49 protein-coding genes and 2 pseudogenes (1 of these 51 cut by a window edge) are annotated in these 56,668 nt (G+C 64.2%); 30 read left to right on the top strand and 21 right to left on the bottom strand.

Annotation, left to right across the window (positions count from 1 at the left end; genetic code table 11):
• A protein-coding gene (locus tag BLV07_RS35940) for a hypothetical protein (RefSeq protein WP_244551312.1) crosses the window boundary here: on the top strand, nt 1–472 show its final stretch. It extends 572 nt beyond the left edge of the window; only the last 472 of its 1,044 coding nucleotides appear in the window; its start codon lies off the left edge, out of view; it ends in the stop codon at nt 470–472.
• Nucleotides 473–948: 476 nt separating this feature from the next.
• Here the strand turns inward: BLV07_RS35940 and BLV07_RS47955 are convergent, their stop codons facing one another.
• Nucleotides 949–1,452: a hypothetical protein gene (locus BLV07_RS47955; protein WP_176945977.1), complete on the bottom strand. Its 504-nt coding sequence runs from the start codon at nt 1,450–1,452 to the stop codon at nt 949–951.
• A gap of 425 nt (nt 1,453–1,877) precedes the next feature.
• Nucleotides 1,878–2,069, bottom strand: coding sequence for a hypothetical protein (locus BLV07_RS35930; RefSeq protein ID WP_091895353.1), 192 nt, complete (start codon nt 2,067–2,069; stop codon nt 1,878–1,880).
• A 311-nt stretch (nt 2,070–2,380) separates the two neighbouring features.
• Here BLV07_RS35930 and BLV07_RS35925 point away from each other — a divergent pair, with 311 nt between their 5' ends.
• Both BLV07_RS35925 and BLV07_RS35920 read left to right on the top strand, forming a co-directional pair.
• Nucleotides 2,381–2,635 (top strand): hypothetical protein, encoded by a 255-nt coding sequence (locus BLV07_RS35925; RefSeq protein ID WP_091895350.1) that lies wholly within the window; start codon nt 2,381–2,383, stop codon nt 2,633–2,635.
• Between the two features lie 315 nt (nt 2,636–2,950).
• Nucleotides 2,951–3,595 (top strand): TetR/AcrR family transcriptional regulator, encoded by a 645-nt coding sequence (locus tag BLV07_RS35920; RefSeq protein ID WP_091895347.1) that lies wholly within the window; start codon nt 2,951–2,953, stop codon nt 3,593–3,595.
• On the opposite strand, the gene BLV07_RS35915 is transcribed toward BLV07_RS35920, so the two are convergent.
• The 4 genes from BLV07_RS35915 to BLV07_RS35900 form a co-directional block, all read right to left on the bottom strand.
• The gene (locus tag BLV07_RS35915; protein ID WP_091895344.1) at nt 3,592–4,230 is read right to left on the bottom strand and encodes an aspartate/glutamate racemase family protein; all 639 of its coding nucleotides are present in this window, start codon (nt 4,228–4,230) and stop codon (nt 3,592–3,594) included. The genes BLV07_RS35920 and BLV07_RS35915 overlap by 4 nt on opposite strands.
• A gap of 156 nt (nt 4,231–4,386) precedes the next feature.
• Nucleotides 4,387–5,400, bottom strand: coding sequence for an amino acid ABC transporter substrate-binding protein (locus BLV07_RS35910; protein ID WP_091895341.1), 1,014 nt, complete (start codon nt 5,398–5,400; stop codon nt 4,387–4,389).
• 12 nt (nt 5,401–5,412) lie between these two features.
• Nucleotides 5,413–6,762 (bottom strand): aspartate aminotransferase family protein, encoded by a 1,350-nt coding sequence (locus tag BLV07_RS35905; protein WP_091895338.1) that lies wholly within the window; start codon nt 6,760–6,762, stop codon nt 5,413–5,415.
• 3 nt (nt 6,763–6,765) lie between these two features.
• Entirely contained in the window at nt 6,766–7,638 is an 873-nt protein-coding gene (locus BLV07_RS35900; RefSeq protein WP_091895336.1) for a MurR/RpiR family transcriptional regulator, read from the bottom strand.
• Between the two features lie 88 nt (nt 7,639–7,726).
• Here BLV07_RS35900 and BLV07_RS35895 point away from each other — a divergent pair, with 88 nt between their 5' ends.
• Together BLV07_RS35895 and BLV07_RS35890 are read left to right on the top strand one after the other, a co-directional pair.
• Complete coding sequence (locus tag BLV07_RS35895; RefSeq protein ID WP_091895419.1) at nt 7,727–8,914, top strand: amino acid ABC transporter permease; 1,188 nt, start codon at nt 7,727–7,729, stop codon at nt 8,912–8,914.
• A gap of 2 nt (nt 8,915–8,916) precedes the next feature.
• On the top strand, nt 8,917–10,023 hold the full coding sequence (locus tag BLV07_RS35890; protein ID WP_091895333.1) for an amino acid ABC transporter permease: 1,107 nt from the start codon (nt 8,917–8,919) through the stop codon (nt 10,021–10,023).
• 150 nt (nt 10,024–10,173) lie between these two features.
• Here the strand turns inward: BLV07_RS35890 and BLV07_RS35885 are convergent, their stop codons facing one another.
• Nucleotides 10,174–11,592 (bottom strand): amidase, encoded by a 1,419-nt coding sequence (locus BLV07_RS35885; RefSeq protein ID WP_091895330.1) that lies wholly within the window; start codon nt 11,590–11,592, stop codon nt 10,174–10,176.
• A gap of 147 nt (nt 11,593–11,739) precedes the next feature.
• A complete protein-coding gene (locus tag BLV07_RS35880; RefSeq protein WP_091895327.1) occupies nt 11,740–12,516 on the bottom strand; it encodes an SDR family oxidoreductase in 777 nt (258 codons plus the stop codon).
• A 155-nt stretch (nt 12,517–12,671) separates the two neighbouring features.
• Between BLV07_RS35880 and BLV07_RS35875 the strand changes: the two genes are divergently transcribed.
• A complete protein-coding gene (locus tag BLV07_RS35875; protein ID WP_091895324.1) occupies nt 12,672–13,745 on the top strand; it encodes a tartrate dehydrogenase in 1,074 nt (357 codons plus the stop codon).
• A 188-nt stretch (nt 13,746–13,933) separates the two neighbouring features.
• On the opposite strand, the gene BLV07_RS35870 is transcribed toward BLV07_RS35875, so the two are convergent.
• The 4 genes from BLV07_RS35870 to BLV07_RS35855 are packed head-to-tail and all read right to left on the bottom strand — an operon-like array spanning nt 13,934 to nt 18,143.
• Complete coding sequence (locus BLV07_RS35870; RefSeq protein ID WP_091895322.1) at nt 13,934–15,007, bottom strand: malate/lactate/ureidoglycolate dehydrogenase; 1,074 nt, start codon at nt 15,005–15,007, stop codon at nt 13,934–13,936.
• A gap of 11 nt (nt 15,008–15,018) precedes the next feature.
• Complete coding sequence (locus BLV07_RS35865) at nt 15,019–15,930, bottom strand: NAD(P)-dependent oxidoreductase (RefSeq protein ID WP_091895319.1); 912 nt, start codon at nt 15,928–15,930, stop codon at nt 15,019–15,021.
• Nucleotides 15,931–15,942: 12 nt separating this feature from the next.
• Nucleotides 15,943–17,193, bottom strand: a complete 1,251-nt coding sequence (locus tag BLV07_RS35860) for a Zn-dependent hydrolase (RefSeq protein ID WP_091895316.1) — start codon at nt 17,191–17,193, stop codon at nt 15,943–15,945.
• 32 nt (nt 17,194–17,225) lie between these two features.
• Complete coding sequence (locus BLV07_RS35855; RefSeq protein WP_091895313.1) at nt 17,226–18,143, bottom strand: LysR family transcriptional regulator; 918 nt, start codon at nt 18,141–18,143, stop codon at nt 17,226–17,228.
• 120 nt (nt 18,144–18,263) lie between these two features.
• On the opposite strand from BLV07_RS35855, the gene BLV07_RS35850 reads away from it, so the two are divergent.
• The 6 genes from BLV07_RS35850 (at nt 18,264) to BLV07_RS35825 (ending at nt 23,900) form a co-directional block, all read left to right on the top strand.
• The gene (locus tag BLV07_RS35850) at nt 18,264–19,079 is read left to right on the top strand and encodes a putative hydro-lyase (protein WP_091895310.1); all 816 of its coding nucleotides are present in this window, start codon (nt 18,264–18,266) and stop codon (nt 19,077–19,079) included.
• Between the two features lie 89 nt (nt 19,080–19,168).
• Nucleotides 19,169–20,413 (top strand): ABC transporter substrate-binding protein, encoded by a 1,245-nt coding sequence (locus BLV07_RS35845; protein ID WP_091895307.1) that lies wholly within the window; start codon nt 19,169–19,171, stop codon nt 20,411–20,413.
• Nucleotides 20,414–20,622: 209 nt separating this feature from the next.
• Nucleotides 20,623–21,501: a branched-chain amino acid ABC transporter permease gene (locus BLV07_RS35840; protein WP_091895304.1), complete on the top strand. Its 879-nt coding sequence runs from the start codon at nt 20,623–20,625 to the stop codon at nt 21,499–21,501.
• Complete coding sequence (locus BLV07_RS35835; protein WP_091895301.1) at nt 21,501–22,484, top strand: branched-chain amino acid ABC transporter permease; 984 nt, start codon at nt 21,501–21,503, stop codon at nt 22,482–22,484. The genes BLV07_RS35840 and BLV07_RS35835 overlap by 1 nt, the downstream gene beginning before the upstream one ends.
• The gene (locus BLV07_RS35830; protein WP_091895298.1) at nt 22,481–23,212 is read left to right on the top strand and encodes an ABC transporter ATP-binding protein; all 732 of its coding nucleotides are present in this window, start codon (nt 22,481–22,483) and stop codon (nt 23,210–23,212) included. Before BLV07_RS35835 ends, BLV07_RS35830 begins: the two co-directional genes overlap by 4 nt.
• Nucleotides 23,196–23,900 carry an ABC transporter ATP-binding protein gene (locus BLV07_RS35825; protein ID WP_091895295.1) on the top strand — a complete coding sequence of 235 codons (705 nt, stop codon included), beginning with the start codon at nt 23,196–23,198 and terminating at the stop codon, nt 23,898–23,900. Before BLV07_RS35830 ends, BLV07_RS35825 begins: the two co-directional genes overlap by 17 nt.
• 178 nt (nt 23,901–24,078) lie before the next feature.
• Here the strand turns inward: BLV07_RS35825 and otnC are convergent, their stop codons facing one another.
• Entirely contained in the window at nt 24,079–24,753 is a 675-nt protein-coding gene (gene otnC, locus BLV07_RS35820) for a 3-oxo-tetronate 4-phosphate decarboxylase (RefSeq protein ID WP_176945976.1), read from the bottom strand.
• A gap of 105 nt (nt 24,754–24,858) precedes the next feature.
• On the opposite strand from otnC, the gene ltnD reads away from it, so the two are divergent.
• From ltnD to BLV07_RS35785, 7 genes and pseudogenes are all read left to right on the top strand, one after another.
• Entirely contained in the window at nt 24,859–25,776 is a 918-nt protein-coding gene (gene ltnD, locus BLV07_RS35815) for an L-threonate dehydrogenase (RefSeq protein ID WP_091895289.1), read from the top strand.
• A 16-nt stretch (nt 25,777–25,792) separates the two neighbouring features.
• Nucleotides 25,793–26,575, top strand: a complete 783-nt coding sequence (otnI, locus tag BLV07_RS35810; protein ID WP_091895286.1) for a 2-oxo-tetronate isomerase — start codon at nt 25,793–25,795, stop codon at nt 26,573–26,575.
• Entirely contained in the window at nt 26,572–27,849 is a 1,278-nt protein-coding gene (otnK, locus tag BLV07_RS35805; RefSeq protein ID WP_091895284.1) for a 3-oxo-tetronate kinase, read from the top strand. Before otnI ends, otnK begins: the two co-directional genes overlap by 4 nt.
• 167 nt (nt 27,850–28,016) lie before the next feature.
• Nucleotides 28,017–29,708, top strand: a complete 1,692-nt coding sequence (locus tag BLV07_RS35800; RefSeq protein ID WP_091895281.1) for a methyl-accepting chemotaxis protein — start codon at nt 28,017–28,019, stop codon at nt 29,706–29,708.
• A gap of 236 nt (nt 29,709–29,944) precedes the next feature.
• Nucleotides 29,945–31,640, top strand: a pseudogene (locus BLV07_RS35795) (methyl-accepting chemotaxis protein).
• A gap of 171 nt (nt 31,641–31,811) precedes the next feature.
• The gene (locus tag BLV07_RS35790; RefSeq protein WP_091895279.1) at nt 31,812–34,991 is read left to right on the top strand and encodes an efflux RND transporter permease subunit; all 3,180 of its coding nucleotides are present in this window, start codon (nt 31,812–31,814) and stop codon (nt 34,989–34,991) included.
• The gene (locus BLV07_RS35785; protein WP_091895276.1) at nt 34,978–36,174 is read left to right on the top strand and encodes an efflux RND transporter periplasmic adaptor subunit; all 1,197 of its coding nucleotides are present in this window, start codon (nt 34,978–34,980) and stop codon (nt 36,172–36,174) included. The genes BLV07_RS35790 and BLV07_RS35785 overlap by 14 nt, the downstream gene beginning before the upstream one ends.
• A gap of 105 nt (nt 36,175–36,279) precedes the next feature.
• Here BLV07_RS35785 and BLV07_RS35780 read toward each other — a convergent pair whose 3' ends face one another.
• Together BLV07_RS35780 and BLV07_RS35775 are read right to left on the bottom strand one after the other, a co-directional pair.
• Entirely contained in the window at nt 36,280–37,797 is a 1,518-nt protein-coding gene (locus tag BLV07_RS35780) for an acetyl-CoA acetyltransferase (RefSeq protein WP_091895273.1), read from the bottom strand.
• Between the two features lie 114 nt (nt 37,798–37,911).
• The gene (locus tag BLV07_RS35775; RefSeq protein ID WP_091895269.1) at nt 37,912–39,045 is read right to left on the bottom strand and encodes a nitronate monooxygenase; all 1,134 of its coding nucleotides are present in this window, start codon (nt 39,043–39,045) and stop codon (nt 37,912–37,914) included.
• A gap of 269 nt (nt 39,046–39,314) precedes the next feature.
• Between BLV07_RS35775 and yghU the strand changes: the two genes are divergently transcribed.
• On the top strand, nt 39,315–40,187 hold the full coding sequence (gene yghU, locus BLV07_RS35770; protein WP_091895266.1) for a glutathione-dependent disulfide-bond oxidoreductase: 873 nt from the start codon (nt 39,315–39,317) through the stop codon (nt 40,185–40,187).
• Nucleotides 40,188–40,299: 112 nt separating this feature from the next.
• Here the strand turns inward: yghU and BLV07_RS35765 are convergent, their stop codons facing one another.
• The 3 genes from BLV07_RS35765 to BLV07_RS35755 all read right to left on the bottom strand — a co-directional run bounded on the left by BLV07_RS35765 (nt 40,300) and on the right by BLV07_RS35755 (nt 43,149).
• Nucleotides 40,300–41,577 (bottom strand): acyl-CoA dehydrogenase family protein, encoded by a 1,278-nt coding sequence (locus BLV07_RS35765; protein ID WP_176945975.1) that lies wholly within the window; start codon nt 41,575–41,577, stop codon nt 40,300–40,302.
• 298 nt (nt 41,578–41,875) lie between these two features.
• Nucleotides 41,876–42,256: a VOC family protein gene (locus BLV07_RS35760; protein ID WP_091895255.1), complete on the bottom strand. Its 381-nt coding sequence runs from the start codon at nt 42,254–42,256 to the stop codon at nt 41,876–41,878.
• A 113-nt stretch (nt 42,257–42,369) separates the two neighbouring features.
• Nucleotides 42,370–43,149, bottom strand: a complete 780-nt coding sequence (locus BLV07_RS35755) for an SDR family NAD(P)-dependent oxidoreductase (protein WP_091895253.1) — start codon at nt 43,147–43,149, stop codon at nt 42,370–42,372.
• Here BLV07_RS35755 and BLV07_RS47950 point away from each other — a divergent pair.
• Genes BLV07_RS47950 through BLV07_RS35740 form a run of 4 tightly spaced genes read left to right on the top strand, consistent with a single transcriptional unit; the run spans nt 43,148 to nt 45,468 of the window.
• The gene (locus BLV07_RS47950) at nt 43,148–43,306 is read left to right on the top strand and encodes a hypothetical protein (RefSeq protein WP_176945974.1); all 159 of its coding nucleotides are present in this window, start codon (nt 43,148–43,150) and stop codon (nt 43,304–43,306) included. The two genes, BLV07_RS35755 and BLV07_RS47950, sit on opposite strands and share 2 nt — an antisense overlap.
• 10 nt (nt 43,307–43,316) lie before the next feature.
• Nucleotides 43,317–44,105, top strand: coding sequence for an enoyl-CoA hydratase/isomerase (locus tag BLV07_RS35750; RefSeq protein ID WP_091895251.1), 789 nt, complete (start codon nt 43,317–43,319; stop codon nt 44,103–44,105).
• The gene (locus BLV07_RS35745; RefSeq protein WP_091895249.1) at nt 44,102–45,088 is read left to right on the top strand and encodes a phosphotransferase family protein; all 987 of its coding nucleotides are present in this window, start codon (nt 44,102–44,104) and stop codon (nt 45,086–45,088) included. The genes BLV07_RS35750 and BLV07_RS35745 overlap by 4 nt, the downstream gene beginning before the upstream one ends.
• Before the next feature lie 2 nt (nt 45,089–45,090).
• On the top strand, nt 45,091–45,468 hold the full coding sequence (locus BLV07_RS35740) for a DUF6285 domain-containing protein (protein ID WP_091895247.1): 378 nt from the start codon (nt 45,091–45,093) through the stop codon (nt 45,466–45,468).
• Nucleotides 45,469–45,802: 334 nt separating this feature from the next.
• Here the strand turns inward: BLV07_RS35740 and BLV07_RS35735 are convergent, their stop codons facing one another.
• Nucleotides 45,803–46,582: an enoyl-CoA hydratase-related protein gene (locus BLV07_RS35735; RefSeq protein WP_091895244.1), complete on the bottom strand. Its 780-nt coding sequence runs from the start codon at nt 46,580–46,582 to the stop codon at nt 45,803–45,805.
• 211 nt (nt 46,583–46,793) lie between these two features.
• Between BLV07_RS35735 and BLV07_RS35730 the strand changes: the two genes are divergently transcribed.
• On the top strand, nt 46,794–48,068 hold the full coding sequence (locus tag BLV07_RS35730) for an acyl-CoA dehydrogenase family protein (RefSeq protein WP_091895240.1): 1,275 nt from the start codon (nt 46,794–46,796) through the stop codon (nt 48,066–48,068).
• A gap of 162 nt (nt 48,069–48,230) precedes the next feature.
• On the opposite strand, the gene BLV07_RS35725 is transcribed toward BLV07_RS35730, so the two are convergent.
• Nucleotides 48,231–49,808, bottom strand: coding sequence for a fatty acid--CoA ligase (locus BLV07_RS35725; protein WP_091895239.1), 1,578 nt, complete (start codon nt 49,806–49,808; stop codon nt 48,231–48,233).
• Nucleotides 49,809–50,067: 259 nt separating this feature from the next.
• Nucleotides 50,068–50,940 (bottom strand): SDR family oxidoreductase, encoded by an 873-nt coding sequence (locus BLV07_RS35720; protein WP_091895238.1) that lies wholly within the window; start codon nt 50,938–50,940, stop codon nt 50,068–50,070.
• 105 nt (nt 50,941–51,045) lie between these two features.
• Between BLV07_RS35720 and BLV07_RS35715 the strand changes: the two genes are divergently transcribed.
• The 5 genes and pseudogenes from BLV07_RS35715 to BLV07_RS35695 form a co-directional block, all read left to right on the top strand.
• Nucleotides 51,046–51,855 carry a crotonase/enoyl-CoA hydratase family protein gene (locus BLV07_RS35715; protein ID WP_091895237.1) on the top strand — a complete coding sequence of 270 codons (810 nt, stop codon included), beginning with the start codon at nt 51,046–51,048 and terminating at the stop codon, nt 51,853–51,855.
• A gap of 128 nt (nt 51,856–51,983) precedes the next feature.
• On the top strand, nt 51,984–53,528 hold the full coding sequence (locus BLV07_RS35710) for an acyl-CoA synthetase (RefSeq protein WP_091895236.1): 1,545 nt from the start codon (nt 51,984–51,986) through the stop codon (nt 53,526–53,528).
• A gap of 236 nt (nt 53,529–53,764) precedes the next feature.
• Complete coding sequence (locus BLV07_RS35705; protein WP_091895233.1) at nt 53,765–54,169, top strand: YccF domain-containing protein; 405 nt, start codon at nt 53,765–53,767, stop codon at nt 54,167–54,169.
• Nucleotides 54,170–55,019: 850 nt separating this feature from the next.
• A complete protein-coding gene (locus BLV07_RS35700) occupies nt 55,020–55,379 on the top strand; it encodes a hypothetical protein (RefSeq protein ID WP_091895416.1) in 360 nt (119 codons plus the stop codon).
• Nucleotides 55,380–56,434: 1,055 nt separating this feature from the next.
• A pseudogene (locus BLV07_RS35695) lies at nt 56,435–56,668 on the top strand (IS110 family transposase); the annotation flags it as partial.

Below are 56,668 nucleotides of genomic sequence, written 5' to 3'. Positions count from 1 at the left end.
CGAATTGGTCATGGACAGCGGCGATGGCGACGGGAACCTCGATTGCAGCTACTTCCGCTTTTCGATCGAAGGCCAGCAAGATCCGGACGATGCCAGCCAATACGTGATCGTGCGTCGCCTCGAGTTGCGCGAGGGCTGGGAAGACCGCGAGAAGGAGATTGATGACTTGTTCGGCTCGATCTTCGACAGTCTGGTGGTGGAGATCGACTCCAGGAGCCTGAAATTCGATGCGCTCGTCGAATTGTTCGAGCGTATTGAAAGCACGCATGGCGGCAACCTCGACGAGGACCGCAGGTCGAAACGCATCGAATACGCCGCTGCGGACGGAGCGCGCATCACTATCGATGTCGGCGAGGGCCGTCTTGCCTTGTCCAAGCGCAACACCAGCAGTTGTTCCGAGTTGGTCGACATCGCGCGGCAATATCGTTTCACGCTCGATGGACCTTCACGACTTCTACTGGCATCGACCTGACCGGCCGCAGCGGAATTGCATCCGGCGATGCAAATCCTGTCGCCGGCGGATCCTTCGGCACTTGTCACCAGCTACCCCGCTTGCGGTGTACCGCGGCCGGATGGGGCCGCGGAGGATTAGTTGGCTGTCTCCTCTGTGGTCCTCGGCGAGTTGGTCTCCTGGCCGCAACCGACCAAGCGGGCGCTGCGGTATTCGCGCCTTGCATTATTTCGCTCGATCGAAGTTGCGGTTTCAGCCAAATCAGGCTGCAAAACGTGACACACTTATGGGGTATTTGACGCGTTTATGGGGTGCGCGACAGGTCTTCACCGCATGCGTACGATCAGCTCCGTATCCCAGTAGAGATAATCCAGCCAGCTGAGGTAGTTCGGCGGGAACATCCAAACACTGCAAACGGGAGCGCGGCCCTGCAAGGCGCCGGTGATCAAGGCATTGCTGGGGCGATCGGCGTGCTGACCGTCGCCGATCGCCCCACCTCATATCGCCGATCGACGGGGGCGCGCTGGCTCCTCCGAAACGGCCTGTTCGGCCCAATTATGCAGGGACGCATCGGCCTTCCGGAAAAGTGCCGCGCGGACCGGATCATGTAGCATAATCTGCTTCAGCGTCTGGCCGGCAATCGAATCTTTGAAAGCGACCTGACGACCGAAGGACTCTACGCTGTGCAGGCCGAATTCGTGCCTTAGGAGCCGTACATCGTCGCTGTGGAGTTGACCGAGAAACATTTGGGGCTCTCGCGCGGTGTCGTGGCAAACCGCCCAGCCCGGCGGGCCAGAGGGCATTCCGCGGCGCTGCCATCCTTTCTCGCAATAGCAAAGACATGGGAGGGCGAATACCTCTCCAATGAGGTCCACGCTGGACTCGCGGCCACTCGAATTCACCATGTGAAGAATGACGCGCCCGGACTCCACCATCGCACGAAACGTGATGTCGGCGACTTCCTGCTCATGGAATACCAGATTCACGGGTGACTTCTTCATAGCTTGTTCCTCGATAGGTCTTTGAGTGGATCCGGGATTTGCAAGTCGCGGAAGAAGCTGAATTGACCCCCCTCGCTTTTTTCGAGCTCCAGAATCGGCGAAAAAATCGAGGCGAAATTCGGAAGTTCTTTCAGGAGGATCTGAGATCGAGTCGTTCTCAAAACGAAATCGAGTCGTTCTTAAAGCGGAAACCGAGTCGTTCTCAAAGTGTCCGCACAGAAGAACCGCCTTCCGCTGGCCGTGCGGCACTCGAACCCACATCCATACGCTTATGAGCGGGCCGCTCTGACCATTAAACTTCAGTGCTGAGAGAAAGGTTTCACCCGCATCCGGAGCCAGACCGGTCGGCAACAACGTTGCAGAGCCTGCTCAAAGCTGGTCGGGCAACTAGCGCATTCGTACAATGAACTACCGGCCATTTCATCTCATCTTTTCTTTCGCCGCTCCAACCACTCCCGAGCTGCCTCCTCCATAACAGACCAGGCCGCGCGATCTTCTGCTATGGCGGCCATTTTAATTGCCCTGATGATCTCCGGGTCCATCATGGTGAGGAATTGACGGCGATCTCCTAAGGGCGATCTACGTCCTCGCTTCGCCGATTTCTTCTTCTCGATCATCCGAGGTTCGCGTTTGCCAGTTTAAGCGTAGGAAGGTCCCACGCCTAACACATCGCCACAAGTCCACGCCGCTGCTCCGACAACTGCCGAAGGCTTGTGCGTGAAACTATAAAATTACACGGGCTGTAATCCTTTGAATTCATTGCCATATTTCTTTTTCTTGCAGAGAGTTATATAATTATATAAGTATATAAGAAGTAGGTCGTTGGGAGACTGCAGATGGGGGATTGGCGAATCGCTCTAATCGAGGCTTATCCAAAAGTTTTCCATGCGGTATTCGACGCACCCTTCCAGTGCATTCGAGAACAAACATGCTCGACAACAAAACTGCAAGCGCGCCCGAGCAATTTACCTCGGCCAAGACGACTGCGGCGATTCCGATTTCGCATCCTGCAATACGGGACGCCCTAATCCAGTTTTCGCTCGACGCCGCAGTTCGCTCAATCGACTACATAGGAGGTGCTATCGTTGGCTCGGAACATGTGGATATCGGCGCCGTTTTCAGATGCGAGAAAGACGACCTTTTTGAAGCGGGGCTGCACACATTCTGTGTTAGGCTGTGTTAGGTCGTCCGCTAGGCGCAGTGCTCATGCCCTCAGCTAAGCCTCGAAGCGCGCGTCATCCCACCGCGGTTCAGTCAGCCTATAAGATCGAGATTGGAGCGGCCCACCGGTGGTGCCTTTCTGGAACCCGAATCACCGGGAAAGCGCTTGTTGTAAGATGAGAATCCATTCGCAATTTTGCTGGAAAGGGCTCGCCAGTTTCGCAGCTATTGGCTTACAAGGTTCGCAAGCTGGATTTGACGAGGTGACGCAAGTGGCTGATTTTCTTGGCCTCAGATTCTCGACAATTGCCCGACAGTCCAATAGGCTCGCCCCGACATGCGCTCACAACTCGCCCGCAAGCCCGAGAAGACCTACCACCATGGCGATCTTCGCGATGCCTTGATCAAGGCCGCGCTGCGCGAAGCGGAACGCGGTGGCGCCGAGGCGATCAGCATCAAGGCGCTGGCCAAGCAGCTCGGCGTCTCGCAGCCGGCGCCATACCGGCATTTTGCCGACCGCGAGGCCTTGCTTGCGGCGGTGACGGCAGAGGCGTTCCGGCAGCTCAGTGCAACCTTTCGGGCGGCGATGGCGAAACCGTCAGACCAGTCGAAGCTGTCGCGGCTGGCGCAGGCAATGCTCGACTTCGGATTGCGCCGCAACGGCATCTATCGCCTGATGTTCGCGTCCCGCACAGTGTCCTGCGCCGCCATGGGCAGCGAGCTGCATGAGGCCACGCGCGAGACGTTTGCGCTTGTGATCGAGGCCCTGGAGGTACCTGCCGTCGGCTATTTGCGCGAACGGCAGGCCCTCAAGATCTGGGCGGCGCTGCACGGCGTGGTGATGCTGGCCGAGCAGGGCCTGTTCACCGGCGAGGCCGCTCATGCCACGCGCGAGGATCTCGTCCAGGATTTCGTGAGCGAAACGAAGGCCGCGCTCGCGGTCGCGATCAAGGATGCCCGGCGAAAAAAGAACGGCGCTTAAGCCTTCGCCTTCAGCAGGCTCATCAGCTTCTCGACGGCGCTGTCCGGTGTGGTGACGACAGGGCGGCCGGTGGCTTCCGCAACCAGCGGCGCCGTTGCCGCGATGCTGAACTGGGCCAACGCGATAACATCGCAATCGCGCAAATCGCGCGATGCCTCCGCAATCAGCCGGTCGTGCGTGGCACGGTCGCCGCGATCGAGCGCAGCCAGCGCGCCCTCGGCAAGTTTCGGCACGATTTGGACGGAAGCAGGAAATTCCGGCGGCATCGAGACTAGGGTCGGCGGGAAGGTCGAGAGCAGGCCGATGCGCTTACCCATGGTCGCCGCACGCTCGATCATCGCCTCATTCGGCTTCAGCACCGGCATCGGCGCATGCGCCCGCGCGACCGCCTCGATGCAGGGACCGAAGGCGGAACAGGTGAACAAGATCCCGTCCGCCCCCGTCGCTACGGCGTAATCGCCGAGCGCCAGGAAGCGCTCGGTCATGGTGTCGGTGAGCGCACCGTCGCGCGCCAGATCCGCCGACAGGCTGTCGTCGAGCAGGTTCATCAGCCGCGCCTCTGGCCACGCCTGCGCGAACGCCGCCTCGATCGGGGCGATGGAGTACTTGAGTGCGTGGATGAGGGCGATGCGCATGGGATGTCTCGTCTCCCTCGCCCCGCTTGCGGGGAGAGGGTGGGGTGAGGGGGAGTCTCCGCGGGGACGGTGAGAGTTGGACTCGCGGAAGCTCCCCCTCACCCGACCGCTGCGCGGTCGACCGATCCCCGCAGGCGGGGAGAGGTGAAGCACCGTCTACTTGAACGGCAGCGCGTACATCAAGCCGCCCTTGCTCCAGAGGCCGTTGAGGCCGCGATCGAGCTTAAGCGTGCTGGCCTTGCCGACATTGCGCTCATAGATCTCGCCATAATTGCCGGTGGCCTTGATCGCCGTGACCAGCCATTTGTTGTCGAGCCCAAGCCGCGAGCCGAGGTCGCCGGAGGCACCGAGGAGCCGCTGGATCGCAGGCGTCTGCGACTTCGCCATCTCGTCGACATTGGCTTGGGTGACGCCGAGTTCTTCGGCCTCGATCAGACCGTAATGCAGCCAGGTGATGATGTCGCTCCAGACCTCGTCGCCGTTGCGGGTGAAGGGGCCGAGTGGCTCCTTGCTGATGGTCTGCGACAGCACGACGTAGTCGGCCGGGTTCGGCGCCGCGGTCGTCACGGCACCCGCGAGCGCAGAGGCGTCCTGGGTCATGGCATCGCAGCGGCCGCCGAAGAAGGTCTGGTACATGGTGTCGATGCGGTCGAACACCAGCGGCTTCCAGTCGATACCGTTGGCACGGCCGTAGTCGCCCAGCGTGACCTCATGTGTGGTGCCTTGAGCCACGCAGACGGTGGCGCCCTTGAGGTCCTTCAGCTCCTTCACGCCGAGGTCTTTCTTCACGACAAAGCCCTGGCCGTCGTAGAAGTTGATCGGCCCCTGCCGCAGGCCCAGCGTCACGCCGCGCAAGTATGTCTGGGTCGAGTTGCGGTAGAGCACGTCGATCTCGCCCGATTGCAGCGCGGTGAAGCGGTTCTGCGCGGTCAGCGAGACGTAACGCACCTTGTTGGGATCACCGAGCACGCCGGCCGCGAGGGCGCGGCAATAGTCGACGTCGAGACCCTTGTAGTTGCCTTGCGAATCCGGCGCGGAGAAGCCGGCAAAGCCGGCGCTGACGCCGCACACCAGCGTGCCGCGGCTCTTCACCGTGTCGAGCGTCGCGGCCGACGCGACGACCGTCGATGCCGCGAGCACGCCCGCTGCGATAACCACTTTCCTCATCATGCTAGTCTCCCCTCAGTGATTGACACTACGCAACACGTTGTCGACGGCCGTGCCGAGCCTGTCGACGATCAGGTCGATCTCGTCTGCGGAAGCGATATAGGGCGGCGCCAGCAGCACGTGGTCGCCGCGCACCCCGTCCACGGTGCCGCCGCCGGGATAGCAGCCGAGCCCGTTGGCGAGCGCCTCCGCCTTGATTTTCTGGTGCAGCTTGAGCGCCGGGTCGAACGAGGTGCGGCTGGCGCGATCGGCGACGAGCTCGATCGCCCAGAACAGCCCGCGGCCCCTGATGTCGCCGACGTGGCGATGATTGCCGAAGCGTTCGGTCAGCCGTTGCTCGAGTTGTCGTCCGCGCTCCCTGACCTGATCGAGCAGGCGCTCCTCGCGGATCACGTTTTGCACCGCGAGCGCGGCCGCGCAGGCGAGGGGATGCGCCAGATAGGTGTGACCGTGCTGGAACGCGCCGGAGCCGGCGCGGATCGTGTCGACGATCTTGCCGCTCGCGAGCATCGCGCCGATCGGCTGATAGCCGCCGCCGAGACCCTTCGCGATGGCCTGGATGTCGGGCGCGACACCTTCCTGCTCCCAGGCGTGCGTTGTGCCGGTGCGGCCCATGCCGCACATGACCTCGTCGAGGATGAGCAGCGCGCCGTGCCGGTCGCAGATCTCGCGCATGGCCTTAAAGTAGCCGTCGGGTGCAGTCACGGCGCCGGCGGTGGCGCCGACGACGGGCTCGGCGAGGAACGCCGCCACGCTGTCGGGGCCAAGCCGCTGAAACTCGGCCTCGAGCTCGGCGGCGAGGCGCGCGACGAACTGCGCATCCGACTCGTCCTCGCGCTTCTCGTGATAGGCGAAGGCCGGCGTCACGTGGCTGAATGCCGCCGAGAGTAGCGGTGCATAGGGTGCGCGCCGCCAGGCATTGCCGCCGGCGGCCAGCGCGCCGAGCGTGTTGCCGTGATAGCTCTGCCGCCGGGCGATGAAGTGTTGCCGCTGCGGCTCGCCGCGCTCGATGAAATATTGCCGGGCGAGCTTGATGCTGGCCTCGATCGCCTCCGATCCGCCGCTGACGAAATAGGCGTAGGCGAGACCGCCGGGCTCATGCCCGACCAGCGCTTCAGCCAGCGCCTCGGCCGGCTCGGAGGAGAAGAACGCCGTATGAGCATAGGCAAGCGTCGCGGCCTGCTTCGCCATCGCCGCGATCACGCGCGGGTGCTGGTGCCCGAGGCAGGAGACCGCCGCGCCGCCGGAGGCGTCGATGATGCGCCGGCCGTCCTCGGCAAAGAGATAGACGCCTTCACCGCCGATCGCCTTGGGCGGCGCTTCGCGCAACGAGCGGTGCAGCACGCGGCTGGTGCGAGCGGCCATGGGTCAACCTTTCTCTGGGACGTAAGTGGAGGTCGCAGCGAGTCGCGCCTCGGTACTTTCCAGACGCTTCTTCGCGGCAACGCCGCCGAGCGAGAACGTGACCGCCGCGAGCGACTGCGCGATCGCAATCGCGCCGGTGAGGCTCGGAAAGAAGCCCGGAGAGGACGCCGCCTCGAACAGCAGCACGTGGTCGGCGCCCTCGGCCATTGGTGCCGAGAGACTATCCGCGATGGCGATCAGTGTCGCGCCGGCGCGATAGGCTGCCTGTGCGACGCGGACGCTTGCATGCGTGTAGGGCAGGAAGCCGACGACGATAACGGCTTCCCCGGGCCGGAACGCGCCGAGATCGAGGTCGTCGGGCCCGGAAGCGCCGACGAGCTGGACCTGCTCGGGCCGAAACAGTCGCAGCTCGTAGTTCAGCAATTCCGCGACGCTGCGGCAGCTGCGATAGCCGGCGATCCAGATCCGCTTGGCATCGTGCAGCGCGCAGGCAGCTTCCGCGATCGGGTGTGCCGGGATCCGCGGAAGGCCGGCGGCCTCGGCCGCAAGCTTGTTGGTGACGAGCGCGACATCGGCGTTCGGCCCGTGGCGACGGCCTCTTGCGCGGCCGGAGAAGGGCGCGGTCTGCGACGGCCGCCGCGCCTCGGTCAGCGCCGCGCGCAACTCCTCCCAGCCCGAATAGCCGATCGCCTTCGCAAGCCGCGTGAACGCGGCAGGATCGGCGCCGGCTTCCGCCGCGAGATCGCGCATCGAACGGGTGGTGGCGTCGTAATCGTTGGCGGCGACGAAGCGTCCGACCTCCTGCAAGCGCATCGGGAGCGATGGCAATGCAATACGCAGCTCGCTCAACGGCGAGGATTTCGCGGGCTCGGCCATGAAACATTTGTTGCATGAATCGAAGTTTGGTGCAACAGTTGACGTGCGCTGCCGGAAATCGCTGCCCCTTGAGAAGGATTTTTGTGCCGTGACCTCAGATGCGCCGAGACCGCCGCCGCGCCGCCGCTTCTTCGGCGCCTTCGGGCGCCGCGAGCTGAAGGGCCTGTTCTGGCAGGTCCTGGTCGTCGGCATCGCGGTTGCGGTCGTCGCCTTCCTCTGGTCCAACACCGTCACCAACCTCTCGGCCCGCCGCATCACCACCGGTTTTGCCTTCCTCGGCCGCGAGGCCGGCATGCCCATCGCCGACAGTCTGCTCGCCTATAGTCCGAGAGACACTTACCTCTGGGCCTTCGTCGTCGGCGTCGCCAACACCTTGCGCGTTGCCGTGATCGGGATCGTGCTCGCGACGATTTTGGGCACGCTAATCGGCATCTCGCGATTGTCGGCGAACTGGCTGCTGTCACGGCTCGCCGCGGTCTATGTCGAGACGCTTCGCGATATCCCGCTGCTGCTTCAGCTCCTGTTCTGGTACGTGTTGATGCAGGCGCTGCCGGCTGCACGCGCCGCGTGGCGACCTGTCGAGGGTGTGTTCCTCTCCAATCGCGGCTTGATCCTGCCGGCGATCCCGTTCGGCCCGCCGCACCTCGCGGTCCTCGGCGCCGCGGTGCTGGGTTGCGCGGTGTTCTATGTCGTCCGGCGATGGCAGATCGCGCAGCAGATGCGCGATGGCAAGCCGCGGCCAGCTTGGCCCTTTGCGGTTGCGCTGGTGATTGCGTTGCCGGCGCTGGTGTCCGTGCTGCTCGGCGTATCCTGGCGGATCGAATGGCCCCAGCTGCGCGGCTTCAACTTCGTCGGCGGGCTGACGCTGGCGCCCGAATATTTCGCGCTGCTGATCGCACTCGTCACCTACACCTCGGCCTTCATCGCCGAGATCGTGCGCAGCGGCATCCAGTCGGTGCCGCGGGGACAGTGGGATGCCGCCAACGCGCTCGGTCTGCGCCGCAGCTTCATGCTGCGGCAGATCATCCTGCCGCAGGCCCTACGTGTCATCGTGCCGCCGATGACGAGCCAGTACCTCAATCTGACAAAAAACTCCTCGCTTGCGGTCGCGATCGGCTACCAGGATGTCGTCTCGATCGCGAACACCACGCTGAACCAGACAGGTCAGGCGATCGAGGCGATCGCGTTGATCATGGCGGTATTCCTGACCATCAGTCTCGGCATCAGCTTCTTCATGAACTGGTACAACGCGCGCATCGCGCTGGTGGAGCGCTGAGGATGACGGCGATCAGCGATATGCCGGATGTGCCGCGTGCCGCTCGCCGCCCGCAAGTTGGCAATCCGATGCTGCGTTGGCTGCGCAGCAACTTGTTCTCGTCGATCCCGAACAGCATCCTCACGATCGTGCTGCTGGCGGTGCTCGCGAAGGGTGTGTTCAGCTTCGTGCAATGGGGCGTTGCCAGTGCGGTCTGGCTTACGCCGGTGAATGATTCCAGCGCTTGCCGCGCGGTGCGCGGCATCGGCGCCTGCTGGGCGGTCATTCCTGAAAAGTACCGCTTCATCCTGTTCGGCACCTATCCGTTCCACGAGCAGTGGCGGCCGGCGCTGTCGGTCGTGCTGTTCATCGCGCTGTTCTATCTCTCGACCCGCCGCGCCCTGTGGCGGCGCGAGCTCGTTTTCATCTGGATCGGTGCGCTCGCGCTAATCAGCGTGCTGATGTGGGGCGGGGTGCTGGGACTCTCTTTCGTCTCGCAGGATCGCTGGGGCGGATTGCCGGTCACGCTGATCCTGGCGACGTTTGGACTCGCGTTCGGCTTTCCACTCGGCATCCTTGTCGCGCTCGGCAGGCGTTCAAAGCTTCCAGCGATCCGTTCGCTCAGTGTGCTCTATGTCGAGCTGATCCGCGGCGTGCCGCTGGTGAGCCTCTTGTTCATGGCCAGCGTGATGTTTCCGCTGTTCATGCCCAGTGGTTTCAACATCGACAAGCTCCTGCGGGCACAGATCGCGATCATCCTGTTCGCGGGCGCCTACCTTGCCGAAGTCATCCGCGGTGGCCTTCAGGCCGTGCCGCGTGGTCAATATGAGGCTGCCGACGCGCTCGGGCTGTCCTACTGGCGCAAGAACCGGCTGATCATCCTGCCGCAGGCGATCCGCCACGTCATCCCGCCGCTGGTCAACACCTTCATCGCCTTCTTCAAGGACACCAGTCTCGTGCTGATCATCGGCATCTTCGACCTGCTGACGACGGCGAAGACCGCGATCATCGATCCCGCCTGGCAGCAGTTTTCCGTCGAGGTCTATATCTTCGTCGCCGCAATCTATTTTGTCTTTTGCTTTGCGATGTCGCGCTACAGCCGGAGTCTGGAGGCGACGAGCGGGAGGTGAGGTCTCGTGTCCCGGACAAGGTGCAGCGCGTCAGCGCTGCGCCGCGGAGCCGGGACCCAGGAGATGCACAAGAGGTCTCGGCGAGGTGGGCCCCGGCTCTGCAGCGCACCGCCGAAGAGGCGCTGCGCTGCGTCCGGGGCATGAGAGAGGCTACTTCTTTACCTTCGGATCGATCGGGGTCGTGCCGCGCAGGCCCAATATATCCTCCAGCACCTTCGCGCCTGCGATCACTTGCGCATCCGCACGCGGTGCGCCGACCACCTGCACGCCGACCGGCAGGCCCGACGCCGTGAAGCCGCAGGGCAGCGACAGTGATGGGCAGCAAGCGAGCGTGATGGCATAGACGATGCCGAGCCATTCGACGTAATTGTCAAATCGCTTACCCGCGCATTCGGCGACATAGCGATTTTCGACCGGGAAGGGCGGCACGATCGTGGTCGGCACCAGCAGGAGATCGTAGGTGCTAAAGAACTCGACCGCGCGCGCGGTCATGCCGACGCGGTGGGCCTCGGCACGTTCGAGCTGCTCGACGGTGAGCTTGAGGCCTTCCTCGATGTTCCAGATCACCTCTGGCTTGAGCAGGTCACGCTTGGTGCGGAGAAGTTGCGCCTTGCTGATCGCGAAGTCGAAAGCGCGCAGCACGTGGAAGCATTCATGCGCCTCGCGCCAGTCCGGATGCGCCTCCTCGACGGTGACGCCGGCCTCGGCGAAGCGTTCAGCCGCCTTGCGTGTGATCGCCTTGACCTCGGGATCGACCGGCGTAATGCCGAGATCGGGCGAATAGGCGATACGCCTCGGCTTCTTGCCGGACTGCGCAGCCGACAGGAACGACGTCAGAGGCGCCGGCAGCGACAGCGGATCGGCGGCATAGTCGCCGCTCATGGCATCCAGCAGCAGCGCGAGATCCTCGACGTTGCGGGCCATCGGGCCCTGCACGCCGAGATTGCGGTCGATGCCCGCCTTCGGCGTATGCGCGACGCGGCCGATGCTCGGCCGCATGCCGACGATGCCGCAGAAACTTGCCGGACTGCGTAGGCTGCCGCCCATGTCGGAGCCCTGCGCGAGCCAGGCCATGCCAGTGGCCAGCGCCACTGCCGCGCCGCCGGAGGAGCCGGCGGCAGATTTCGAAGTATCCCAGGGATTGAGGGTCGCACCGAACACCTCGTTGAAGGTGTTGGCGCCAGCGCCGAATTCCGGCGTGTTGGATTTGGCGTAGACCACCGCGCCATTGGCCTCGAGGTTCTCGACCATGAGGTCGGATTTCGCGGGGATGTTGTCCTTGAAGATCGGCGAGCCCTGGGTGTTCAGCACGCCCGCAACGTCGGTCAGATCCTTGATCGGCACCGGCAGGCCCGCGAGCAGCCCGCGCGCGCCGGCCGGCTTCTGCATCAGCGCCTTGGCGTTATCCCGGGCGCGATCGAAGCACAGCGTCGGCAGCGCGTTGACCTTGCCATCGACTTCACTGATGCGCTTTTCCAATACGTCCAGCAGTTCGAGCGGCGAGACGTCGCCAGACCGCAATTTGTCGACGACGGTGCACGCGGTTTCGCGGATCAGCTCTTGAGACAACTATTTTACTCCTATGCCCGTTCTTGGTGTCGTCATTGCGAGCGCAGCGAAGCAATCCAGGAATGCAACCGCAGCGGCGGTCCGGATTGCTTCGCTGCGCTCGACGGTGTGTGCGGCGCGCAGCGTGGTCATAACCAGCGCCGAATTCTAACCCCACCCGGCGCTGATGCCGCCATCGACGGTATAGATCACCCCGGACGTGTAGCCCGAGCGGTCCGACGCCAGGAACGCCATGAGGTCGCCGATCTCGCGCGCATGCGCAGGGCGCCCGAGCGGCAGGCTCTTCTGGAATTCCTTGTAGCGGCTCTCGTCGCCGAATTGGTGCTTTGCCCGCGTCTTGAGCAGGGTGACGTGGCGGTCGGTGCCGACAGGGCCGGGATTGATGCCCACCACGCGGATGTTGTCGGCGAGACTTTTTCCCCCGAGCACACGGGTGAAGGCCATCAGCGCGGCATTGCCGGCGCTGCCGCAGATGTAATTGGCATCGAACTTCTCGCCGGCCGCGCCGATGTCGTTAACGATCACGCCGCCGCCCTTGGCCTTCATCTGCGCATAGATCTGCCGCGTGAGGTTGATGTAGCCGAACACTTTCAATTCCCAGGCGTGCCGCCAGGTCGCCTCGTCGATCTTGTCGATGGACCCGCCAGGGATGTCGCCGGCGTTGTTGACGAGGATGTCGATGTCCGCAGCTTCCTTGGCGAGCCGCGCGATGTCCTCGGCTTTGCGTAGATCGACGATACTCGTCGCGGCATCGACCTGGTGCGCGGAGCGCAACCGCTCGGCCAGCGCCTTGAGCTGCTCGCCGCTGCGGGCAGCGAGCAGCAGATGCGCGCCTTCCTCGGCAAACGCCTCGGCGGCGGCCGCGCCGATGCCCTTGGATGCGCCCGTGATCAGGACGCGCTTGCCACGCAGATGCAGATCCATGAAGGGGACTCGCAGGACAGGAACAGGATCAAATCAGTAGGCGCTCGGTCGCGCCATGGTCAACATTGCAGTGCAGCGTTGCACTGCCGCCGCGTTTGGTCCATTGCAGTGCGATCAAAAGGCGGCGGCTGCCGAACCAACCAGGGACATTCTCGATGAGTAAGAAACAATACCGGATCGCGGTCATTCCCGGCGACGGCATCGGCAAGGAAGTGATGCCTGAGGGCCAGCGCGTTCTGGAGGCGGCGGCGAAGAAGCACGGGGTGTCCCTGCAATTCGACCATTCCGACTTCTCGTCCTGGGACTATTACGAGAAGCACGGCCAGATGATGCCGGATGACTGGAAGGAAAAGATCGGTAAGCACGATGCGATCTATTTCGGTGCGGTCGGTTGGCCGGCCAAGATTCCGGACCACGTCTCGCTGTGGGGCTCGTTGATCAAGTTTCGTCGCGAGTTCGACCAGTATGTGAACCTGCGCCCGGTTCGGCTGATGCCCGGCGTGCCGTCCCCGCTGGCGAACCGCAAGCCCGGCGACATCGATTTCTGGGTGGTGCGCGAGAACACCGAAGGCGAATATTCCTCCGTCGGCGGCCGCATGTTCCCGGACACCGACCGTGAGTTCGTGACACAGCAGACGGTGATGACCCGCACCGGCGTGGATCGCATTTTGAAGTTCGCCTTCGAGCTCGCGCAGTCGCGGCCGAAGAAGCACCTGACGTCGGCGACGAAATCGAACGGCATCTCCATCACGATGCCCTATTGGGACGAACGCGTGGAGGCGATGGCCAAGAAGTTCCCGGGCGTGAAGTGGGACAAGTACCACATCGACATTCTTACCGCGAACTTCGTGCTGCATCCGGACTGGTTCGATGTCGTGGTCGGCTCCAATCTATTCGGCGACATCCTCTCCGATCTCGGCCCGGCCTGCACCGGCACCATCGGCATTGCGCCGTCAGGCAACATCAATCCCGAGGGCGATTTCCCCTCGGTGTTCGAGCCGGTGCACGGCTCGGCGCCTGACATCGCGGGGCAGGGCATCGCCAACCCGATCGGCATGATCTGGTCGGGCGCGATGATGTTGGAACATCTCGGCGAGAAGGAAGCCGGCAAGTCGATCGTCGACGCGATCGAGCGCACGCTCGCCGAACGCACGCTCCGGACCAAGGACCTCGGCGGTAACGCCGACACGACGGCCTGCGGCAAGGCGGTGGCAGAGATGGTGGATTAGGGCACGCTAACAACTGCGGGGGTCGTCCCGGCGAAGGCCGGGACCCATCACCACAGGAAGTGGTTGCGACGTGAGCTGCTAACCCCGAGTCTTCGCCAAACCACTTCCTGTGGTTATGGATCCCGGATCCGCGCTCCGCTACGCTGCGCTCGTCCGGGACGACATCGGTTGAGATTACTTCGTCCCAATCAGCCCACGATCTTCTCGATCGCGGCCTGATCCAGCCCGAACCGCTTCCCGGCATCCAGAATTTCCTGCCAGGTGTTCGGATCGATCGGAATGCCTTCGGCCAGCCGCTTCTTCTTGGTCTCGCGTTCAGGCTCGCCGGCGATCTTCACCTTGTCGACGCCGGAGGCGGGCGGGGAGCCGGTGTGCCAGGCGACGAAGCTCTCGACTTCGCGTGCGAGGTTTTCGGCGGTGCCGAGCTTGTTGGGATCGATGACGATCGAGAGCATGCCGTTGAGGACGTTGTACTTGCCGTCGGACGGGCTCTTGACCACCTGCCCGCCGGAGAGGGCGCCGCCGAGGATTTCGCAGACCAACGCGAGGCCCGACCCCTTGTGCTCGCCGAACGGTAGGATGGCGCCGTACGGTGGGATCACGGTGTAGCGCGGGTCGACCGTTGGCTTGCCTTCATTGTCGATGATGGTGCCGGGCTCCAGCTCGACGCCCTTGTTGTGGGCCACGCGGGTCTTGCCCTGCGCGATCCTGCTGGTGGCGAAGTCGAGCACGATCGGCTCCTTGCCCCTGCGCGGGATGCCGACGCAGAACGGGTTGGTGCCGTGGCGCGCATCGCTGCCGCCCCAGGGCGCCACGATCGGGCGCGAGATCACGTTGACGAAGTGGATCGAGACCAGCCCGTGATCGATGCACTGCTCGGCCCAGTGGCCGATGCGGCCGATGTGGTGCGAGTTGGAGAGGCCGACGAGACACACGCCGTTGCGCTTGGCGCGCTCGGCCGCCAGCTCCATCGCTTCTTGGCCGATCACCTGGCCGTAGCCGGTGAGGCCGTCGAGGGTGAGGAGCGGACCAGTGTCGAGCACGATCTTGACGTGCTGGTTCACGGCGAGGCCGCCGTTGGTGACGCTCTGGACATAGCGCGGGATCATGCCGACGCCGTGAGAGTCATGTCCCCTAAGATTGGCCTCGACGAGATTGGTGGACACGAGCTCCGCTTCGCGGTCGGTAGACCCACCCGCCTTGACGATGGCGTGGATGGCATTGGTGAGCGGCTCTGCCTTGATGGTGCGGTAATCGGCCATTGTTGTTGTTCTTATCCCTTCACGATCCGGCGGCAGTGCTCCCACGCCGCGCCAATCAGGTTCTCGCTCGCTTCCGGCGTGCGGAAGGCGGAATGCGCCGACAGCGTCACGTTCGGCAGTTTCGTCAGCGGATGATCGCCGGGCAGCGGCTCGATGTTGAATACGTCGAGACCGGCATGGCGGATGTGGCCCGACTTCAGCGCGTCGATCATCGCAGCCTCGTCGACGATCGCGGCGCGGGCGGTGTTGATGAGGACGACGCCACGCTTCATCGCAAGGATCTTCTCGCGCGTGATCATGCCGCGCGTCTCGTCGTTGAGCAGCAGATGCAGCGATACGACGTCGCTCCTTGCCAGCACGGTGTCGAGATCGGTGAATTCCACGCCAGGACAGCTCTTCGGCGAGCGGTTCCAGGCGATCACCTTCATGCCGCTGCCGGACGCAATGCGCGCAACTTCCGCGGCGATGCCGCCGAAGCCGATCAGCCCGAGTGTCTTGCCGGTGAGCTGCATGCCGTCCTCGCGCAGCCAGTTGCCGCCGCGCATCTCGCGATCCATCATCGCGATGACGCGGGCGGAGGCCCACATCAGCGCGATCGCGGATTCCGCCACCGCCGTATCGCCGTAGCCCTTGATCAGATGCACGGAGATGCCGAGTTCGGCCAGTTCCTCCGGATTCATGTAGCTGCGCGCACCGGTGCCGAGGAATACGACGTGCTTCAGCCCTGCGCACTTCTTCGCGACGTCGGTCGGCAGCGCGGTGTGATCGACGATGGCGATCTCGGCGCCGTCGAGGATCTCGGGGTATTGCTCGGGCTTGATGTCGGGATTCCGGTGGATCCGCACCTTGGGATCGCCCGGCTTCTCCAGCCGCTCCATGATCAGGGCAAGCGTTTCATTGGCGTCGACGAAAACTCCGCACATGGCTCCCTCCGGTCAGGACGCGACGCCGGCGATCGCCAGCACGGTGTGCATGAGAACGTTGGTGCCCGCGGCGCAGTCGGGCTGCGTGGCGTCCTCCAGCTCGTTGTGGCTGACGCCGTCCTTGCAGGGCACGAACACCATTGCCGCCGGTATGACGGTGTTGAGGTTGCAGGCGTCGTGGCCAGCTCCGGAGGTGATGCGGCGAGACGAATAGCCGAGCGTCTTCGCCGCGTTCTCGACCGCCGCAATCAGCTTGGGATCGAAATGCGTCGGCGGCTTGCGCCAGACCAGGTCGATCTTGACCTCGACCTTGCGGCGCGCGGCGATCTCGGCAATCGCGGCGCGCAATTCGCGATCGAGCGCGTCCATGATAGCACCATCCGCGCTGCGGCAATCCATGGTGAAGGCGATCTCGCCGGGAATGACGTTGCGCGAAGGGTTTGCGATCACGGCCTCGCCGATGGTGCCGACCGCGTTCGGCCCGTGCTTTTTCGCGATCGCCTCCATCGCCAGCACGATCTCCGACAGTGTCGCCAGCGCATCACGCCGCAGCGGCATCGGCGTCGATCCCGCATGGCTCTCAAAGCCGGAAATCTTGCCGTCGTACCACAGCACGCCCTGACCGGAATCGACCACGCCGATGGTCTTGCCTTCGGCCTCCAGGATCGGGCCCTGCTCGATGTGCAGTTCGACGAAGCAGCCGAGCTTCTGGAAGCCGACCGGCTTGTCGCCGCGATAGCCGATGCCGTCGAGCGCCTGGCCGACGGTCGTACCCTCGGCGTCCTTGCGCGACAAAATGTCATCGGTGGTGAAGTCGCCGACGTAAGCCGCGGAGGCCATCATCGCCGGTGCGAAGCGCGAGCCTTCCTCGTTGGTCCAATTGACGACGCAGATCGGCGCTTCGGTTTCGATGCCGGCATCGTTCAGCGTGCGGATCACTTCGAGTGCGCCGAGCGTACCCAGAATGCCGTCATACTTGCCGCCGGTCGGCTGGGTGTCGAGATGCGAGCCGATGCCGACGGGCGGCTTCGACATGTCGCGTCCCTTGCGCAGGCCGAACATCGAGCCGAGCGCATCGACATGCACCTCCAGGCCCGCGTCTTCGCAGGCCTTGCGGAACCAGTCGCGGACCTGCTTGTCCTCGGAGCTCAGCGTTAGCCGCCGCACGCCACCCTTGGTCGTCGCGCCGAACTGCGCGGTCTCGTGGATGGAGCCCCAGAGGCGGGCGGAATCGATCTGCAGGTTGGTGGCGGCTCGGCTCATGCGGTCAGTCTCTCAATTGTCCGGCGCCTTTTTCAATGACGCGCCAGCGCGGGCGCGTCAACCGCGAGGCTGCTCTGCGCAATTTGCCGTGCCAGCTCGGCGACGCGCTCGACTGCCACGACGTCGGGCGAGGCGAGCCAGCTCGCGGTGAAGGTCAGCGGCGCGATCGCGAGATCGGTGTCGAGCAGTTGCAGCCGCCCGTCGGCAAGCTCGTTCTCGACGATGGCGTCGGGGATCACGGCGATGCCGAGTCCTTCTACCGCCATGTGGATGACGGTGGCCAGCGAGGCGGAGGCGTGCAGCCGGATCGGCGGCAGCTCAGGCCGGTCGAACACTTCGCGCACGACCTCGTAAGGCTTGGTCTTGCGCGGAAAGGTGATGATTGGAAATCGCGCGAGCTCCGCCGGCGTCACCGGACCCTGGCCGAGGCCGAGCGAGGGGCTTGCGAGGAATCCGATCGGATAATCGGCGAGCACGCGATTGTGCACGCCGGAAGCGGACAGCGGTCCCACCACAAACGCAAGCTCGATCTCCTGCGCGAGCAGGCGCGCGGTGAGGTTCGGCGTGATGTCGACCTCGATCTCCAGCGACAGGTTCGGATAGACCTCGTTCACGCTCTTCACCAGGCGCGGCAGCCACGTGTGCACGATGGTCTCGGCGACACCGAGGCGCATGACGCCGCGCATCGCCGAGCGGTCGCCGATCTCCGCCATCATCGCGGCCCGCAGGCCGATCAGCTTCTCCGCATAGACCATCATCTGCCGGCCGCTCGGTGTCGGCGAGGCCACGCGATGATCGCGATTGAGGAGCTTCACGCCCATCTCGCGCTCGAGCTGGGCGATACGCTGGGAGATCGCCGGCTGGGTGGTATTGAGCCGTTGTGCGGCGCCCCGAAAGCTGCCGAGCTTCACAACCCAGAGGAATGTCTCGATCGACCTGAAGTCCAGCATTGGAAGGATTTTCCCAGTCGATAAATCAGATTTATCGAGATTGATTAGAAACGACGATTAGACTTTATAGCACGCTTGGTGTTGGCTTGTCTTTGTCGAGTTTATAGGCAGGTCGATCACATGACTGTTTTGGTGGCAGCGCAGCAAACTGAAACGCCCGACATGCTCCCGAGCCGCAAGGCCCGGCTCGCCTACCGCAACGGGCTGGTCGCCTCCACCGCCGGCGTCGCCCCAGGATTCGTTCAGGGCAATCTGGCGATCCTGCCGGCGGAATGTGCCGGCGCCTTTCACCGCTTCTGCCAGCTCAATCCGAAGCCGTGCCCGATCATTGGGATGTCCGATGTCGGCAGCCCTTACATCCCTTCGCTCGGTGCCGATCTCGACATCCGCACCGACGTGCCCCGCTATCGCGTCTGGCGCGACGGCGAGGTCGTCGACGAGCCGACCGACGTGACGAAGCATTGGCGCGACGATCTCGTCACCTTCGTGCTCGGCTGCTCCTTCTCGTTCGAAGAGGCCCTGCTTGAGGAGGGAATGCCGATCCGCCACATCGAGAAGAACGTGCGCGTGCCGATGTATCGCACCAACATCGCCTGCGGCGCGGCCGGACCGTTTGCCGGCCCGATGGTGGTGTCGATGCGTCCGTTCAAGCCGGCGGATGCGATCCGCGCGGTGCAGATCACCTCGCGCTATCCGGCCGTGCACGGCGCGCCCGTGCATCTCGGCCATCCGCATCTGATCGGCATCAAGGACATTGCCAAGCCCGACTACGGCGATCCCGTGCCGGTCGCCGATGATGAGATTCCGGTGTTCTGGGCCTGTGGCGTCACGCCGCAATCCGTCATCAACGCCGCGAAGCTGCCGTTCGCGATCACGCATTCGCCCGGGCTGATGCTGGTGACGGATCTCAAGAACAGGACCATGGCCGTGATTTAGCAGGCAGCGTTTGCTGCTTGTTCGGGCTTTACCGCAGCCATCAATCACTTCATTCGATCAGCCGAAATTCAGTAACAGGGGACTTTGTCATGACGATCTCTCGCCGCGACGTGTTGTTGGGAGCTACCGCTACAGCCGCGCTGGTGCCGCTGGCCGCGCGCGCACAGACTTCGGAAGTCGTGATCGGCGTGATCTATCCGTTCTCCGGCGGCAGCGCGCAGCAGGGCGTCGATGCCCAGAAAGCCTATGAGACCGCGCTCGAAGTCATCAACAAGGACACCGATTTCGACCTGCCGCTGGCGAAAGGTGAGGGCCTGCCGGGCCTCGGCGGCGCCAAGGTGCGCCTCGTGTTCGCCGACCACCAGGCCGATCCGCAGAAGGGCCGCGCCGAGGCCGAGCGCCTGATCACGCAGGAGAAGGTCGCCGCCATCATCGGCACCTATCAGAGCGCGGTCGCCGTCACCGTCAGCCAGATCTGCGAGCGCTACCAGATCCCGTTCGTCTCCGCCGACAATTCCTCGCCGAGCCTGCATCGCCGCGGCCTCAAATATTACTTCCGCGCCGCCCCGCATGACGAGATGTACTCGGCCGCGATGTTCGATTTCTTCGATGCCATGAAGAAGAAGGGCACCAAGATCGAGACGCTGTCGCTGTTCCACGAGGACACCATCTTCGGCACCGACTCCGGCAACGCCCAGGCCAAGATCGCCGGCGAGCGCGGCTACAAGATCGTCACCGACATCAAGTATCGCGCCAACTCGCCGTCATTGTCGGCCGAGGTGCAGCAGCTCAAGACCGCCAATGCCGACGTGCTGATGCCCTCGAGCTACACCACCGACGGCATCCTGCTGGTCAAGACCATGGCCGAGCTCGGTTACAAGCCGAACGCGATCGTGGCGCAGGACGCCGGCTTCTCGGAGAAGGCGCTCTATGATGCCGTCGGTGACAAGCTCGAAGGCGTGATCTCGCGCGGCACCTTCTCGCTCGACCTCGCGCAGAAGCGTCCGATGGTCGGCAAGATCAACGCGATGTTCAAGGCGCGGTCCGGCAAGGACTTCAACGACCTCACCTCGCGCCAGTTCATGGGCCTGATCATCCTCGCCGATGCCATCAGCCGCGCCAAGTCGACCGATGGCGAGAAGATCCGCGACGCGCTGGCCGCGACCGACATCCCCGGCGAGCAGACCATCATGCCCTGGAAGCGCGTCAAGTTCGACGAAGCGGGCCAGAATAACGACGCCGACCCGGTGCTGCTGCAATATGTCGGCGGTAAGTTCGTCACCATCTTCCCGCCGCAGGCCGCGATCGCCGAGGCAAGCTGGCCGATGAAGTAAGCGGCGGGAGCAGGATAGAAAATCGAGCTGCTTCACCGCGCCGTCATTGCGAGCGAAGCGAAGCAATCCAGAAATGTATCCACGGAGACAGTCTGGATTGCTTCGTCGCATCAGCGCAAAATTGCTTCGCAATTTTGTCGCGAGCTCCTCGCAATGACGGAGGAGGTAGCTTCCGCGCTTATCCTGAGCGCATTTGTGGGGGACGACTTTTGACAGCCCAAGCCATTATCCAGAGTCTCGCGAGCGGCCTGCTCATGGGCCTGCTCTACGGACTGATTGCGGTCGGCCTCGCGCTGATCTTCGGCCTGATGGACGTCGTGAACTTCGCCCATGGCGAGTTCCTGATGATCGCGATGTATGCGAGCTTCTTTCTGTTCGCGTTCTTTGCCATCGATCCCCTGTTGTCGGCACCGCTGGTCGCCGCGGCGCTGTTCGTGTTCGGAGCTGTCGTCTACTTACTGATTGTGCGCTTCGCCATGCGAGCCAAGGCCAATGCCGGCATGGTGCAGATCTTCTCAACCTTCGGCCTTGCCATCGTGATGCGCGGCCTGGCGCAGTTCTTCTTCACGCCTGATTATCGCAGCATTCCGCAGTCATGGCTCGGCGGGAAGACGATATCGGTCGCCGGCATCTTCCTGCCGGAGCCGCAGCTGATCGGCGCGCTGGTTTCGATTCTCGCCTTTGCCGGCCTCTATTTCTTCATCCATCGCACCGATTTCGGCCGTGCGCTGGAAGCGACGCGTGAGGATCCCGGCGCGGTGGCCCTCGTCGGCATCGACAAGAACCGCGTGTTCGCGCTGGGCTGGGGCCTTGGCGCAGCGCTGGTCGGTCTGGCCGGCGCCATCATGGCGGTGTTCTTCTACATCTATCCCGATGTCGGCGCGTCCTTTGCGCTGATCGCCTATGTCACGGTGGCGCTCGGCGGATTCGGCAGCGTGTTCGGCGCCTTCGCTGGTGGCATCATCGTCGGTCTCGTCGAAGCGGTCACCGCACTGGTGCTGCCGCCGTCGCTGAAATCGGTCGGCATCTACGCCGTCTATCTGCTCGTCGTCTTCATCCGGCCGCGTGGCCTGTTCGGGTCGATGTGATGGACAAGAATTTTGCCGCGCGGCGCCGCCGCGACCTCATCATCGCCGCGGTGCTGGCCGGGCTCGCAGCGCTCGCGCCGCTGTTCATCAAGGATGTCTACGTCCAGAACATCCTCGTCCTGACCTTGATGTATGCGGCGCTGTCGCAGAGCTGGAACATCCTCTCCGGCTATTGCGGACAGATCTCGCTGGGCCATGCGCTCTATTTCGGCATCGGCGCCTACACCACCGAGCTCTTGTTCACCAAGTTCGGTGTGCTGCCCTGGTTCGGCATGCTCGGCGGCGGCGTGATTGCCGCCCTGATCGCGATGGGCCTCGGCTATCCCTTCTTCCGCCTGCGCGGCCATTACTTCGTGATCGCGACCATCGTCATCGCCGAAATCGGTCTGCTGCTGTTCCAGAACTGGGAGTGGGCGGGAGCTGCGATGGGCATCACCATTCCGATCCGCGGCGACAGCTGGCTGAAATTCCAGTTCCTGCGCACCAAGCTGCCGTACTTCTATTTCGCGCTGGCGCTCTGCTGCCTCGCCTGGTTCGTCACCTGGTGGCTGGAAGACTCCAAATGGGGCTTTTGGTGGCGTGCGGTGAAGGACAATCCGGAGGCGGCCGAAAGCCTCGGCGTCGTCGTGTTCAACTCCAAGATGGGCGCGGCAGCCGTTTCCGCCTTCCTCGTCGCCATTGGCGGCGCCTTCTATGCGCAGTTTCTCGCCTATATCGATCCAGAGAGCGTGATGGGCTTCCAGTTCTCGCTGCTGATGGCGTTGCCGGCCGTGCTCGGCGGCATCGGCACCCTCTGGGGGCCGGTGTTAGGGGCTGCCATCCTGATCCCGATGACCGAGCTGACGCGCTCCTATATCGGCGGCTCCGGGCGCGGCGTCGACCTCATCGTCTACGGCGCCCTGATCGTGCTGATCTCGCTCGCGTTGCCGCAGGGTCTGGTGAGCCTTTTCTCACGCGCAAAAGCTAAGGGGGCCACACGATGACCGCGCTCCTCGAAACCCGTGGCGTCTGGCAGCGTTTTGGTGGCCTCGTCGCCAACAGCGACGTCTCGATCTCGGTCGGCCGCGGCGAGATCGTCGGCCTGATCGGCCCGAACGGCGCCGGCAAGTCGACGCTGTTCAACCTCATCGCTGGCGTGCTGCCGCCGACGCAAGGCTCGATCTGGTTCGACGGCGAGGACGTCACTCATATGCCGGCGGCCGAGCGCTGCCAGCGCGGCATCGGCCGCACCTTCCAGGTGGTGAAGAGCTTTGAGACCATGACGGTTATCGACAACGTCATTGTCGGTGCTTTGGTTCGTAACACCGTGATGCGCGAGGCGCGCCGCAAGGCGCATGAGGTGCTGGAGTTCACCGGCCTTGCCGCGCGCGCCGACGTGCTCGCAAGCGACCTCGTGCCAGCCGAGAAGCGCCGCCTCGAAGTCGCCCGTGCGCTCGCGACCGAACCGAAGCTGCTGCTGCTCGACGAGGTCCTCACCGGCCTGACGCCGACGGAGGCGCAGATCGGCGTGGCGCTGGTGCGCAAGGTGCGCGATGCCGGCATTACCGTGCTGATGGTCGAGCATGTCATGGAGATCGTGATGCCGCTGGTCGATCGCGCCATCGTGCTCGACCTCGGCAAGGTGCTGGTCGAGGGCAAGCCCACCGAGGTCGTCCGCGATCCCAAGGTGATCAGCGCATATCTGGGAGATCGTCATGCTGTCGGTGCGTGAAGTCACGACGGCCTATCAGGGCCTGGTCGCGATCTCCGCGGTCTCGATCGAGGTTCAGAAGGGCGAGATCGTCTGCGTCGCCGGCGCCAACGGCGCGGGCAAGTCGACGCTGCTCAAATCCATCGCCGGCGCCGAGCGCCCGCGTTCGGGCTCCGTGACGTTCGACGGCAAGCGCCTCGACGGCATGGCGCAGCACCACATCACCGCCACCGGCATCGCCTATGTGCCGGAGAACCGCCGGCTGTTTCCGCGCCTGTCAGTGCGCGACAATCTTCGTCTCGGCAGCTATCTCTATCGCGGCGAGGCAAACCGCGAGGAGCCGCTGGATCTCGTCTTCAATCTGTTCCCGCGCCTGTCCGAACGGCTCGAGCAGCGCGCCGAGACGCTAAGCGGCGGCGAGCAGCAGATGCTCGCGATCGGCCGTGCGCTGATGACGCGCCCGCGGCTGTTGATGCTGGACGAGCCCTCGCAGGGCATCATGCCGAAGCTTGTCGACGAGATTTTTCAGGCGGTGAAGCGGATCCGCGACGCCGGCATGACCGTGCTGATCGTCGAGCAGCGCATGGCCGAGTGTCTGGAGATCGCCGACCGCGCCTACATCCTGCAAACCGGCCGCGTGCTGATGCAGGGTCCGTCCGCGGAGATCAAGGGCAATCCGGATGTGCGGAAGGCGTATCTGGGGCTTTAGGCGCGAAGTGTCGGGTGCGCTCGCGCAACACCTCGGTGTCATCGCCCGACTTGATCGGGCGATCCAGTACTCCGAGACGTCAGCGGGATACGGAGAAGCCGCAGCGTACTGGATTCCCCGCCTTCGCGGGGAATGACGGCAGTGGGTGAGGTGGCGCTCGTCCGCCCATGATCAGCTGCTAATGCCCATCCCCATGCTCCGGCAACGTCACCCCGAACACCTTCACCAGATCCTTCACCTGCTCCGGCGACAGATAGCGCGGGCTCATGCCGCGCAGCAGCAGGTACAGCTTCGCCGTTTCCTCCAGCTCCTCCGTCGCGAACACAGCCGCCTCCAGCGTGTCGCCGGCGACGACAGGGCCGTGATTGGCGAGCAGCACCGATGAATATTTCCCCGCCAGGCCCTTGATGGCGTCCGCCACCGCAGGGTCGCCGGGGCGGTAATAGGGCACGAGCGCGGTGGCGCCGCATTTCATCAGGTAATAGGCCGTCATCGGCGGCAGCGCGGCGCGCGGGTCGATCTCGGGCAGCATCGAGAGCGCGACCGAATGGGTCGAGTGCAGATGCACGATCGCGCGCGCGCTGCCGCGCGTGTCGTAGAGCGCGGTGTGGAGCGGAACTTCCTTGGTCGGCGCATCGCCCGAAACCAGCCGGCCCCGGTTATCCAGCCGCGAGAGCTTCGCGGGGTCGAGGAAGCCGAGCGAGGCGTTGGTCGGCGTCACCAGCCAGCCGTCATCGTCCAGCTTGACGCTGATATTGCCGGAGGAGCCCGGCGTCAGTCCGCGCTCGAACAGCGACCGCCCGAAGCGGCAGATATCCTCACGCAGCCGTGTCTCATTGTTCATGGCCGTCATGCCTGCTTGTCTCACGCTTTGGCAGCGCGGCCAAGCCGTGTTATCGGTGCGCCGAGCCGCCGCAAAGGGCGGCCGTCCGGGAAACGTTTCGCAAGGGTTAGTTGCATGTCTGCCTCCACGTCACAAAATCAGCGCATCGCCGTGATCGGGCTCGGCTCGATGGGCTTTGGCATGGCGACCTCGCTGAGGCGTGCCGGCCATACCGTGACCGGCTGCGACGTTTCGGCGGATGCCGTCGCGCGCTTCGTGAAGGACGGCGGCGCAGGCGCCAGGACGCCGGCCGAGGCGGCCAAGGACGCCGATATCGTCGTCAGCGTCGTGGTCAACGCCGCCCAGACCGAAACCGTCCTGTTCGGCAAAGACGGCGCCGCAGAGACCATGCCGAAGGGCAGCGTCTTCATATCCTCGGCGACCATGGACCCGGATATCGCGCGGCGCCTTGCCAAGCAGTTGGAGGCCACCGGCCGGCATTATCTGGATGCGCCGATCTCCGGCGGAGCCCAGCGCGCCGCGCAAGGTGAGCTGACCATCCTCGCTTCCGGCAGCTCCGCCGCTTTTGCCAGCGCGCGCCCAGCGCTCGACGCCATGGCCGCAAAGCTCTATGAGCTCGGTGACGCCGCGGGGCAGGGCGCTGCCTTCAAAATGATCAATCAGCTCCTCGCCGGTGTGCACATCGCCGCGGCTTCGGAAGCGATGGCGTTCGCGGCCAAGCAGGGCCTCGACATCCGCAAGGTCTATGAGGTGATCACGGCCTCCGCCGGCAATTCCTGGATGTTCGAGAACCGGATGCCGCATGTGCTCGACGGCGACTACACGCCGCGTAGCGCGGTCGAGATCTTCGTGAAGGACCTCGGCATCATCCAGGACATGGCGCGCAGCGCCAGATTCCCGGTGCCGGTCTCTGCCGCCGCACTTCAGATGTTTCTGATGACATCAGCCGCCGGCATGGGCCGCGACGACGACGCGTCGGTGGCGCGGATGTATGCGCAGGTCACCGGCGTCAAGCTGCCCGGCGACAAGTAGAACTGAGAGGACTCCGATGCCCCGTTTCGCCGCCAACCTCTCGATGATGTTCACCGAGGTGCCGTTCCTCGACCGCTTCGATGCCGCCGCGCAAGCCGGCTTCACCGCCGTCGAGTTTCTCTTTCCCTACGAGCATCCGGCCGAGGCGGTCGGCGAGCGCCTCAAGCGTAACGGGCTGACCCAGGCGCTGTTCAATCTGCCGCCGGGCGACTGGAACGCCGGCGAGAAAGGTTTTGCGGCGTTGCCAGCGCGCTTCTCCGATCTCAAGGCCAGCCTGGAGACGGCGCTGCCGTATGCCAAGGCGACCGGCGTCAAGCGCCTGCACCTGATGGCTGGTATCGCCAACCGCGGCGAGCGCGTCGCGATCGAGGCGTTCTACAAGTCAGTGGCGTGGGCCGCGGAGTTCTTCGCACCGCACGGCATCGACATCGTGATCGAGCCGATCAATGCACGCAACGTGCCCGGCTACTTCCTCAACGATTTCGGTTTCGCGCGCGACCTGATCCAGGAATTGCGGCTTCCGAACCTGAAGCTCCAGTTCGACATCTATCACTGCCAGATCATCCATGGCGACGTCACCATGCGGCTGCGCGAGATGATGCCGATCATCGGCCACATCCAGATCGCCAGCATCCCCTCGCGCAACGAGCCCGACGGCGAGGAGCTGAACTATCCATTCCTGTTCGAAGAGCTCGACCGGCTCGGCTATGCCGGCTTCGTCGGCTGCGAATACAATCCGCGCGGCAAGACAACGGATGGGCTCGCCTGGTTCAAGCCTTACGCTGGAGTGAAGCCGTGACAATTGCGTTGGGCTGCATCGCCGACGACTACACCGGCGCCTCCGATCTCGCCAACACGCTGACGCGCGCCGGCCTGCGCACCGTGCAGACCATCGGCGTGCCTGCCGATGATCTGGCGTTGCCCGAGGTCGATGCCGTCGTGGTGTCATTGAAGAGCCGCTCGATCGAGGCGGGCCTTGCTGTGTCCCGCTCGCGCGCGGCGGAGGCGTGGCTGCGCGGCCGCGGCGCCGGCCACGTGCTGTTCAAGATCTGCTCGACCTTCGATTCCACCGACGCCGGCAATATCGGCCCCGTCATGGACGCGCTCCGCGCCGATTGCGGCGAAGGCGTCGTTCTGGTGACGCCGGCCTTTCCGGAGACCGGCCGCACCGTCTATCAGGGCAACCTCTTCGTCGGCGCCGTGCCCTTGAACGAGAGCCCGCTGAAGGACCATCCGCTCAACCCGATGCGGGATTCCAACCTGGTGCGCGTCTTGGCGCGCCAGAGCAAGACGCAGATCGGCCTCGTCGATCTCGCCACAGTCACGCGCGGGGCAGACGCCGTGCGGGCGCGGCTGGCCGAACTCGCGGAGAAGGGCATCGGTGCCGCGATCATCGACGCCGTGTTCGACCGCGACCTCGAGACCATCGGACTCGTTGCCGCCGAGCATCGGCTGTCGGTCGGCGCCTCCGGCATCGGCCTTGGCCTGGCGCGGGCGCTGGTGTCGACCGGAAAGGTGCGGTCGAGCGCGGCGGGCAGCGACGCTGGTGCGGCGGTTGGTGGCCCGGCGGCCTGCCTTGCCGGGAGCTGCTCGCAGGCGACGCTTCAGCAGATCGCCAGCGCGGAGCGTGTCATGCCGGTGTTACATCTTGATCCCGAGCAGGTCGTTGCAGGTACTGGCGAAGCGCAGCGCGCGCTGGCCTGGGCGCGGCCGCGCCTGGCGGATGGTCCTGTTCTGATCGCCTCGAGCGCGACACCGGAAGCCGTTGCCGCCGTTCAGGCGCGTCACGGCCGCGACGCGGCCGGGCATGCCATCGAGCAGGCCATGGCCGACATCGCCGAGGGCCTGGTGCAGGCCGGCGTCCGGCGCCTGATCGTTGCGGGCGGCGAGACATCCGGCGCCGTGGTCGACCGCTTGAGGATTCCCGGGTTTCTCGTGGGCGTGGAAATCGCCGCGGGCGTCCCGGTGCTGCGTGCGGTCGGTGCGCAGGCAGGCGAGATGTTGCTCGCTCTGAAATCCGGGAATTTTGGCGGTCCGGAGTTTTTCACCGATGCGCTTGGGCTCATGCGTTGAGCGCAGAGCATTCTTAGCCGCCTGTTCATTTCTTTCGGGCTCCGTACTCGTACGGAGTCGTAGTTAACGTCCGCACAGGTGCTCAGGTGCTGGATGTCGGTGCTGCTCCCTTTGGTTGATTCGTAAAACTTCCGGGCGCGCCGGCTCCAGCACAAAGAGACCCGATTATGCTCGCCACCATTTCCATCCGCGCCAAGATCATGAGTGTCGTGGCGTTCTTGCTGGTCGTGATGGCCGGCATGGGTCTGCTCGCCGTCATGAAGATGCGGTCCATGAATGCCAACACCGTCGACATCACCACGAACTGGATGCCGAGCGTGAGAGTGATCGGGGATTTGCGCGCCAGCGTCATCACCTATCGCAACGTTGTGCGCCAGCACATGCTGGCCGAAGCTCTGGAAGACAAGCTCGCGACGGAAAAGACCGGTGCCATCGTGATTGAGGCGCTCGCCAAAGTGCGCACCAAGTATCAGACGATGATCAGCTCGCCGGAAGAGCGGGCGCTGTATACCCAGTGGTCCAAGCTCTGGGAGGACTACAAGAAGGGGACCGAGGAGGTGATCACGCTGTCGCGCAAGGAGGCCGGCAAGTTCCCCCGCGAGGCGCAGGAGCTCAACTCTAAGACGGTCAACAAGATTGGGCTTCAGGCGGATGAGGTGCTGAACAAGGACATCGAGCTTAACACCAAGGGCGGCGAGCAGGCAGCGCAGGATGCGGCGGACAGCTACTCCTATGCCTTCATGCTGGTTTCGGTCATTCTCGGCGGCGCTGTCGTGATCGGCATTGGTCTCAGCTTCTATCTCGTCCGTGACGTCTCCAACGGTATCAATTCCATCACCGAACCGATGCAGGCGCTGGGCAAAGGTGACCTCTCCGCTGAAGTCCCGCATCGCGGCGAGAAGACGGAGATCGGCGCCATGGCCGACGTGCTCCAGATCTTCAAGGAGGCGCTGATCGCCAAGAAGGCCGCGGACGAAGCCGCCGCGGCCGACGCCGAAGCCAAGATCGAGCGCGGCCGCCGCATCGACAACATCACCCGCGAATTCGAAACCATGATCGGCGAGATCGTCCAGACCGTGTCGCCGGCCTCGACCCAGCTCGAAGCCTCCGCCTCGACACTGACGTCGACCGCCGACCGCTCGCAGCGGCTGGCGACCACCGTTGCCGGCGCTTCGGAGGAAGCCTCGACCAACGTGCAGTCGGTGGCCTCGGCGACCGAGGAGATGGCCTCGTCGGTCGGCGAGATCAGCCGTCAGGTGCAGGAATCGGCGCGGATGGCGGGCGACGCCGTCGGCCAGGCGCGGGCCACCACCGAGCGCGTCAGCGAGCTCTCCAAGGCCGCCTCGCGCATCGGCGACGTCGTCGAGCTCATCAACACCATCGCCGGCCAGACCAACCTGCTGGCGCTGAACGCGACCATTGAGGCGGCACGCGCCGGCGAAGCCGGCCGCGGCTTCGCCGTGGTCGCCTCCGAGGTGAAGGCGCTCGCCGAACAGACCGCGAAGGCGACTGGCGAGATCGGTCAGCAGATTTCCGGCATCCAGGCGGCGACCAACGATTCGGTCGGTGCGATCAAGGAGATCTCCTCGACCATCGAGCGCCTGTCGGAAATCTCCTCGGCGATCGCAGCGGCCGTGGAAGAGCAGGGCGCAGCGACCCAGGAGATCGCCCGCAACGTCCAGCAGGCTGCTCAAGGCACCCAGCAGGTCTCCTCCAACATCACCGACGTGCAGCGCGGCGCGACCGAGACCGGCACCGCCTCCTCGCAGGTGCTGTCGGCGGCGCAGATGCTGTCGAACGACTCGAACCGGCTCAAGAACGAGGTCAGCAAGTTCCTGACCAACGTCCGCGCGGCGTAGTCCCTCGCAAAGTCCATCGCTCCAGGAATCGAGCGGCGCCAAGCGCCGCTCGTTTTCTTTTTGTCGCCGGTAGCATGATCTCGCTTGCAGGTAGCATTATGGGGAGTTGCCCGTAAACGTACGGGGCGCCCATTTTATCGATAGTTAAATTCGCTTTACGAGAATTGCGGGAGACGCCTCGAACAGCGGGGCGTCCTGTTTGGAAATAATGCATTTTCAATTCGTTGGGGGCCCCGATGCGTAAGAATTTTCCCGTCACCGACACCGAATATCCCGTCAGCGACGATACGCTGATCGTTTCCAGGACCGACCTCAAGGGCAAGCTCACCTATTTCAACGAGGACTTTCTCGCCGCCGCCGGCTTCACGTCGGCGGAACTGATGGGCCAGCCGCACAACATCGTCCGCCATCCCGACATGCCGCCGGAGGCGTTCGACAATCTCTGGGACACGCTGAAGGCGGGTAAGCCTTGGCTCGGCGCGGTGAAGAACCGCCGCAAGAACGGCGACTTCTACTGGGTGCTGGCGACTGCCTCGCCGATCCGGGAAAATGGCCAGGTCACGGGGTACACCCTCGATCCGCACAAAATTGCCGGCCGACCAGCGCAGGCTCGCGGAAGAGGTTTACGCCGCGATCCGTGAGAAGAAGCCGCATGGCTATCGCATCGATGCCGGCATCATCCGCCGCCGCTCGCTGCTCGACCGCTTCAGCGTCTTCACCGGGACGCTGAAAGCACGCCTCGTTACGACGATGGCGCTCCAGGTGCTGTTCATTCTTGCGCTCGGCATTAGCGGCACGCTGTCGACCGGCGGTTCGACCATCCTGGTCCTGTCGCTGCTGGCTTTGGTCGGTGCTACCGTCGTCGGCTTCGCCGGCTTTGCGACCATGCGCGCGATCCAGGGGCCGATGCAGCACCTCAACGATACCTTGGTCAACCTCGTCCAGGACAAGCTGGACAATCGCATCGTCATCGAGCGCGACGACGAGATCGGCGAGGCGCTGCGCAATCTCCAGACTGTGCAGACCATCATCCGCTTCAGCCGCGACGAGGTGCAGGCGGTGCAGCGCCGTGCCGAGGCGCAGCGCAAGACAGATATGACCAAACTCGCCGACGGCTTCGAGGCCGCGATCGGAGAGATCGTCGAGACCGTGTCGTCGGCCGCGACCGAGCTTGAGGCTTCGGCTTCGACCCTGTCCTCGACTGCCGGCCGGGCGCGGGAATTGGCCACGGCGGTCGCATCCGGCTCGGAGGCGGCCTCCAGCAACGTCCATTCGGTGGCAACGGCGGCCGAGGAGATGTCGTCCTCGGTCCGCGAGATCGGCCGCCAGGTGCAGGATTCCACCCGGATCGCGAGCGAGGCGGTCAGCCAGGCGCATGCCACCACCGAGCGTGTCAGCGAACTGTCGCGAGCGGCGTCGCGGATCGGCGACGTCGTCGAGCTCATCAACGCCATCGCCGGCCAGACCAATCTCCTGGCGCTCAATGCCACGATCGAAGCGGCGCGGGCGGGCGAGGCCGGCCGCGGCTTCGCGGTGGTGGCTTCCGAGGTCAAGGCGCTCGCCGAGCAGACGGCGAAGGCCACCGGCGAGATCGGCCAGCAGGTCGGCGGCATCCAGGCGGCGACGCAGGATTCGGTCAGCGCCATCGGCGAGATTAGCGGCACCATCGCGCGCCTGTCGGAGATCGCTTCGGCGATTGCGGCGGCCGTGGAGCAGCAGGGCGCGGCAACCCAGGAGATCGCCCGCAACGTGCAGCAGGCCGCCCACGGCACTCAGCAGGTCTCGTCCAATGTCGGCGACGTCCAGCGCGGCGCCTCCGAAACCGGCTCGGCGTCCTCGCAGGTACTGTCGGCGGCGCAGATGCTGTCGCGCGACTCCAACCGCCTCAAGCTCGAGGTCGGCAAGTTCCTGGACTCGGTCCGCGCTGCGTGAAACACGCGGCCGCATGGCTGCGATGTAGATTTCGCAGATGCGGTAGCAGGGAAGTGAATGCGCGAAGGCCGCCGGAGGTTAGCGTTTCCGGCGGTGCTCGGGTAAAGGGGGAAATGGGGATCGCCCGGGGGCGGATTCCACATCCTCGTTTGACCTGGAATTGTCTGGCGCATGATTGCTCTGGTCCGTATTGCCCTGAGCCGGCCCTATACTTTCGTCGTGCTCGCGCTGCTGCTGCTGATCATCGGACCGCTCGCGGCACTGCGGACCCCGACCGACATCTTCCCGGACATTCGCATTCCCGTGATCGGCGTGGTCTGGCAGTACACCGGCCTGCCGCCCGACCAGATGTCCGGCCGCATCACGACGCCGTTCCAGCGCGCGCTGACGACGACGGTCAACGATATCGAGCACATCACTGCCAATTCCTATAACGGCTTTGGCATAATCAAGATCTTCTTCCAGCCCAACGTCGATATCCGCACCGCCAACGCGCAGGTCACCGCGATCTCGCAGACGCTACTCAAGCAGATGCCGCCGGGCGCGACGCCGCCCTTGATCCTGAACTACTCCGCCTCCACCGTGCCGATCATCCAGGTGGCGCTGTCGGGCGAGGGGCTCACCGAGCAGAACCTCGCCGATATCGGCATCAACCAGCTTCGCACGCCATTGGTCACCGTGCCCGGCGCGGCGATCCCGTACCCGTTCGGCGGCAAGCAGCGCCAGGTCCAGATCGATCTCGATCCGACCGCGCTGCAGGCCCGCGGCCTCTCGGGCCAGGACGTCGCCAATGCGCTGGCCGCCCAGAACCTGATCACGCCGGTCGGCACCCAGAAGATCGGCCAGTTCGAGTACAACATCCAGCTCAACAACTCGCCGCTGAGGATCGACGAACTCGGGAATCTGCCGATCAGGACCGTCAACGGCGCCATGGTCTATGTGCGCGACGTCGCAAGCGTGCGCGACGGCAACCCACCGCAGACCAATATCGTCCATGTCGACGGCAACCGCTCGGTGCTGATGATGGTGCTGAAGGCGGGCGCGACCTCGACGCTCGATATTATCGCCGGCATCAAGCAGAAGGTGATCGACGTCAAGGATCAGCTGCCCGACGCGCTGAAGATCGGCTTCATCGGCGACCAGTCGGTGTTCGTCCGCGGCGCGATCCAGGGCGTCGCCTTCGAGGGCGTGATCGCGGCGCTGCTCACCAGCGTCATGATCCTCCTGTTCCTCGGCAGCTGGCGCTCGACCATCATCATCGCGGTCTCGATCCCGCTGTCGGTGCTGGGCGCCATCATCATGCTGTCGGCGATCGGCGAGACGCTCAACATCATGACGCTCGGCGGCCTCGCGCTCGCGGTCGGCATCCTCGTCGATGACGCCACCGTGACGATCGAGAACATCAATTACCATCTGGAGCAGGGCAAGCCGGTCGAGCAGTCGATCCTCGACGGCGCCAACCAGATCGTGACGCCGGCCTTCGTGTCGCTGCTCTGCATCTGCATCGTGTTCGTGCCGATGTTCTTCCTGACCGGCGTGGCGCGCTTCCTGTTCGTGCCGATGGCGGAAGCCGTGATGTTCGCGATGATCTGGTCGTTCATCCTGTCGCGTACGCTGGTGCCGACCATGGCGAACTACCTGCTGCAGGCGCATGTTCACCACGAGGGCGGGCCGCCGAAGTCGCGCAATCCCTTCGTCTGGCTCCAGCGCGGCTTCGAAGCGGGGTTCGAGCGCATTCGCGGTGGCTATCGTGGTTTGCTCGGGCTCGCGCTGGCGCACCGTGCAGTGTTCGTGATCGGCTTCCTCTGCGTCGTCGGCGCGTCCTTCGCGCTGGTGCCGTTCCTCGGGCGCAACTTCTTCCCTGCGGTCGATGCCGGCAACATCCTGATGCATGTCCGCACCCAGGTCGGTACCCGCGTCGAGGAAACTGCCAACCAGCTTGCAGACGTGCAGAAGGCGGTCCGCAAGCTGATCCCGGGCGAGATCGAGACCATGACCGACAATATCGGCATGCCGATCTCCGGCATCAACATGACCTACAACAACACCGGCGTCATCGGTCCGCAGGACGGCGACATCCAGATCAAGCTGAAAGAAGGCCACAAGCCGACTGAAGAGCATGTGCGCGTGCTGCGTGAGCAGCTGCCGCGATTGTTCCCCGGCGTCAGCTTCGCCTTCCTGCCCGCCGATATCGTCAGCCAGATCCTGAATTTTGGCGCTCCGGCGCCGATCGACCTGCAGATCCGCGGCGCCAATCTCAGCGCCAACTTCGCTTACGCGAATAATCTGCTGGCAAAGGTCCGCAGGATTCCCGGTGTTGCCGATGCGCGCATCCAGCAGTCGCCGAACAATCCGACCTTCAACATCGATGTCGATCGCACCCGCGCGCAATATGTCGGCCTGACCGAGCGCGACGTCACCAACAGCCTCGTGGTCAACCTCGCCGGCTCCTCGCAGGTGGCGCCGACCTACTACCTCAACCCCGACAACGGTGTGTCCTACTCGATCGTGATGCAGACGCCGCAATACCAGATCGACTCGCTCAGCGCGCTGCAGACGCTGCCGATCACCGCCGCCGGCAATGCGCAGTCGCCGATCCTCGGCGGCATCGCCGACATCAAGCGCTCGACCTCGAGCGCCGTGGTCTCGCAATACGACATCCAGTCGATGGTGCAGATCTTCGCGACCACGTCGGGCCGCGATCTCGGCGCGGTTGCCGCCGATATCCGTCAGCTGATTGCCGACACCGCCAAGGAGGTGCCGAAGGGGTCCTCCGTGGTGCTGCTCGGTCAGGTGCAGACCATGAACAGCGCCTTTACTGGTCTCCTGTTCGGCCTGCTTGGCGCCGTCGTCCTGATCTATTTCCTGATCGTCGTGAACTTCCAGTCCTGGTCCGATCCCTTCGTGATCATCACGGCGCTGCCGGCCGCGCTCGCCGGCATCGTCTGGATGCTGTTCATGACGGAGACGACACTGTCGGTGCCGGCGCTCACCGGCGCCATCATGTGCATGGGCGTTGCCACCGCCAACAGCGTGCTCGTGATCTCCTTCGCGCGCGAACGCTACGAGGAGCTCGGCGATCCCGTCGCCGCTGCGCTCGAAGCCGGCTTTGTCCGATTCCGCCCCGTCTTGATGACCGCGCTCGCCATGATCATCGGCATGGCGCCGATGGCCCTGGGGCTGGGCGAGGGCGGCGAGCAGAATGCGCCGCTCGGCCGCGCCGTGATCGGCGGCCTGATCTTTGCAACCTTCGCAACGCTGATGTTCGTTCCCGTGGTGTTCAGCATGGTACACAAGAAACAAGGCGCCAAAGCCGCCGCCTCATTGGAGACCCCGCATGTCGCCCACTGAACCCCGCTCCCCGGTGTCGCGCCGGAAACTGGGCATCTTCGGCGTGGTGGCGCTGATCGCGGCTGGCCTCGTCGTGGGCACCGGCATCCGTGCCCGCGAGGAGCAGGGCTCCAAGCTGAAGGAATGGACCGATGATCAGGCCGTTCCCAGCGTTGCGGTGACCCAGCCCAACGCCAAGGTCCTCAACTCCAGCATCGATCTGCCGGGCCGGCTGGAAGCCTACTACCGCGCGCCGATCTTCGCGCGCGTATCGGGCTATCTGAAGAGCTGGAACGCCGACATCGGCGCCCGCGTCAAGGCAGGGCAGGTGATTGCCGAGATCGAGGCGCCGGACCTCGACCAGCAGCTCTTGCAGGCCCGAGCCGACCTCGCCAGCCAGCAGGCCAGCGCCAGGCTGTCCGAGGCAACGCTGAACCGGCGCAAGACGCTGGTCGCCTCGAACTTCGTCTCCGCGCAGGAGATCGACGAGCGCACCGCCGATCTCTCCAACAAGAACGCCGCCGTGCATTCGGGTCAGGCCAATGTGGAGCGGTTGGAAGCGTTGGCCGGCTACAAGAAGATCACCGCGCCGTTCGACGGCGTCGTCACCGCGCGCGACACCGACGTCGGCGCGCTGATCAATGCCGGCGGCGGGGCAGGCCCGGCGATGTTCGTGGTCTCCGACATCACCAAGCTGCGCGTCTACGTCAACGTGCCCCAGAACTATGTGCCGGCGATCAAGATCGGCGCCAAGGCCACCATCACCCTGCCGGAATATCCGAACCGAACCTTCCAGGCGACAGTGGAAGCCTCCTCCCAGGCCGTCGACGTCGCCTCCGGCACCACGCGCATGCAGCTCGGGCTCGACAATTCCTCGGGCGAGCTGATGCCCGGCGGCTATGCCAGTGTGAAGCTGAATCTCCAGCGCGATGCCGCGCCGCTCAGCATCCCCGCCAGCGCGCTGATCTTCAACGGCAGCGGCCTGCGCGTTGCGACCGTCGGTCCCGACGACAAGGTGCTGTTCAAGACTGTGACCATCGCCCGCGATCTCGGCCGCGAGATCGAGCTGGCCTCGGGCATTGCGCCCGATGATCGCGTCATCACGGCTCCGCCGGACGGCTTGTCGGATGGGGATGCGGTACGCGTGGTTGGCGCCAAGGCCAAGCCAGCGACGGCTTCGGAGAAGCAGGCGCCAAGGAGCTAGGCAGTCTCGTAGGGTGGGCAAAGGCGCTCTTGCGCCGTGCCCACCATTACGTCCGCCATCGTGGCAAGATGGTGGGCACGCTCCGCTTTGCCCACCCTACGAGAGCTACGCCACCCGCCACTCCGGCACGCCGTCGGCAGCCATCGCGATCTCGCCGAGCGAGCCCACTGGCGTGCGATCCATGTTGAGCAGATGCGCCAGCGTCGCGCTGTCGCTCGCCGGAATCCGAGCGAGCGTGCGCCGGTCATCCTCCGTGCGCAGCATCACCACGCCGTGCTCGACATCGCCGCCGCGGCCGTAGAGCGCGGTAAAACTCTCGACCTTGCCCCTGCCAGTTGCCTCCGTGACGAATTCCGGCACCGCGCGTTTGTTGCGGTCCGCCACCGCCTGCACGCTCGTGTCCTGCACCAGCGCCTCGCGCGGCGGCGTTTTCGACACCACCAGCGCATGGTGCTTGGTGACGAAGCCGCCCTGGCCGTAGAGCAGGCCGAGCTTGGCGCCGTCGCGCACACGGCGGACCATCGCGCAGGCCGCGTGCGTCATGTAGGTGTTGAGCGGGGCGCCGAAGAAGGTGAGGCCGCCGGTCACGGTCGGTTGCACGTCGGCGCCCAGGCCCAGCGTCCGCCGCGCCATCTTGGGCACGCACGGAAAGCAGCTGTAGAGCTCGATGGCGTCGAACTGTTTGCCGTCGCCGCCGGCGAGGTCCATCACGGCCTTCAGCACCGCGTTCTGCGGATGGCTCTCGTAGAACTGGTCGCGCAGGAGATAGTCGCGCGGCTCCTCCGCCGAGGCGCCGCCGAGCGAATAGACCAGTCTGTCCTCGGCAATCCCGGCCCCCCGCGCCTTGGCGAGGCTCGTGAGTAGCAGCGCGCCGCCCATGTTGACGCTGGGATTGGCGACCATCAGCTTGTTGTAGGGCCACGCGATCAGGCGGTTGTCGGCGGTCGGCGTCGTGATCTCCTCAGGCGCATAACGCCGCTTCAGCCAGGCGTTGGGATTCTGTGCGGCAGCTTCCGAATAGCGCGACCACAGCGTGCCTGATTCCGTCATCGCTTCGCGTGGCGTCTGGCCCCAATGCGCGGAGGAGGCCGCCTCATAGAACGGATAGACGGTGACGGGGCGGAACACGCCGAGCTTCACTGCCAGCGGCTTCTGGAACGCCGCGCCGCGCTTGGGCTCCTCGACGTCGTGTGCGAACGGCGTCCACGGCAGCTTGACGCCAGCGCGCTCAGCCTTGGTCGCGGTCGATTGCGCCTCGGCGCCGCAGATTGCCGCCACGGCGCATTCGCCCCGCGCGATGCGCTTTGCCGCCTCGTGGATGTAGCGGATCGGGCTCTCGCCGCCGACCGGGCCGTAGTAGCAATGCGACGGCGAAATGCCGAGCCGTTGCGCCAAAAGCCTCTCCGGATCGCGATAGCGCCAACTCAGGAAGTTGATGACGTCGAGCGACTGCACCTCGCCGAGCAGCTTTGCGCCAGCGTCTGCTTCCGCGCGCCGCAGCGCCTGTTCCAGGAGATCGAGCGGTTCGAGGCCTTCGGTGATCTCCTTGGGACGGTCGACGATCTCGCCGATGCCGACGATGACGGGGATGCGGTCTTCGAGGATATTGTTCTTATCTGTCATGCTTCAATTCACGATGTCAGTTGTTTCGTCATTGCGAGCGCAGCGAAGCAATCCAGTCTGCCGCCGCGGAAAGATTCTGGATTGCTTCGCTGCGCTCGCAATGACGAGTGGGGCCTACTCCGCCACCAGCGCATTCATGTGCTCGACGGCTTCGGCAAACTCTTCCTTGAACTCCTGCACCACGGCGCCGGCCGATTTCACGCTGTCGATCAGCCCGACGCCCTGGCCGACGAAATAGCTGACGAGATCGCGCGCCCTCGCGTTGCCGCTCGCCGCCGCGCGGTCGATGGAGTTGAAAGCGTCGCGGCTGATGATGCTTTGCAGCGGCATCGGCAGCGCGCCCGGGCTGTCCGGCGCGCGGTCCCAGGCATCGGTCCAGACCGAGCGGAGCTGACGTGCCGGCTTGCCGGTGCGGCCCTTTGAGCGCACCGCGTCGCGCGAGGACGCCGCGATCATCTTCTCGCGGAAGATCTCCGTGGTCTCGGCCTCGACGGTGGCCAGCCACACCGAGCCGGTCCAGGCGCCGGCCGCGCCCATCGCCATGCAGGCCGCCATCTGCCGTCCGGTCATGATGCCGCCGGCCGCCAGCACCGGCACGTCCCGGATCGGCTTAATCGCCTTGATCACCTCCGGCACCAGCACCATGGTCGAGACCTCGCCGCAATGGCCACCGGCCTCGGTGCCCTGCACGACGAGGATGTCGACGCCGGCCGCGACCTGGCGCAGCGCGTGCTCCTTGGCGCCGACAAGCGCGGCAACGGGCACGCCATGCTTCTTGCCCATCTCGATCATCGCCTTCGGCGGCACGCCCAGCGCATTTGCGATCAAGCGGATCGGATGATTGAAGGAGACCTCGAGCAATTGAAGCGCGGTCTTCCCGTCGAACGGCTGCGGCTGATTGTCTGCCACTTCAGTGGCGGTCAGCTCGATATCGTATTTCTTCAGGATGTCGCGCGTGTAGTTGCGGTGCTCTTGCGGCACGCGCGCCTCCAGGCTCTTCCAGGTGACGTCCTTCTCGCCTGCGGTGGAGATGTTTTCGGGGATCAGCACGTCGATGCCGTAGGGCTTGCCGTCGACGTGATCGTCGATCCACTTCAGTTCGCGTTCGAGCGTATCCGGCGTGTGCACAGTGGCGCCCAGCACGCCGAAGCCGCCGGCGCGGCTGACGGCGGCAACGACGTCGCGGCAATGGCTGAAGGCGAGCAGCGGGAACTCGATGCCCAGCATGTCGCAGATCGGCGATTTCATGGCTCTCTCCCGGCGGCGGGCCTTCGCTTGCTCTTGTTGCTTTCCTCGGGCGAAGGCATCCCGACGCTAGCCCATCACCACCGGCGATGCCACGCCGGATTCTGAGGCGCATCTTGCGTGCAGGCGCCACGTGCAGGACGGGTTGCAGGGATGAGTGCCATGACGAAATGGAGAGCGGCCCCGCCCGGCAATGCATGTCGGCGCCCTTGTCAATTTTACCAGTCTCGCTAGCTAACGTTGCACGCGCCCTTCCGCGCCGGAGCATTTTCATGACCGACACCCCCTACGTACCGCCCAAAGTCTGGACCTGGGACAAGGAAAATGGCGGGCAGTTCGCCAACATCAACCGCCCGATCGCCGGGCCCACCCACGACAAGGAGCTGCCGGTCGGTCGCCACCCGCTCCAGCTCTACTCGCTGGCGACGCCGAACGGGGTGAAGGTCACGGTGATGCTGGAGGAGCTTCTGGCGCTCGGTCATAAGGGCGCCGAATACGACGCCTGGTTGATCAGGATCGGCAACGGCGATCAGTTCGGCAGCGGTTTTGTCGACATCAATCCGAACTCCAAGATCCCGGCGCTGATGGACCGCTCCGGGCCCGAGCCGATCCGGGTGTTCGAGTCCGGCTCGATCCTGTTCTACCTCGCCGAGAAGTTCGGCGCCTTCCTGCCGAAGGACGTCAAGGCCCGCACCGAGGCGATGTCCTGGCTGTTCTGGCAGATGGGCAGCGCGCCTTATCTCGGCGGCGGCTTCGGCCATTTCTACGCCTACGCGCCGACCAAGATCGAATACGCCATCGATCGCTTCGCGATGGAGACCAAGCGTCAGCTCGACGTGCTCGACCGCCGGCTCGCCGACAGCGAATATCTCGCGGGCAGCGAGTACACCATCGCCGACATGGCGGTGTGGCCCTGGTACGGCGCGCTCGCCAAGGGGCTGGTCTATGGCGCCGGCGAATTTCTCTCGGTGCAGGACTACAAGAACGTGCAGCGCTGGACCGACCAGATCGCCAAGCGTCCGGCCGTGAAGCGCGGCCGCATGGTCAACCGCGTCTCCGGCGATCCCGCCAGCCAGCTCCACGAACGCCACGATGCGAGCGACTTCGAGACCAAGACGCAGGACAAGCTCGCGCCGGTGACGTAGCTCGAACTGCGTAGGGTGGGCAAAGCGAAAGCGTGCCCACCACTCCTTGCGAGGCCACGATGGTGGGCACGGCGCGCGAAGAGCGCGCCTTTGCCCACCCTACGGCATCTGATTACGCCATGCTCAGCTCGTGGCGCCCCACCACCATCCAGTGCACCTCGTCCGGACCGTCAGCGAAGCGGAGGTGACGGACGTCCTGGTACATCTCGGCCAGCGGGGTCCAGTGCGAGATGCCGGTGGCGCCGTGCATCTGGATCGCCTGATCGATGATCTTGCAGGCGCGCTCCGGCACCATGGCCTTGACCATGGAGACCCAGACGCGGGCCTCCTTGTTGCCGAGCACGTCCATTGCCTTCGCCGCCTTCAGCACCATCAGCCGCATCGCCTCGATCTCGCAGCGCGCCTGCGCGATGATCTGCATGTTGCCGCCGAGATGGGCGATCTTCTTGCCGAAGGCCTCGCGGGTGAGGCCACGCTGCACCATGAGGTCGAGCGCCTTCTCGGCCTTGCCGATGGTGCGCATGCAGTGATGGATGCGCCCCGGTCCAAGGCGCAGCTGCGAGATCTCGAAGCCGCGGCCTTCACCGAGCAGCATGTTCTCCTTTGGCACCCGCACATTGTTGAAGCGCATATGCATGTGACCGCGCGGGGCGTGGTCCTGGCCGAACACGTACATGGGGCCGAGCACCTCGACGCCGGGCGTGTCGCGCGGCACCAGGATCTGCGACTGCTGCTTGCTCGGCGCCGCATCCGGATTGGTCTTCACCATCACGATGAGGATCTTGCAGCGGGGATCGCCGAGACCTGAGATGTAGTACTTCTCGCCATTGATGACCCATTCGTCGCCGACGAGCTTGGCCGTGGTCGAGATGTTCTTAGCGTCGGAGGAGGCGACGTTCGGCTCGGTCATGACATAGGCCGAACGGATCTCGCCGTTGAGCAGCGGCTTCAGCCACTTCTCCTTCTGCTCCTTGGTGCCGACGCGCTCCAGCACCTCCATGTTGCCGGTGTCGGGGGCCGAGCAGTTCATGGTTTCCGAAGCCAGCGGGCTCTTGCCGAGCTCGGCCGCGATATAGGCGTAGTCGAGATTCTTCAGGCCCTGGCCGGTCTCGTCATCGGGCAGGAAGAAGTTCCAGAGGCCTTCCTGTTTGGCCTTGTTCTTGGCCTTCTCCAGCACCTCGAGCTGCTTCGGCGTAAAGCTCCAGCGATCTTCCTTGCTCTCGCCGGCCTTGGCAAACTCGATCGACATCGGCTCGACGGTGTCGCGGATGAACTTCTTGACGTGATCATAGAGCGGCCGGACCTGGTCCGACATCCTGAGGTCGTTGAGCTCGTCGCCGGGATTGAGGGTGTAGTTGGTGGTGCGGGGAATGTAGGTGTGTTTTGTCATTGTTCCTCCCGGATCGTTGAGACTGCTGAGGCGGAGAATAGTCGCAGCTTGGCCAAAGTGCGAGCGCGCATTTTTCGCGCGCGCCATACCATGCGATGGAATTTCGCGAGGGCGTTTGAAATGTTGTTTGAATGGTGCTGGGCGAGAGGCGGCAGGCGCGCGCCTCACTCTCCGCTGTCATCGTCCGGCGAAGACCGGGCGATCCAGTATTCCAGAGACCGCAGTGATTGAATCGAGAAGCCGCGGCGTACTGGATTCCCCGCTTTCGCGGGGAATGACAGCGGTGGATGTAGCTAGCTCACGCCGGCATCCGGTGCATCGCGCAGATCTTGTTGCCGTCGAGGTCGCGCAAATAGGCGAGGTAGAGCTTGCCGCCGGGGCCCTGGCGGATGCCGGGCGGATCCTCGATCGATTTTGCACCGGCGGCGACTCCGGCCGCGTGCCAAGCCTCGACCTGCTCCGGCGAATTGCAGGCAAAGCCGATCGTGCCGCCATTCGCGCAGGTCGCCGGTTCGCCGTTGATCGGCTTCGACACCGAGAACACGCCGGTCTTGGTGATGTAGAAGATGCGATGGCCGTCGACCCTGGCCGGCCGTACCTCGAGCGTGCCGAGCAGCTTGTCGTAGAACGCCTTGGCCTTGTCCAAGTCGTTGGTGCCGATCATGACGTGCGAGAACATTTTGCCTCCCTCAGAGTTTGTAGCCCGGATGGAGCGTAGCGAAATCCGGGTCTTGCTTGCTTTTGGCCGTCCCGGATTGCGCTTCGCTCCATCCGGGCTACGAGAAAGAAAGATCAGAACGCCGTATAGCCGCCGTCGATCACGAACGTATCGGCGGTGTGATACGACGACGCCTTGCTCATCAGATACACGGCAATGCCCCCGAAATCGGATGCTTCGCCGAAGCGCCGCACCGGAATGCGCGGCATCACGTTGGCGACGAACTTGTCGTTCGCCATGATGCCGGCGGTCATGTCGCTCTTGATCCAGCCTGGCAGAATCGCGTTCGCGGTGACGCCGTAACGCGCCAGCTCGACGCCGAGCGCGCGCACCAGCGCGTTGATGGCGGCCTTGGTCGCCGCATAGTGCTCGTTGCGCGCGGTGCCGAAGATCGAGGCGAGGCTCGAGGTGGCAACCAGCCGGCCGAAGGGATCGCCGGCATTGGCGCGCTCGGTCATGTGCTTTGCCGCGGCCTGGAACGCATGAAACACGCCGTCGAGATTGGTCGCAAACATCGTGCGCCATTCCTCCTCGGTGCGCTCGATGAAGGAGCGCCGGCCGCCGCCGCCGATGCCGGCATTGGCAAAGCAGCCGTCGACCCGGCCGAAAGTATCGAGCGTCGCCTTCATCGCGGCATTGGCAGAGGCCGGATCGGTGACGTCGCAGACGCGGGTGTCGACCTTGCCGGCAAGGCCGGCCAGGCTCGCGGCAGCGCTTCTGTTCTTGTCAGGATTGCGGCCCCAGATCGAGACGTTGCAGCCCTGGCCGGCGAGCGCCTGCGCGATGCCAAGCCCGATGCCGCCATTGCCGCCGGTGATCACGGCGACGCGGCCGGTGAGGTCGAAAAGGTTCATGGCGCGTTTCCTGTTTTGGGGCTGCGGCGCATCAGCCGCTGCGCGCAAGATTGCTTGCTATGCTCTGATCACCATGGACAAGACCGCGCCAAAAATCAAATATGCGCCCCGGCAAAACAAATTCCGGTCTGCGAAACTGACGCAGGCCGGCAACTGACGAGGAAACCATGCAGTTCAAACACGTCACGCTCGATCTCGATGGTTCGGTCGCGATCCTCAAGCTCGACCATCAGGAGGTGATGAACGCAGTCTCCTTGGACATGCTGGGCGGTCTTGCCGAAGCGCTTGATACCATCGAGGAGAAGAGGGACGAGGTGCGCTGCGTCGTGCTGACCGGCGCGGGGCGGGCGTTCTGCACCGGCGCGAATCTCCAGGGCCGCAACAATCAGTCGAAGAAGACCAAGGCCGGCCTGACACTGGAGACCGGCTTTCATCCCTTCCTGCGCCGCATCCGCAACCTGCATTGTCCGATCATCACCGCGGTCAACGGCCCGGCCGCCGGGGCCGGCATGAGCTTCGCACTGCTCGGCGATATGATCCTGTGCGCGCGCTCGTCCTATTTCCTGCAAGCCTTCCGCCGCATCGGCCTCGTGCCGGATTGCGGCTCGACTTGGCTGTTGCCACGCCTCGTCGGCCGGGCGCGCTCGATCGAATTGTCGCTGATGGGCGAGCGGCTGCCGGCCGAGAAGGCGCTGGAATGGGGCCTCGTCAACCGCGTCTACGACGACGGCGTGCTGATGGAGGAGGCGATGAAGCTCGCGCGCGAGCTCGCCAGCGGCCCGACGGTCGCGCTGTCGCTGATCCGCAAGCTCTATTGGGACAGCCCGGAAAATTCCTTCGAGGATCAGCTCAACCTTGAATTCCAGTGCCAGCTCCGCGCCGGCGACACCCAGGATTTTCGCGAGGGCGTCGGCGCGTTCCTGGAGAAGCGGCCCGCGCAGTTCAAAGGCAAATGATCGAGGCGGAGCTTTCACGCAGCGTCCAGCGCTGGTGCAAGGGGGCGACCGGTGTCACCGGCGCGGCAAAGCTCTCGGGCGGCGCCAGCCAGGAAACCTGGCGCTTCGACGTCGTGCATCCCGATGGTCCGATCGGCGCGATCCTGCGCCGCTCGCCGAAGGGCTATGGCGCTGCGCCAACGCGTGCGGCAGGTCTTGCCGCTGAAGCGCAGCTGATGCAGCTCGCATACGAGGCCGGCGTGCCGTCGCCGCGGGTGATGCATGTGCTCACGCCGGAGGACAGTCTCGGCACCGGCTTCATCATGCAGCGGGTCGAGGGCGAGACCATCGCACGCAAGATCCTTCGCGATGACGAGTTCGCAGCCGCACGGCCGCTGCTGGCGCGGCAGATCGGCGGCGTGCTCGCCGGCCTGCACAGGCTGCCGCAGGACAAGCTGCCCGAGCTGCGCAGCCGGGGTGCGACCGAGGAGATCTCTGAGTTCGAGCGCGATTATCGCAGCCTGAACTGGCCAAAGCCCGTGTTCGAGCTGGCGCTGCGCTGGCTGCGCGATCACGATCCCGGTCCCTCGGCCGAGGAGACGCTGGTGCATGGCGATTTCCGCAATGGCAATCTCATCATCGGCGCCAACGGTATCCGTGCCGTGCTGGACTGGGAGCTCGCCCATCTCGGCGATCCCATGGAGGATCTCGGCTGGGTCTGCGTCAACTCGTGGCGCTTCGGCGAGATCGACAAGCCGGTCGGCGGCTTTGGCTCGCGTGAGGAGCTGTTCGCAGGTTATGAGGCCGCCGGCCGCAAGGTCGATCCGGCGCGCGTGAAATTCTGGGAAGTGATGGGCACGCTACGCTGGGGCATCATGTGCGGCGGCATGATGCAGCGGTTCCGCGAGGGGCCCGACCATTCCATGGAGCGCGCCATGATCGGCCGCCGCGCCTCCGAGACCGAGATCGATCTGTTGCGGCTGCTGGCGCCGCGCGGGAGTTGACCATGCAGGACGAACCCACACCGATCGAGCTGACCAAGTCAGTCGCAGATTTTTTGCGCAACGACATCACGCCGCTGATCTCGGGCCACCAGGCCTTCAAGCTGCGCGTCGCCATCAACATCCTCGACCTCGTCACGCGGCAATTGACGCGGGAGGAGGGGAGCGATGCAAGGGAGGTGGAGCGTCTGCGCGCGCTGCTCGGTATGGACGGAACGGTGACTGAACTCAACCGCACGCTCGCCGATCGCATCGCGAAAGGGGAGATGGACCTCGCAACGCCGGGACTCGCCGAGCACCTCTGGGCGACCACGATGGACAAGCTCGCAGTCGATCAGCCGAATTACGCGTCATACAATCGCGAGCTGTCGAGGGGCGGGTAGGCCTCTCCCGTCATTGCGAGGAGCTCGCGACAAAATTGCGGAGCAATTTTGCGCTGATGCGACGAAGCAATCCAGACTGCTTCCGCGGAAAGATTCTGGATTGCTTCGCGGAGCCTGTCATCGGGCCGCGCTTCGCGCGGACCCGTTGGCTCGCAATGACGAGTTTGTGGTACTCGCCATCCAAGCTCTCAGCTGTCATCGTCCGCGCAGGCGGGCGATCCAGTATTCCAGAGGCCGTCGTGCTCGAGCCGGGAAGCCGCGGCGTACTGGATGCCCCGCCTGCGCGGGGCATGACAGCTGTGCTGTGGACATGTCTTTCGCGACGACGGCGCTCCTACTTCCCCACCCATTTCGGCGGCCGCTTCTCCGCGAACGCCTTCGGGCCCTCGATGTAATCCTGCGACGCTGCCATGGCCTTCACCGCCGGATACTCCCGCTGCTCCTCGATCGCCTGCTCCAGCGAGACGCCAAGCCCCTTCTGGATCGCCTGCTTCGAGGCGCGGATCGACATCGGCGAGTTCTTGGTGATCATCTCAGCCCAGCGCAACGCAGCGCTAAGCGCCTCGCCCTGCGGCACCACCTCGTTGACGAAGCCGAGGTCATAGCCTTCCTTGGCGCTGACATGACGTGCGGTCAGGATCATGCCCATGGCGCGCTTGAGCCCGATCTGCCGCGGCAGCCGGTGCAGGCCGCCGGCGAGCGCAGCTAGGCCGACGCGCGGCTCGGGCAGGGCGAAGGTGGCATTCTCCGAGGCGATGATGAGATCGCAGGCCAGCGCGATCTCGAAGCCGCCGCCCATCGCGACGCCATTCACCGCTGCGATGATCGGCTTGTCGCAGTCGAACCGCGAGGTCAGGCCGGCAAAGCCGCCCTTGTCCCAGCCGCGCTTGCCGCCAGCCGCCTGCCACTTCAGATCGTTGCCGGCGCAAAACGCCTTGTCGCCACTACCCGTGACGATTGCGATCCATTGCTCGGGATCGGCGGAGAAGTCGTCGAACACCTTATTGAGCTCGAAATGCGCATCGGTGTGCAGCGCGTTGTAGACCTCGGGGCGCGATAGCGTGACGATCGTGATCGGGCCCTTGCGTTCCACCTTCGAAAATTTCAGCTCCATGATCGCTCCCGCATTTTCTCGTGAAGGAATATTGCCGGCATAGTAGCGCGCGGGTGCACCTGAGCACCATCGAATTGCGCAAGCGCGCCTTGCGCGCCTCACACGTCTCGGCTTGCTTGACTTGGATGCGCTCTTCTCCGCTTAATCATGCGAAGCAAGAATGCGCGTAGCGCCTTAACGCAAAACGAAAAATCATTCCGGGAGAGAGCCCTTGGATTTCTCATTGCCTGCCGATCTCGTCGCCTATCTCGGGGAGCTCGACCGTTTCATCGAACGCGAGATCAAGCCGCTGGAAGAGGCCAACGACAACATCCGCTTCTTCGATCACCGCCGCGAATGGGCGCGCACCGATTTCGAGAATGGCGGCCTGCCACGCCACGAATGGGAAGCGCTGCTGCGCAAGGCCAAGGACCTTGCGGACGCTGCCGGCCATCTGCGCTTTCCGGTGCCGAAGCAATATGGCGGCAAGGACGGCTCCAATCTCTGGATGGCCGTGATCCGCGAGCACTTTGCCGCAAAGGGTCTCGGGCTGCACAACGACCTCCAGAACGAGCATTCCATCGTCGGCAATTTCCCCGTCGTCACCATGCTCGATCGTTATGGCCGCGACGACCAGAAGGCGATGATCGACGACTCGATCAAAGGCAAGTACCGCATCACCTTTGGCTTGACCGAGCCGCATCACGGCTCGGACGCGACCCACATGGAGACACGTGCGGTGCCGGCGACCCGCGACAACGTCAAGGGCTGGATCATCAACGGCGAGAAGATGTGGACGACCGGCATGCATGTCGCCACGCATTGCGCGCTGTTTGCGCGCACGAGCGGCAATGATGGCGATGCGCGCGGCATCACCTGCTTCCTGGTGCCGGCGAAGAGCCACGGCATCAAGGTCGAAGAGTACATGTGGACCTTCAACATGCCGACCGATCATCCCCGCGTCAGTTTTACTGACGTGTTCGTGCCTGAGGATGCGCTGTTCGGCGAGGTCGGCCGCGGCCTGTCGCTGGCGCAGTGCTTCGTGCATCAGAACCGTATCCGGCAGGCCGCGAGCTCGCTGGGCGCTGCCGTCTACTGCATCAACGAGAGCGTGAAGTACGCCCGCGAGCGCAAGCCGTTCGGCAAGGCGCTCGCGGAAAACCAGGCCATCCAATTCCCGCTGGTTGAGCTCGCCACGCAGGCCGAGATGCTGCGTCTTCTGATCCGCAAGACCGCCTGGGAGATGGACCAGCTCACCGAGGAGCAGATCGAGCGCACGCTCTCCGACCGCGTCTCGATGTGCAACTACTGGGCAAACCGCCTCTGCTGCGAAGCCGCCGACCGCGCTATGCAGGTTCACGGCGGCATGGGCTACTCACGCCACAAGCCGTTCGAGCACATCTACCGCCACCACCGGCGTTACAGGATCACCGAGGGCAGCGAGGAGATCCAGATGCGCAAGGTGGCGGGGTTTTTGTTCGGCTATATGGGGCCGGGGAAGCATTAGCTTCCTGCGGCGCTCTCTCTCCAACGTCGTCCCGGCGAAGGCCGGGACCCATACCCCAGGACGCAGTTTGAGGCGAGATTGCAACCGCCGGTCTTCGCCAAACCACGTTCGGTGGGTATGGGTCCCGGCCTTCGCCGGGACGACGATAGGAGAGAGCCGTGGCTAATTCACCCTTCGGTCCTTCCCCGCCCAATACGGCTCGCGCAATTGCCGCCGCAAGATCTTGCCTGATGGATTGCGCGGCAGCGTCGGCAGAAACTCCACGCTCTTCGGCGTCTTGTAGCCGGCGATGCGCTCGCGAGTGAAGTTGATGATGTCGGTGGCACTCGCCTGCCTGCCGGGCTTCATCACCACGACCGCCTTCACCGCCTCGCCCCATTTGTCGTCGGGCACGCCGATCACGGCAGCTTCCGCGACATCGGGATGATCGCACAACGCACTCTCGACCTCGGCCGGGTAGATGTTCTCGCCGCCGGAGATGATCATGTCCTTGATGCGGTCGTGGATGTAGAGATAGCCGTCCTCGTCCATGTAGCCGGCATCGCCGGTGCGCAGCCAGCCGTCGGAACAAAGCGTCGCGGCGGTCGCCTCGGGCAGGTTCCAATAGCCGGCCATGTTCGAGCCGGAGCGCGTCGCGATCTCGCCGACCTCACGCGGCGGCAGTGGCTTGCCGGCCACGTCCAGGATCGCGATTTCGACGCCCGGTAGCGCCTTGCCGGCCGAGCGCATCCGCTCCAGACCCTCGACATGGTCTTCCGGCGGCAGCGCGACGATCGTGCCCGTGGTCTCGGTCATGCCGTATAGCTGCACGAAGCCGCATTTGAAAATCTCGATGCACTCCTTCAGCAGCGCCGCTGGTATCGGCGAGGCGCCATAGAGCATGTATTTCAGGCGCGAGAAATCGACCGTCCTGGCGCGTGGCTGCCGCACCACGAACTGCATCGCCGCCGGCACCATGAACAGCTTTGTGATCCCCGACTGCTCGAAGAAATCCAGCACTTTTGTTGGATCGAACTCGCGCGCGATCACGCCGCGGGCGCCGTGATAGAGCCCCATCACGCCCCAGCCCGAACCGCCGATGTGGAAGACCGGCATCGCCACCAGCGAGACATCGTCGATCGACCACCGGTTCCACTCCGGCTTGTCTTCGGCATTGCCTGACTGCACCAGGTTGAGGAAGTTTGCGTGCGACAGCATCGCGCCCTTCGGCTTGCCCGTCGTGCCCGACGTGTAGAGCTGGATCGCGATGTCGCGGGTAGCGATCGGCACCTTCGGGTTCTCACCGCTCTGCGCATCGCGCCAGGCCGCAAAATCCGTCCATTCCAGCGCGCCGCCCTCGGTGGTGATGATTGTCCGTACGCTCGGTAGCTTGTCCTTGATCTGGCGGACGAGCGTGATGAACTCCGGCCCGACGAACAGCACCGGCGCCTTGCAGTCCTCCACGATGAACGCGACCTCGGGTCCCGCGAGCCGCCAGTTCACCGGCGCCATCACCACGCCGGCCTTCATCGCGCCCATCAACAGCTCGAAATAGAAGTCGCTGTTCTTGCCGAGATAGGCGATGCGGTCGCCCTTCTTCACGCCCATCGCGATCAACGCGTTGGCGACTTGGTTCGTCTTGATATCGAACTCTGCAAAGCTGGTGAGCCGACCCTCGAACTCGTAAGCGATGGCGTCGCCGCGGCTTCTCGCGCGCTCGCGCACCATGTCGGCGAGGTCAGCCAATGGCTGTGTGGTCATGTTTCTCCCGTCGTGTCTTGTTTTTATGCGGGGAAGTGTGGCGTCATCCGCGGGTGAAGACAAGGTGGGAAGCCTCGCTGTCGTCCCGGCCTAGTGCGCAATTGCGCACGGGGGCCGGGACCCATAACCACTGCAATTTGGCGAAGACTGGTCATGACCAATCTTTCCCAAACAAGATGCGGAGCGTATGGGTCCCGGCCTTCGCCGGGACGACGGCGGAGCGTTTAGCTATATCTTCAAACTTCTCCTTACAAAGCGTTCACCCCCGCTTCGCCCGGTCCTTCTCGTTCTGCGCCATGATGCTCTCGCGCGCGGCTTTCCAGTCGTCGTCGCTCCAGTCGCGGAGCTGATAGAAATTGCCGCCCATCGCGAGCGCCTGCGCGCCGTCCATGGCGATGGTTTCGCCATTGATCCAGTCGCAGCCGCCGGAGATCAGGAACACTGCGAGGTTCTGCAGTTCCTCCATGGTGCCGACGCGCCCCATCGGGTTCATCGCCTTGGTGCGCGCGCCGGCTTCATCACCGGGCTTGATGCGCTTGCTCATGCCTTCGGTCGGGATTTCGCCCGGCGCGATGGTGTTGAGCCGGATGCCGTAGCGGCCCCATTCGGTAGCGAGCGACATCGTCATGGCGTGGATCGCCGACTTGCTCATCGCCGATGGCACCACGTAAGGCGAGCCGTTGCGCACCCAGGTCACGGTGATCGAGACGACGTTGCCGGGCTGCTTCAAGGCGATCCAGCGCTTGCCGATCGCATGGGTGACGTAGAACGTGCCGTGCATGACGATGTTGGCGACCGCATCGAAGCCGCGCGGCGAGAGCTCCTCGCTGCGCGAGATGAAATTGCCGGCGGCATTGTTGATGAGGTCGGTGAGGGGACCGTCGCGAAAGATGGTCTCGATCATCTCCTCGACCGCGAGCGCGTTGCGGATGTCGACGCTGTGGCTGCTGACGCGGCCGCCATAGAGATCCATCAATTCGGTCGCGGTCTCGTCGCAGACGATCTTGCGCCGGCCGCAGATGTGCACCTCGGCGCCGAGCTGGAGGAACCGCGCCGCCATCGACTTGCCAAGCCCAGTGCCGCCGCCGGTGACGAGAATGCGCCGTCCGGCCAGAAGATTTTCCTTGAACATGGCTGTTTCTCCCGTACGGATTGTCAGTTAATTGGTCGATTGACTAAATCCGGCCGCCAGCTTCGTGTAAAGCGGCACCGAACAAGAACAGGGGAGAATTCATCCATGGAAGAGCGCGTCTCGATCTCGATCTCGGAAGGCATTGCCGACGTGCGCCTGGTGCGCGCCGACAAGATGAATGCGCTGGATCAGGCCATGTTCGAGGCCCTTGTCTCTGCAACCGAGCGGCTTTCGAAGGACAAGAGCGTGCGCGTCGTCGTGCTGTCCGGCGAAGGCCGCGCCTTCTGCGCCGGCCTCGACATGGGGCGTTTTGCCGCCATGAAGGAGAAAGGTGGTAACGGAATTCCGGGTGGCGAAAATCGTGACCTCACCAAGCGCACGCATGGCCAGGCGAACTTTCCGCAAGCCGCGGTATGGGGATGGCGCCAGCTTCCGGTGCCGGTGATCGCGGCCGTGCACGGCGTCGCTTTCGGCGGCGGCTTCCAGCTCGCGCTCGGTGCCGACATGCGGTTCCTCTCGGCGGATGCGCGGATGTCGGTGATGGAGATCAAATGGGGCCTCGTCCCTGATATGGCGGGCACGCCGATCCTCGCCTCGCTCGTGCGCGACGATATCTTGCGCGAGCTTACTTACACCGGGCGCATCTTCTCCGCGCAGGAGGCGATGACCTACGGCCTCGCCACGCGCATCTGCGACGACCCGCGTGCCGCCGCATTCGAGATCGCGCGCGAGATCGCCGGCAAGAGTCCCGATGCCATCCGTGCCGCCAAGCGTTTGCTCAACAATCTCTCGGTCGATCCGGGCCCGGCGCTGCTCGCCGAATCCGTCGAGCAGCAGAAGCTGATCGGCAGCGCGAACCAGACCGAAGCGGTGCGGGCCAATCTGGAGAAGCGCGCGCCGAAGTTTGCGGATTGATACGGCCCTCATCCCGAGGAGCCGCGAAGCGGCGTCTCGAGGGATGGGCCACGGGCTCTCATGGCTCGAGACGGCGCTTCGCGCCTCCTCACCATGAGGGTCAACTCCAACCAAAAAGAAGAACAACAATGAGCGAAACGTCCCACTTCCTCGGCATCGTCTCCGGCAACCGTCGTCGCCCCCACGCCGAAATCGCTGACCGTGCCGACCGCATCGCCTCCGGCCTCGCCAAGCTCGGCGTCAAGCCGGGCGATTGCGTCTGCATGCTGATGCGCAACGACATCGCCTTCCTGGAGGCCGCCTATGCCGCGATGCGGTTGGGCGCCTATGGCGTGCCGATCAACTGGCATTTCAAGCCGGAGGAGATCAGCTACATCCTCGGGGATACCGGCACGTCCGTGCTGATCGGACATGCCGACATGCTGCACGCCTTGCGCGATGCGATCCCCAAAGGCGTCACCGTGCTCAGCGTACCGACGCCGCCGGAGATCCTGTCCAACTTCAGGATTGATCCCGATCAGTTGGCGACGCCGGACTTTGCGATCGATTTCGAGTCCTGGCTCGCGCAGCACCAGCCTTATGATGGCCCGGTCGTGCCCCAGCCGATGAACATGATCTACACCTCGGGGACGACAGGCCATCCCAAGGGCGTCCGCCGCAATGCGCCCAGGCCGGAGCAGCAGGCCGCCGGCGAACGCATGCGCGCCATGATCTACGGGCTCAAGCCCGGCGCCCGCGCGCTGTTGCCGGGCCCGCTCTATCATTCCGCACCGAATTCATTCGGCATCCGTGCCGGCAAGCTCGGCGGCGCGCTGGTGCTGATGCCGCGCTTCGAGGCCGAGGAGTTTTTGCAGCTGATCGAGCGCTGCAAAATCGACACCATCTTCATGGTGCCGACCATGTTCATCCGCCTGATGAAGCTGCCGGAGCAGGTGCGCAAGAAATACGACGTCTCCTCGCTGCGCCACGTCATCCATGCCGCCGCGCCATGTCCGGCCGACGTCAAGCGCGCCATGATCGAATGGTGGGGGCCGGTGATCCACGAATTCTACGGCTCGACCGAATCCGGCGCCGTCACCTTCGCAACCTCAGAGGACGCGCTGAAGAAGCCCGGCACGGTCGGCAAGATCTCGCCCGGCGCCGAGTTGCGCTTCCTCGGTGAGGACGGCCGCGTGCTGCCTGCCGGCGAGATCGGCGAGATCTTTTCCCGCATGCCTGATATGGCCGATTTCACCTATCACAACAAGCCGGAGAAGCGCGCCGAGATCGATCGCGACGGCTTCATCACCTCCGGCGACGTCGGTTATATCGATGAAGAGGGTTACGTCTTCATCTGCGACCGCAAGCGCGACATGGTGATCTCGGGCGGCGTCAACATCTATCCGGCCGAGATCGAATCCGTGCTGCATGCCGTCCCCGGCGTGCACGATTGCGCGGTGTTCGGCATCCCCGATGCCGAGTTTGGCGAGGCGCTGATGGCAGTGATCGAGCCGCAGGCCGGCGTCGCGCTCGATCCCGCCGATGTCCGCGCGCGGCTGAAGACGTCACTCGCCGATTACAAGGTGCCCAAGCACATCGAGATCCGCTCGGGATTGCCGCGCGAAGACTCCGGCAAAATATTCAAGCGCCGTCTGCGCGATCCCTATTGGGAGCAGGCGGGCCGGAAGATCTGAGAGAGAACACGTAGTGCCGCAGGGCGGGCAAAGCGGAGCGTGCCCACCAGGACGGTCGCAGGTATTGATCGTGGGCACGGCGCAAACGCGCCTTTGCCCACCCTACGAGATAACGGATGGCGAAACAGCGCGACCCGAAATTCGAGGGGCGGTAGCCGGTTGCGCCAATCGGACTGTCTTAGCGGCGACAGATTTCGAGCCTATATAGACGTGGTCATCCACGACCGGATCATCCCATGGCCCCCGTTTCCATCCTGCTCAACCTGCTCTGGATCCTGATCGGCGGCGCCTGGATGGCGTTCGGGTGGCTGGTCGCTGCGATCATCATGGCCATCACCATTATCGGTCTGCCCTGGGCGCGGGCGGCGTTCAATATCGCGGTCTACACGCTGCTGCCGTTCGGCTCGCGGGCGGTCAGCCGCTATGAGGTCACCGGCATGAGCGATATCGGCACCGGTCCGCTCGGGGTGATCGGCAACATCATTTGGTTTCTGCTCGCCGGCTGGTGGCTGGCGCTCGGCCACCTCGTGACCGCGCTGGTGCTTGCCGTGACCATCATCGGCATCCCCTTTGCCTGGGCCCATCTGAAGCTTGCGGGCATCGCGCTCTGGCCGATCGGAAAGGTGATCGTGCCGGCTTAGGACGTGCGTACCCAGAAAGATCAGGACTATCGCATTTCAGGCGGTCTTCCCGCGGCGCATCCTTCGAGACGCCCGCCCCTGGCGGGCCCTCAGGATGAGGGCGGAGTGTGTGGCAGTAGTTTCTGCGGGAGCCGATGCCGTTCAGCCTCATCCTGAGGGACCGCGAAGTGGTCGTCTCGAGGGACGAGGCGTGCACTCAGATCGCTCGAAAGGCATATGCGATAGCCCTGCCACAAACGCGGACTCTTCGCCGGCAGAGCGGAAATCGCCCATCACTGGCGGCTTATGACCAGGGCGGACTTTCGTTGAACAGGCTTGCCTGCATCCGTTTGGCTATATTAGTTTCTGGATCACTCATTCGAAAGATCCGCGCATGACCAATCGCGCGGATCTTGCGCAACGTCGCGGTGCTTGGCCAGAAGATTATGTGGACGTTCTTAACCGGCCTGTGTCTTTTCGTCGGGCTTGCCGTGGTAGCGCTATGGCTCGGGCAAGGGGCCAGACGGCGTTTCCCGTAGGCCTATACGACCGTCGATAAAATCGTTTCCAGTATCGACCTCCTCTTCATCATAGCCGTGTTTCTTGTGGTGTTTTATATGACACGTTGAACACGGTCGCGGCTCGTAGGATGGGTAGAGCGCCAGCGAAACCCATCAATCCCTCCGCCTGTGACGAAGCATGATGGGTTTCGCAAGGGCTCAACCCATCCTACGTGCTACGTGCTAGATTTGCTCAGCTTGAGTTCTTCGCATTCTGACCCGCGGCCGACATCACTCCTCCGGCCCCCGGCGAGCCGCATTGAACTCGCCAGCTCCGCTCGCCATGTGTGGGAGACAGCTTGGAGCAGACAATGAAGAAGCTTTTCACCTGTGTGGCGATCGTGGGCTGGCTGATCGCCTTCCACTCCGTCGCGCAAGCCCGCTCTGCATTCGACGGCGCCTGGGACCTCATTTTCGTGACGCAAAGAGGACCTTGCGATGCGACCTATAATTTCACCGTCAACATCACCAACGGAATAGTTACACATCCGAATTTAGTCAGGTTCAGAGGCTATGTGGCACGTTCCGGCGCAGTTCGGGCGTCGGTGACAGTTCAGGACAAATTCGCCTCCGGCTCAGGTAGGCTCTCGAGCAATTTTGGCCGCGGGACGTGGAGCGGCCATTCAGGAAACGCGCGCTGTTCTGGCTACTGGACCGCACAGCGCAGTTGAGGGCGTTGAGCCAAGGCCGGAGGTCGCCCGCAGGGCGCAGAGCGGTAGGATGGGTAGAGCGCCAGCGAAACCCATCAATTCCCGCCTGTGACGCAGCGTGATGGGTTTCGCAAGGGGCTCAACCCATTCTACGTGCTGCTCGGCCGCCCTTCGCCCCCAATCCCTCGCGCTGCCCGACGGGCAAAACACGCCACATGCAGGTCAAGGGACAGGGCCACAAAATATTCTGATTGACCGAATTCGTGCTTTCGGGTAAACCGCAAGGCATCCCGGCCCGTCAAAGGGACGTTTCGCGATCGTCACGATACGTAGGCCGGGATGCGATGGACGCGGTAGCGCCGGCGCGTGACGAGGTGGCAGGGCGGGCTACGCCTGTGAGCCATCGCGATCCGCGCGATCGACACGGCGCGGTCACAGCGTTTCCTTTCGGCTTCGGGGGCGAGCACGCGCGAGCTTCCGAATGTTTGGGAGGGACGTCCGCGGCGGCAAAAGCGTGTGGTCCTGACGCCCGGGGTCTGTGCGTCAAGGCTTGCGGTGGTGAAGCGGCCCGACCGGGTGCGCGCATCGATCATCCGCAAGGCGACGGGGGCAATAGTGCATCGCTCCCCGGGGAGAGCGCGCCATAAGCCGTAAAACCGTTGCGCAGGGAAGGCCGGGATGTCCCGGCGTCACCTGTGGTCACCCCGCGTGCGTTTCTCGCGTGCGGACCCTGGGTGCCAGCCGGCGCCCGGCCTTCCCTGCGCCCTTTCTTCTCGACGAGGGCGAAACGGACAGCAAAGCTCGGGCGAATTCAGCCGCGAGAAGGCGAAGGCATGTCTGCGGTTGAAATCTGCGTTAGAGAGTTGCGATGCCGCCCCTTGCTCCGTCATTGCGAGGAGCTCGCGACAAAATTGCGAAGCAATTTTGCGCTGATGCGACGAAGCAATCCAGAGTTCCTCCGCGGAAAGATTCTGGATTGCTTCGCTACGCTCGCAATGATGGGATGGACGGCCCCCGAACGGCATCGGTGTGCCAGACTGGTGATGTTGAATCGAACCAGACAAAGGGAGCCGTCCATGACGAAGATTAGCACGATTGGGGTTGATCTGGCGAAGAACGTTTTTCAAGTCCACGGGATTGACGCGTCGGGAGCTGTGGTGGTGAGGCGCCAGCTCAAGCGAGCCTCGGTCGAGAAGTTTTTCGCACAGTTGCCGCCGTGCCTGGTGGGCATGGAGGCTTGCGGCAGCGCTCATCATTGGGCGCGCGTGATCGGCCGGTATGGCCACGAGGTGCGGTTGATGCCACCGGCT

The sequence above is a fragment of the Bradyrhizobium sp. Rc2d genome, from assembly GCF_900099855.1.
Lineage (GTDB): Bacteria > Pseudomonadota > Alphaproteobacteria > Rhizobiales > Xanthobacteraceae > Bradyrhizobium.
The sequence above is the reverse complement of the archived record's forward strand: the minus strand, read 5'-3'. Positions and strand labels throughout refer to the sequence as shown.

Coding starts and splice junctions, on each gene's coding strand:
- BLV07_RS35780 (WP_091895273.1), bottom strand. CDS start 37,797: ATGACAGATAAGAACAATATCCTCGAAGACCGCATCCCCGTCATCGTC.
- BLV07_RS35740 (WP_091895247.1), top strand. CDS start 45,091: ATGCAGGACGAACCCACACCGATCGAGCTGACCAAGTCAGTCGCAGAT.
- otnI (WP_091895286.1), top strand. CDS start 25,793: ATGCCCCGTTTCGCCGCCAACCTCTCGATGATGTTCACCGAGGTGCCG.
- BLV07_RS35735 (WP_091895244.1), bottom strand. CDS start 46,582: ATGGAGCTGAAATTTTCGAAGGTGGAACGCAAGGGCCCGATCACGATC.
- BLV07_RS35725 (WP_091895239.1), bottom strand. CDS start 49,808: ATGACCACACAGCCATTGGCTGACCTCGCCGACATGGTGCGCGAGCGC.
- BLV07_RS35800 (WP_091895281.1), top strand. CDS start 28,017: ATGCTCGCCACCATTTCCATCCGCGCCAAGATCATGAGTGTCGTGGCG.
- BLV07_RS35700 (WP_091895416.1), top strand. CDS start 55,020: ATGAAGAAGCTTTTCACCTGTGTGGCGATCGTGGGCTGGCTGATCGCC.
- BLV07_RS35835 (WP_091895301.1), top strand. CDS start 21,501: ATGGACAAGAATTTTGCCGCGCGGCGCCGCCGCGACCTCATCATCGCC.
- BLV07_RS35855 (WP_091895313.1), bottom strand. CDS start 18,143: ATGCTGGACTTCAGGTCGATCGAGACATTCCTCTGGGTTGTGAAGCTC.
- BLV07_RS35860 (WP_091895316.1), bottom strand. CDS start 17,193: ATGAGCCGAGCCGCCACCAACCTGCAGATCGATTCCGCCCGCCTCTGG.
- BLV07_RS35905 (WP_091895338.1), bottom strand. CDS start 6,762: ATGGCCGCTCGCACCAGCCGCGTGCTGCACCGCTCGTTGCGCGAAGCG.
- BLV07_RS35710 (WP_091895236.1), top strand. CDS start 51,984: ATGAGCGAAACGTCCCACTTCCTCGGCATCGTCTCCGGCAACCGTCGT.
- BLV07_RS35715 (WP_091895237.1), top strand. CDS start 51,046: ATGGAAGAGCGCGTCTCGATCTCGATCTCGGAAGGCATTGCCGACGTG.
- BLV07_RS35900 (WP_091895336.1), bottom strand. CDS start 7,638: ATGGCCGAGCCCGCGAAATCCTCGCCGTTGAGCGAGCTGCGTATTGCA.
- otnC (WP_176945976.1), bottom strand. CDS start 24,753: ATGACGGCCATGAACAATGAGACACGGCTGCGTGAGGATATCTGCCGC.
- yghU (WP_091895266.1), top strand. CDS start 39,315: ATGACCGACACCCCCTACGTACCGCCCAAAGTCTGGACCTGGGACAAG.
- BLV07_RS35845 (WP_091895307.1), top strand. CDS start 19,169: ATGACGATCTCTCGCCGCGACGTGTTGTTGGGAGCTACCGCTACAGCC.
- BLV07_RS35705 (WP_091895233.1), top strand. CDS start 53,765: ATGGCCCCCGTTTCCATCCTGCTCAACCTGCTCTGGATCCTGATCGGC.
- BLV07_RS35760 (WP_091895255.1), bottom strand. CDS start 42,256: ATGTTCTCGCACGTCATGATCGGCACCAACGACTTGGACAAGGCCAAG.
- BLV07_RS35775 (WP_091895269.1), bottom strand. CDS start 39,045: ATGAAATCGCCGATCTGCGACATGCTGGGCATCGAGTTCCCGCTGCTC.
- BLV07_RS35850 (WP_091895310.1), top strand. CDS start 18,264: ATGACTGTTTTGGTGGCAGCGCAGCAAACTGAAACGCCCGACATGCTC.
- BLV07_RS35765 (WP_176945975.1), bottom strand. CDS start 41,577: ATGACAAAACACACCTACATTCCCCGCACCACCAACTACACCCTCAAT.
- BLV07_RS35870 (WP_091895322.1), bottom strand. CDS start 15,007: ATGGCCGATTACCGCACCATCAAGGCAGAGCCGCTCACCAATGCCATC.
- BLV07_RS35785 (WP_091895276.1), top strand. CDS start 34,978: ATGTCGCCCACTGAACCCCGCTCCCCGGTGTCGCGCCGGAAACTGGGC.
- BLV07_RS35915 (WP_091895344.1), bottom strand. CDS start 4,230: ATGCGCATCGCCCTCATCCACGCACTCAAGTACTCCATCGCCCCGATC.
- BLV07_RS35890 (WP_091895333.1), top strand. CDS start 8,917: ATGACGGCGATCAGCGATATGCCGGATGTGCCGCGTGCCGCTCGCCGC.
- BLV07_RS35865 (WP_091895319.1), bottom strand. CDS start 15,930: ATGTGCGGAGTTTTCGTCGACGCCAATGAAACGCTTGCCCTGATCATG.
- BLV07_RS35910 (WP_091895341.1), bottom strand. CDS start 5,400: ATGATGAGGAAAGTGGTTATCGCAGCGGGCGTGCTCGCGGCATCGACG.
- BLV07_RS47950 (WP_176945974.1), top strand. CDS start 43,148: ATGGCGCGTTTCCTGTTTTGGGGCTGCGGCGCATCAGCCGCTGCGCGC.
- BLV07_RS47955 (WP_176945977.1), bottom strand. CDS start 1,452: ATGAAGAAGTCACCCGTGAATCTGGTATTCCATGAGCAGGAAGTCGCC.
- BLV07_RS35925 (WP_091895350.1), top strand. CDS start 2,381: ATGCTCGACAACAAAACTGCAAGCGCGCCCGAGCAATTTACCTCGGCC.
- BLV07_RS35720 (WP_091895238.1), bottom strand. CDS start 50,940: ATGTTCAAGGAAAATCTTCTGGCCGGACGGCGCATTCTCGTCACCGGC.
- ltnD (WP_091895289.1), top strand. CDS start 24,859: ATGTCTGCCTCCACGTCACAAAATCAGCGCATCGCCGTGATCGGGCTC.
- BLV07_RS35875 (WP_091895324.1), top strand. CDS start 12,672: ATGAGTAAGAAACAATACCGGATCGCGGTCATTCCCGGCGACGGCATC.
- BLV07_RS35825 (WP_091895295.1), top strand. CDS start 23,196: ATGCTGTCGGTGCGTGAAGTCACGACGGCCTATCAGGGCCTGGTCGCG.
- BLV07_RS35830 (WP_091895298.1), top strand. CDS start 22,481: ATGACCGCGCTCCTCGAAACCCGTGGCGTCTGGCAGCGTTTTGGTGGC.
- BLV07_RS35750 (WP_091895251.1), top strand. CDS start 43,317: ATGCAGTTCAAACACGTCACGCTCGATCTCGATGGTTCGGTCGCGATC.
- BLV07_RS35790 (WP_091895279.1), top strand. CDS start 31,812: ATGATTGCTCTGGTCCGTATTGCCCTGAGCCGGCCCTATACTTTCGTC.
- BLV07_RS35745 (WP_091895249.1), top strand. CDS start 44,102: ATGATCGAGGCGGAGCTTTCACGCAGCGTCCAGCGCTGGTGCAAGGGG.
- BLV07_RS35880 (WP_091895327.1), bottom strand. CDS start 12,516: ATGGATCTGCATCTGCGTGGCAAGCGCGTCCTGATCACGGGCGCATCC.
- BLV07_RS35755 (WP_091895253.1), bottom strand. CDS start 43,149: ATGAACCTTTTCGACCTCACCGGCCGCGTCGCCGTGATCACCGGCGGC.
- BLV07_RS35920 (WP_091895347.1), top strand. CDS start 2,951: ATGCGCTCACAACTCGCCCGCAAGCCCGAGAAGACCTACCACCATGGC.
- BLV07_RS35930 (WP_091895353.1), bottom strand. CDS start 2,069: ATGATCGAGAAGAAGAAATCGGCGAAGCGAGGACGTAGATCGCCCTTA.